The following is a 50,151-nucleotide window of genomic DNA, read 5'->3' on the forward strand; positions in this document are numbered from 1 at the left end:
AGTGTGAACGTATAGAGTGGGGACGGAGGTCGAAAAAATGACGATTCAGCTATTTTGGATAGTGTTTTCTTTATCGTTCCTCACCGCCCTGACCGGTGCTCTCGTCCCGGGACCACTGCTTACCTATACGATAATGAAATCAGTAGAACAGAAAAAGCACGGCTTTCTTACAGGCCTCTGGGTGATAACCGGTCATGCGATTCTTGAATCCGCGATTCTCATCGCATTACTTTCAGGATTTTCCTATATTCTCGGAAATGCGGTTATCAGGTTTATTGTAAGTTTGGCAGGATGCCTTTTTTTGATCTACTGCGGCGTTTCCATCATCATCAATCTTATAAAAGGGAAAATTCCGACAGATTTCACGGAGAATACCGATGTTCTTCAGCAAAACAATAGTGAAAAGAAACCGGCGTTATTAAAAAATCCCATTATAGGCGGGGTGGTGATTTCAATGAGTAATCCGTATTGGTGGATGTGGTGGGCGTCAATCGGTTCCGCATTTCTCATCAAGTACAATATTTCTCTGGAAAACTGGCAATCCATACTCGCATTTTTTGCAGGTCACGAGGCCGGTGATCTCGCCTGTTATGTTCCCGTATCCATGCTTGCCTTTTTAGGCGGACGGTATATCAATAAAAAGGTATATTACGGGATTCTCGGCTGTTGTGCCTTATTTCTTGTCGGTTTTGGGGTGTATCTTGGTATTACATCGATTTTTCAGATTTCACTCCAGCCGCTTTAATAATACATGAGTGTGATATTGGGGCATTTACTGAAGAGTTTTTCTATATCTATGAATGGATCGAATATTTTCCCGAAAAAATTAACCGTCGTTTTATTCTCTTCTACGGTATTAATGATGGAGCGGGCAAGAGATTGAATTTTTGTAAAATATTTCATGGGCTGGATACCGTATGGCGTTTGAAAGGTAATATTATAGATATTCGTTACCTCGACACGTGAATAAATTCCATAAATATAATAATTATAAACCGATGAGGCGATTCTCTTTTCGACTTCCTCCTGTGTAACACCGATAAGGCACCGTTTGACAATCATTGCGGCAAGCAGGTCGTAATTTTCCGACTTATTGAGATATTTTTTCATAAGGAAATGGGCCAATAATCGTTTTTCACTCATTTTTCTGTATTTCTGAATAAATCCCGTTCGAACGGAATGAATCAAAGCCTGTGCCCGATTTTCATATTGTGCGTTGAGGATTATAATAAGCTGGTCAAGGAGCTGGGCGTCTTTTTTCGTATTTGCCTTCAGATAATTTATAAAAAGGGTATTCAGGATATCGGAGAAGATATTAATGGTTATATACTCGGCCATCTTGAAATGATCGGTATGATCCTTGATAAGGCTTTTGTAACTTACCAGCCTTTCTTTATATGGGTCGAGGTATATCGCATCGGCAAATTGGGCGATTTTGAGAAGACCGATAGCGATCACTTTTGTCTTGTATTTATGCTCTATCAATTGTATCGGTTTATAATAAGCGATCAATAAATTGGCGATACAATCAAGAGGATTAATACGTATTACTTTATCTGCCAAAACGTCACCTGTATTCTTTCCATCTCATTCTTGACTTTTTTATTCCTTATAATCATATAGAGAAGCGGCCGAAAATTCAACCCTGTATAAAAGGGAGTATATTTGTTCCCTTTGATAATAATCTGAAAATATCGAAGCCTCACGGTTTTTCTCACGGCGCTTGACAAAGAAAAAATGTCACGCTACATATGAAAGGGGGATGTATCGAGGAAAAGCGTATGGATAATAGAATCATGGCAATAGTCGGCATGTGCGGCGCGGGAAAATCGGTCGCCTGTGACGTTCTTAAGGAGAGGGGTTGGCATTATATTCGATTCGGCCAGATCACGATCGATAAATTGAAAGAAAATGGCTTGGAGATTACTCCGGCAAACGAGAAAGAAATGCGGGAATCCCTGCGGAAAATATACGGAATGGGGGCTTTCGCCATTCTCTCGCTTCCCCGTATTGACGCTGCCGTAAAAAAGGGCAATGTGATTATAGACGGTCTGTACTCATGGAGTGAGTACAGGATTCTAAAAGAAAAGTTCGGTGCGATGATGAATGTGGTTTGTATCCATGCCGCACCTGAAATACGCTATGAACGGCTTGAACGCCGCCAGCGGGATCCGGCAGACAGTGACACGCGGATGCGTCCGCTTGCCAGGGAAGAGGCGCGGGCAAGGGATTATGCTGAAATCGAGAATATCGAAAAAGGCGGTCCGATCGCCATGGCGGATATCATGATCATCAATGAATCATCGGAAGAAGATCTTAAAAAAAGAATGGAGGAAGTGGATGATGGAAAATAAACGTATTTCCAAGGATTTGTATTACCTCCATATCGCAAAGGATATCGCGATGCGGGCGACCTGTCTTCGAAGGAAATTCGGGGCGGTCATCGTAAAGAACGATGCGATCGTATCGACCGGATATAACGGGGCGCCGAGGGGATGCATGGATTCACTTTCTGCGGGGTGGTGTTTCAGGGAAGAAAAAAAGATACCTTCCGGTGAACGCTACGAAATGTGCAGAAGCGTCCACGCCGAACAGAATGCGATTATTCATGCCGGGAGGGACAGAACATTCGGTGCGACCCTTTATCTGTCTGGGGTCGATGCCAAAACAGGGAAACTCTGCGGTATAGAGCCATGTCTTCTTTGCACAAAAATGATTATCAATGCGGGGATCATGCGAACCGTTGTGCAGAAAGAAGATGACACATTTATCGAACTCAATATGAAGGAAATGATCCATCGTTTTGAAGAAACCTTCAAACGGTGACCCCCGGAATCGTTGATCGCGTCAATGCCGGCCCTCCGGCCTAAAATTCGGCGTATAGTGCCGCGATTTCCGCTTCAGAAAGCATCCTGTCATAGATTCGTAACGAATCAATAAGTCCGTCGCAATTATAGTACGACCATGTCCGGGCGTTGTTCGCTTTAGCCGTTAAAATATAAAGAGGAGCGTTGTCCTTCTTGAGACGCGTAAATGAATATTGTTTTTTTCCGTATAGTTTGTTGTCGACATACAGACGCAGTTCGCCCATGTCACAGATGACGACGATATGCTGCCACTGTTCCTGTTTTATGGCCTCTGCGACATGGAGATTATGATGATATCCCTCTGCATCCACGACGAAACACCTGATTGCCGGAACTTTGATGTTAAGTGCGACTTTTCCTTCCGCTTTTTCGCCGGAAGACGATGCCCATTTGGAGATTAGATACTGAGATTTCGTACTGTTACGAATATAAACCCAGAGAGAGATTGAAAACGAATGACATTCATCGAATTCCTTGAGGGATGAAGTAAAAAGGTATTTCCCGGTACCGTCCGCCTCGATTGCCGATTTTTCACTATTATCGGCTCCTTTACCGAATCCGGTATTATTGACATTTAACAGTATGTCGCTATGGCCTGAAGTATCCAGGAGGTTGCCGTTAAAAAGAAACTCACCGATAAGTCCCCGTACCGGCGGATTCGCGGGTTTTTCCGTGCCGGAGCCTTCTATAGGATTGTTTTCCATATTCTGCCCGGACATCCCTTCTCCGTTTGATGTAAATATTCCCTCCTTTATATATTCACGCCTGATTTGAAGCAGACCATAATCGGTCTGAACGATGACCTTCTCCTCGTCCATACTGACTATCGTTCCCGTTATTGTATCCCCGTTTGTCAATTCGAGTGTGTCCGCAAAACAGAAAGATGCGCTCAATGTCGTGCAAATGAGTATCCATACCGGAATTTTCATGATCATCATAGTATCATACCGTGGGAATGAAGTAAAGGGGAGGGACGGAGGTTCGGATAATGCGCTGTGTGTGAAGTGCGGTTTAGGTGATAACCGTGATTTTGCAGGCATCGCCGCCCGAAGCTATTGTCGTTTCGAGCCGCACTTCCACCTCCCGGTTGAAGATGTTTTCGAAGACCGCTTTTGTCCAGCCTTTCGTGCATTGACAGAAAAGTGGAGAGGAAACGTATCCCGCCTTTCTTATCGGACAACAGCATTCATGGTAATATCCGGTAATCCGGTTGCCGGTCACCGAAAGCGTTCCATCCCATAGCCCCATTCCGTTCATCAGGTCGATAATTTCTTCGATCGGAGAATTGGGGGGAATATTTTTTTTTATTTCATGCACCACATCGTCGATGCCGCAACTTTCGGCGCACGATCTTCCGCATTGTTCCAGAATAGAAGTGATACAATCCTTTTTATCGTTATATTCCTTTTCAAGCATGAAAAAAAAAGAACGCAGCCAGGTTTTTAACTGTTCCAATACGCCCTCCTTATTGAAAGCACCGTCTTTTTTTATGTTCGTATTTTTAGAAAACCTTACAAAAAGTACTTATAATTGAAAAAAAAGGCAAATGATTATGAGCAATTAACGCAATTCGACGTGGTTTATCCCGCCACGAGAAACGACGGCATGTGAGGCTATTGCTTTTTATCCGGTATATGAAGCAGTTCTCGCGGTTTGCTTCCGTTCTGGGGACCGACGATACCCCGCATCTCCAATTCTTCGATAAGCCTTGCCGCCCTGTTGTACCCTATTTTCAGCCGCCGCTGCAAAAATGAAGCCGACGCCTTTCCCTTCGCGATAACGATATCGAGCGCTTTTTCCATAAGGGGATCGGGACCTCCAATCTGTATCGATTCCTCGTCTTCCTCCTCGATAAAAATTTCCTCGTCGATGTAGTCCGGTTCACCGAATGATCTGGCGCAGGCCGCAATAGCTTCGACTTCTTCTTCTGAAAGGAAGGCCCCCTGTATTCGCGTGGGGATCGGATTCCATGCGGTAGTGAGCAGCATGTCGCCTTTGCCCAGGAGTTTTTCCGCGCCCACCGAATCGATGATAATCCGGGAATCGAATTTGCTTGCGACCATGAACGCGATGCGTGAGGGAAAGTTCGCCTTTATGAGACCGGTAATCACTTCCACCGAAGGCCGTTGTGTGGCAAGTACGAGGTGTATGCCGACTGCACGGGACATGGCCGCAAGCCGGGCAATGGTTGCTTCCATTTCCTTTCCGGTTGTGGCGATAAAATCGGCGAACTCATCGATAACGATGACGATATAGGGAAGCTTTGAAACGGTCAGCTTCTTTTTCGTGATTTTATTGTTGAATGATTCGATGTCCCTGACACCGATGGAATCGAGCAGTGAATACCGGTGTTCCATTTCGCAGATGCAGTACTGAAGCGCCTGAAATGCCCGCCTGGGATTGGTGATAACCGGGGTAAGGAGATGGGGAATATCGTTGTAGAACTTGAGTTCGATAATCTTCGGATCGATCAGCATGATTTTTACTTCATCCGGTGAATGCCGGTAAAGCAGAGAACATATAATGGAATTGACACAGACCGATTTCCCAGATCCTGTTGCCCCCGCAATGAGAAGATGCGGGGTCTGACTCAAATCGATGATTTTCGCTTCCCCCGCGATATCCTTGCCCACGACAATCGGCAATTTGTATTTTTTTGCATAAAACTGTTCGAGGGAGATGAGTTCCTTAAAGGAGACGATGGCGCGCTTTTTATTGGGAACCTCGATCCCGACGGCATGCTTGCCCGGTATCGGCGCCACGATACGTACCCGGGACGCCGCGAGTCGAAGCGCGATGTTATCGGCGAGATTGACGATTTTAGAGAGTTTTACTCCCGGCGCGGGAAGTATTTCAAACATGGTGATAACGGGGCCTCTTCGAATCCCCGTCACTTCGGCGGTAATCTTGAACTCGTTCAGGGTTTCCATAAGGATCCGGCCGGCAGAGCGGGTCTCATCGTCGATCGCGCGGTAGGAGCTGTCTTTGTAATCCTTGAGCAGCCCGTTTACCGGCATTCTGTATGGTTTATTCGACCGTTTTGCTGCATTGTCCCCTGTTTTGGATGAAGACTTCGTGTTTGGGGTGATATCCTGGGGATATTCTTCTTCACGGTTCTGCTTTTCATCGATGGCATCGGGGACAACGAGCGGCTGATCCATATCCTCTGTTTCGATCTGCACCGATTCGTCCGGGGCGTTCGCCTGCGGCAGTTGTTCGGGAACCGGCAGCAGGAACCGGGCTGCATTGTTTCGATTGGTGACCTGTTCCCTGTCAGCGATGTCGCCTGAGGCGGAAGGATGCTTTTCCACCAGGGTATTCCCGTCACCGGGATAAAGCTCTTTCGATGCCCGCTTCCTCCGGTGCAGGTCGAGGATAAACTTTCGCCGTACCGCTTCGGACATGAGTTCTTCACCGTTTTCGATTTGATACGGCTTTTTGTTATTGACGGATGCTTTTCCTTTTTTTTGGGGCTTTATTGCGGCCTGATTTTCATCAGCGGGTTTTCTTGCGTACGTATAGATTAGGAAAATCTCGCATAGAAAGAGAAAAAGGAGAAGTATCCCGCCGGGTATGTCTCCAAAATTACTTCTGATATGGTGTGAAAGGTAGTTACCCAGGACTTTTTGAGGAGAAATCACGCAGAGAAACACTGTGAATGTGATGAATGGCAGAACAGTAAGCAGGAGCGTCACGAGACGCCGGTAGCTGAAAGGCCGTTTGCCGATAATGATCGCACCGGCAAAAAGAAAAAAGGGGATATAAAATGCTGCAAGGAAAAAGCGGGACGACAGGAACGTACCGGGAAGCAGCAGCACATGCCGGTAATCGGGCAAAAAGGTATCCTTGAAAAACGAGAAGAAGAGTGTAAGAAGGAGGTAAGAGCCGAGAAGGACGAAGATAGCGGCTATTATAAGAGCAAAACGAGACGGTTTTTCTTTCACAGTGTTCTCCTTATATGAATATCGGTTTGTTTTTATCTCGACCTGAATAGGTAGTTTGTCATATTCCGATTTGTCCCGGCAATATATTTTTATTTGCGTTTGACATTTATTCGTTTTTTTTTTATTATATCGTCAAATAATGAGGGTAGTCCTCAATAATACAAAGCTTGAATCCAAGGAGAATATTGTATGACGGTTAAAATTGACGATAGCGCATGCACCGGCTGCGGTCTGTGCGCGGATAGTGTGCCGGATGTCTTTAAAATGGGAGACGATCTGGCAGAAGTCATCAAGGCGGAAGTTCCGTCAGATCTCGAAGATGATGTCAAGGATGCTGCTGATAATTGTCCTGTAGAGGCGATTATCATCGGATAAGGAATCGAGTATTCTTTCGAGAACGAATCACGGTAGTAAAAATCCACCTGCAAACCAGGTGGATTTTTAATAAAACATACCGGAGAATTTGAAAAAGCCTTTATCATAATAAAGAGAATGTCCTGTGAACCACCTCCGAAGGAGGTGGTCTTCTTATGGTAATGAACCGCTGCCCGTGATATAAATCTGATTTTGGCTGGATGTTAACCGGGTACGGGTTTATTAGTCATCGGTGTGTGACCCGGGTCAGGCGAAGATGATGGTGAGAACTCCCGCAGGAATAAGATAGATACTGAAAAAGTAAAGCCGGGATTTTTTTACAAGCCGAATCAATAAAATCAGTGAGAGCAATCCGGTTACGAAGCTTACCAGGAGCGAGATTACCAGGACGTGAGGGGCGATATGCATGCTGCCGGCCTCGTTCATTTTAAGAAGGAGTGCTCCGAGTATAGCCGGTATCGCCAGGAGAAAGGAATATTCCCCTGCATTCTCCCGTTTCATTCCCGAAAAGAGTGAAGCCGCGATGGTGATGCCGGAGCGTGATATTCCCGGCAAAACACCGATTCCCTGTCCGATCCCCGTCACTATACCTTCCCTGATACCGATCTGATTATATTCTTTGTTACCATGCATGAACCTTGTTGCTATCAGAATAAGTCCTGTTATAATAAAAAGAATACCGCTTATTTTTGGCGTCACGGGAATATAATCCTTTAATTTTTCTATTCCGGCACCGAGCAGGGCGGTTGCCGCGGTGGCAACGAGGAGGACCGAAATGAGTCTCCCCGCCTCCCTTTCTTTTTGGGGGGCTTTTTCATGCTTAATCAGGGCTTCAATGAGGGGCGGGACGGCGGCAGCGAGTTCGATTATTTTTTTTCTGAAAACGATGACAATCGCCAGAAGCGTAGGGACATGAAGCAGTATATCGAAAAGTACGGGAATTTCCTCCAGTCCCATGAACGTTCTCAAAACCAAAAGGTGGCCGGAACTCGAAACAGGGATAAACTCCGTCACACCCTGAAGTGCACCAAGAATTATCGATTGCACGATATCCATTGATTTACTCTTCTTCCATCACCGAATCGTAGAATTGAACATATTTTTCCCGATCGTCACTGGCAAGGAATTTCATTGCCGCCCTCGGGTGCTGGTTCAGCTGGCCCGTAATCATATAGGGGACTTCACAGCCCCATCTCAGCTGTTTCTGAAGAGGACGTACTTCCTCCTGCAGGCATTTAAGAATGGGTCTGAGATGGAACTTCGGATTGTGCAGGAAACCGATTAAAAGCTCAAGCGCGCAATTACCCGCGCCTCGTCCCATGCCGTCGATGGTGGCGTCGAGCAGGTTCGCGCCTTCGATGACCGCGGTAATTGTGTTGGCATAGGCGAGTTGCTGATTGTTATGGGCATGAATTCCCACATGCTTTCCTCCGGGTTGTGCGTACCGCATATATTTCCGTGTCAGATATTGAATCTGTTCGTGGTAAAGCGAGCCGAAACTGTCGACAAGATAGATGGTCCCGACAGGCGTCCGGGAAAGTGCATCGAGACCCGCATCGAGTTCGCGTTCCTGCACGGTTGAAATGGCCATGAGATTGACGGTGGTTTCATATCCTTTTTCATGGGCATCGATGATTATTTCAATAGCGGTGGGTATCTGATGAATATATGTCGCCACCCTTATCATATCGACGACACTCTCCGATTTCGGCAGAATATCCGTATGGTAATCCGTTCTTTCCGCATCCGCCATTACCGAGAGTTTAAGCCCCGTGTTGTTTTCCCCGACTATTTTCCTGATATCGTCTTCGTCGCAGAATTTCCAGTTTCCGTAAGTCGATGGTGCGAAAATTTTCTTGTCCGCTTTATAACCGAGTTCCATATAATCAATCCCCGCTTCCACGCAGGTCTGATACACAGATTTAATAAAACCGTTTTCAAACTTATGGTCGTTCATGAGTCCGCCGTCACGGATCGTGCAGTCGAGTACTTTAATTTCAGGTCGGTAGGTAATCCATCCCTCACTGTCCCTGAGTATCTGTGGATTCTCATTGATTTCCTTTGACATGTGACCTCCATTCATTTTTAAACCATACCGTTTAATTTACGTGGTATGTTATGTTTTTTTTTGCTTTTACTTAAGCGACAAAATTTTTTTCTTCGAAATCAAAGAACCATTCGTTGAAGAGTGAAAACAATATCATTATTTTTGAATTATGTCAATCTTAATGGAACGCTATCGCCGTTTCCTTTGAACGAAAATACAGCGTGTCCGGATGTTCCGTTTTATTTTATTATAAATACCGCCGCATTCGGAGAAGTTCCTTGACAGTCGGGTTTTTACTCACCATGTCAATGGAGTTTCGACCGGAGTTCTTCGATATCCTCGTCCGATTCGTAAAGCGCGGGGACCTGAAAACGCGAGGAAGATATGAGTTTTTCCGCAATAGCACGGATGGATAGCGAATATGAACAATCGGGTGCGATCAGAACAGCGGGCTTTCTCCTTATCACCGACATACCCACATCCTGATTTTTCTGTAAAAAACCGATGTATTCAAGTGTTAAAAGGAGATTCATCAGGGTGATTTGCCGTAATTTTGAACCGATAGCGAGATCGTTTTTGGATGTCACCATATTGATGATAATTTTCGGTCTCAAACCGGCTATCTGGTTTTCCACCGTTGTGCCGGATGCGGGGTTGGCCTGTTTCAATTCATCGATAAGTGATCGAAAGGAGATGTGGGTTCCTTCTATCCTGCTTGTCAGAAAACGGAATATCGATTCCCTTTCGCTGCTTTTCGCGGGAAAACTCCGGTAGAGAAGCCGGAAGAGGGCGGTTTTAAGAAAGGAATATGCATTGAGAATAGCCGTTGTCTCCGGAGTGGTAACAATGATGCCGTTTGAGGAAGTCAGGAAAAAATCGATCGTATTAAAGGTTGAACCGGAACCGAGATCGAGAACGATAAAGTCCGCTTCAAGTGCGTGTATCTGCTTAATGATTTTCCGTTTGGACGCGTAATCAAGATTTGCGGTACCGGTAAGCAGGGAGTCACCGGGAATAAAAAAAAGACGGTCGATATCGGTCTTGAAAAGAAGCGCCGAGAGGTTGTTTTCCTTTTTATAAATGAGATCGCCGATTCCCGGATTGCTGTTCTGTATGCCGAGACACGTATGCAGGTTTGATCCGCCGAGATCGAGATCGATAAGGACGACGGTTTTTCTCATTTGTGCGAGTGTGACGCCGAGATTCGCGGAAAAAATGGTTTTTCCGGTCCCTCCTTTTCCGCTTGCAACAGGAAGAATTGTCGTCATATCACTTTAAATCTTATTTTATTCAATGGTGAAAATCAAGGATTTTTCAATGACGGGTATCGTCGTAACACTGGAAAACCGCCTGTTTTGCGGACCGTATTTTTACTCATTGACACTCTAAATTCTTTCTGTTAATATCCGGTGATTGGCGGTATATTCTTTCCCGCTATGTTTTGTTTTATCATTGTGAACTATCGAAGCATTTATTCCGACAATCAAAATAGAACAACCTTAACGGTAAGGAAATTTATAATGTCAGAAGAAAAGAAAGTTGTCATTATTTTTGCGCCGGATGACGAACTGGTACAGAAGTCGGCAGTCGCAATAAAAAGCACATTTGTCAATGAAAAATTCGATGTCGTAATCAAGGAAGCGCGCGATGCGCATATGCCCGATCTGGCAGTCGGTAATATCGTCATTCTCGGGTCGAAAAAAGAAGATAAAAAACCGGTACATTCCGATTTTACTGAAATTATCAGGGCCTTGAAGGGGATCAATCTCGCAGGCCGGATCGCCGGTGTATTTACTTTTGATTCTGAAGAAACGACAGATTTCTTATCGCAAGCGCTTGGCGATTCGGATATCACATTGATCGAGCGGGGATTATGTTTCAAAAACGGAAGGATCGATACGAAAGTGATAAAAGACTGGGTACATACTATTATTCAAACATATATCAAGAAAGGGTCAACATGAAACAGGAATATGATCTCGATGCAGCCATCAGGAAAATTCCGGATTTTCCAAAAAAGGGTATACTTTTTTACGATATTACCAGTATCCTCATCAATCCGGAAGCATTCAATTATTGCATTGACAGAATGGAGGGATTGTACAGAGGATCGGACATTACCGCGATTGCCGCAATTGAATCGCGGGGTTTCATTTTTGCATCGCCACTGGCAAACAGACTCGGTCTTCCCCTGCTCATTATCCGAAAAAAGGGAAAACTACCCGGTGAGACATATGCTGTCGATATCAGTCTCGAATACGGTGTTGATACGGTTGAGGTACATAAAAGCGATGTGAGACCGGGAATGCGGTTTCTGTTGATCGATGATCTCATTGCCACGGGCGGAACACTCAAAGGAACGATCGAACTCCTTAAAAAGGGAGGGGGAACAGTCGCCGAAATTTTTGGTGTTGTCGGGCTTCCGTTTCTCAAATACGAGGAGCTTCTTGCAGGATACCGTATCACGACACTCATTGACTATCATGGAGAATAAGACATTCCATATGCGGATTTTCCTCATATGGTTGAGCGTTTAGGGATATTTATCCGGTATACGTGCAATTAACCTGCCGAATGAAAAATACGTTGATTGTTGAGAAAGAGGCAGAGGCAAAAGGCTTCTTTCTCGCGAGTTTTATCCCCGTCATTCGAACACTCGACCGTGTGAACGGCAATTAATCAGGGAAACCATGTGATGGGAAAAAACCGCGTTACCGAATGTCTGTCGTTTTCACGACAGGAGGAACGCACCGTAATGTTTTTCCGGGATCAGCGCATGAATTATCCAATTTATCAAAACAAGAAAGAATACTGATAAAATTGACATTACAATAAACATGGATTACACTTAAGGGGAGCAGAAAATCATGAGGGAGGCGCTTATGGGAGGAAGAGCAAGAATCCTGATTGTTGAAGATATCTATCTTGTCGCCAAGGATTTGCAGGAATCTCTCGAGGAAATGGGTTATACGGTAATCGATATTGTCGATTCCGGCAAGGACGCAATAGAACGTACGGGACAGCGGAAACCCGATCTTATCCTCATGGATATCAGGCTGAAGGGTAATATGGATGGTATCGAGGCGGCTTCTATTATCCATGAAACCTATAATGTCCCCATTATCTATGTGACCGCGTATGCGGATGACCATACCCTAATGAGGGCAAAACGGACCGAACCAAGCGGTTATATCATCAAACCGTTTAATAGAAAGGAACTGCATTCCACGATCGAGATGGCCCTTTATAAACAGAAAATCGAATCCTTTCTCAAGGACAGGGAAGAATTCCTTGCCGTTACCTTGAGAAGCATCAGCGATGCGGTCATTACAACCGATTTAAAAGGGTATATTACATTTTTAAATCCTTTTGCGGAAAACATCACGGGCTGGAGTCAGGATGAGGCGATGGGCAAACATATTGATGATGTGCTTGTTCTGGTATACGAGCGGGGAGAAGAGATGAATGTCTATCCCGTCAGGCAAACCATAGAAGAAGATACGACGATTGTTCTGGAAAATCTTTTTCTGCTGTCGCGGGATAAAAAAAGAGAAAACATATTGTGCAGCACTTCACCCATAAAGGACGATAAAGGCTCGATAATCGGGACAGTCGTCATCTTGCGTGATATGACGGAGGAAAGACGGCTGCAAAAAGAACTGATGAAAACCCAACGGCTTCAATCTCTCGCGGAACTCGCGGGCAGCATCGGACATGAGTTCAATAACCTTCTTACCGTCATCCTCGGCAATATCGAACTGGTAAAGCAGGGCGGGGGGGTGAAAGCGGAATTTAAGGAAGGTATCGAAGAGGCGGAAATCGCGGCAAAGAAAGCGAAGGGATTGTCGACGCAATTACTCATGTTTTCAAAAAGAGGCGAACCCGCAAAAAAAGAGATGGATGTAAAAAAGGTGATGGATTCCATTATCGCCTCATCATCGCGAAATGCCAGAGTTGAATTTGAAATCGATTTTGCCGATGACCTCCGTCGGATTGAAGCAAACGAAGCCCTTATTTCACAGGCAATCGATCGTATGATGAAGAAGGCTATGTCGCTTTTCGCCAGGGAAGGGAAAATAATTGTAAAAGCGGAAAATGTCGTCATCGACGAGAAAACCCTTGTTCCGCTTGATCCCGGTATATATATACGGATAGAGATAAGGGAGCATGATGTGCTGATGCCCGGAGAACAGCTCGAGAGCATGTTCAATCCGAATTTCTCCATCGAGAAACGCAAAGAGAGTATTGATATCGCCTCGGCATATTCGATTGTCAAAAACCATGGCGGTACCATTATCGCTGAATCGGGAAAAGACGATGGAACGGTTTTTTATATCTATCTGCCTGCGATAAAGGAAAGAATCCCGCGTGATGAAGCGTCGAATAATAAACAGCATATCGGGAAAAGGGTTCTGGTCATGGACGATCACGAGCTGGTGAGGATTATAGCCGGGAAAATTCTCAACCACCTCGGCTTTGAGGTCGAATTTGCACGGCATGGACTCGAGGCGGTTGAGCTGTATAAAAAGGCGAAGGAAAACGGCAATCCCTTTTCTGTTGTATTTCTTGATCTGACGGTCAATTTCGGGCTTGGGGCGATCGATACCATTCAAAAGCTTCTGGAAATCGATCCAAAAGTGAAGGCCGTCGTATCGAGTGGTTATTCCAATGATCCCATCATACAGAATTACCAGGTATACGGCTTTTGTGCGGTGATTACGAAACCATACGAGATCGAAGATTTTAACAGAATACTGCGGAAACTGAGATAAACGATGGCTGTCGATTGCATGAAAACGTATCGGCTTCCGGCAATGGTTTATTTGTAATGGAAACGATTCTTTACATTTTGTTCGGCTGCATTTCCTGCGGTATCATCCTGGCGGTGTCGGTCGCCCGGGACAGAAAAAATAGGCTTTCGGATAAAAAAAGGAATGAAACCGAACCATCCCTTTCACATCAGGTTTCTTTAAACGATTTCAGGGCAATACTTTTACAGTTCGCGGATCATTTTACTATCAACAGACTCAATATCGGTGAGAAAAATGATACCTTTCCTTTCCTGAAACAGTCGGACATCGGCCCGGTGTCCGTCGCGATCGATGTCGGATACGAGGAAGGAGGGCATCGGTGTATCGTTACATTGACGCCAAAAACCCCGTATCCCCTTTATATCGTAAGGAGAAAATCCTTCACGCCCCCCGAACACATGAGTTTGGTAAGAACCGGTGACCGGAATTTCGATTCGCTGTTTTTCGTCTATTCCAGGTATGATTTTTTTGCACGGCTTCTCCTCGATCAGCCGTTCAGGGAGTTGTTGTGCGGGATCGGGGGCGACACGTCATTTTTTGAACTTTCCCCCTCCCGTCTCAGCGTGTCGGTCGCACTCGACCTCCTTTTTTCTCACAAAAAACTGCTCGTCACCCTCACGGATAACCTTCTCAGGATCGACCGGATATTTTCGTCATGCGATGTCATGGAGGAGAAAATCATCGGGAATATCTTTGACTCAAGCGATCCGGGCGTCAAGAAGGAATTTTTGGAAAAGCTGTCCCGTATTGCGGGACAGCAGGCGGCTTCGTATCACAATAGTGAAGATTTGCTTGTGAAAACAATACTCGAGTGCAGCTTATCCTTCAGGGAGACATGCCCGGAAGCGCTTCTTCACTCAAGAGAACTGGAAAATGTGCGTAAAACGACGATTGAAACCATGCTTGTGAAAATAATTTCCGAAAGCGACAATGTCTCACTCAAAAAGGCCTGCATAAAAGAACTCGTTTCCCTTTCCGAAAAGAGGGGGTTGATGAAGTATGACCGTGAAGAAGTGCTGCGAACGTGCTGTCATGACGAATCCCCGCTGGTCAGAATCATGGCCGCTTTTTATCTCGGTAAAAAGGGGCTGCCCCTTCTCTACGACCATCTTCTCAGGACTTCCCTTTCAATACGGAAGCAGGCCCTGCATGCGATTGTTATGATAGAGGGAAGGTCATGTGTGCCGGCTTTGATACAATATTATCAAAAGATCAGTATCAATCACGAGTTCAAAGCCGCCATTATCGCTACACTGAAGGACTTCGGGGACCGGCGCGCATCAGGTTTTCTCGTAAAGGAATTGCTGAACAGCAATGACCCGTTGCTGTGTAACGTGATTATCGAGGCGCTCGCCGCATGCGGGACAAAGGAAGCGATTAACGCCCTCAGGCGATTTTCCGGACAGACCGATATTGAACGCTGGCTCAGGCGAAAGGCCCTTCTTGCCATCAAAGAAATAAAGGAAACATTAAAGGAAAAACACGACGGGTGGCTTTCACTTTCGGAGAAAGACGATATCAAAGGTGCCTTGAGTGATATCGAAACGCCGGAGACCGGAACGCTGAGTTTTACCGGGGAGGAAAAGACGGACTGACTGCCGTCTTAATGTTTAAAGCTGCGTTCCCCGGTATATACCATGGCGACATTCGCCTCGTTACACGCCTCGATGCTCTCGAAGTCCAGGATCGAACCGCCCGGCTGGATGATGGAGGTAATTCCCTCCCTGATACCGACATCGACCCCGTCCCTCTTGGGGAAAAAGGCGTCGGAGATCATGCAGCACCCGATAAGCCCGCCCTTTTTCGCATTTGTCTCTGCCTCGATTTCATCCCTTTTACCTTTATCCTGCAACTCGTTAAAGGGGGTTTTGTATCGTTCCCATGATAAGCGGTCCGCCAGTTTACGGTACGCCTTGTCCCGGGCGATTTCCGCGACACCGACCCTGTCCTGTTCCCCGGTTCCGATACCGACCGTCACCCCGTCCTTGACATAAATCACGGAATTGCTCGTGACACCGGATTCGACAAGCCAGCCGAAAATGAGGTCCTCGTATTCGTGATCTTCCGGAAGCCGGTTGATGCGGTATTCCTTTCCTTTATATGTGGTCTGGGCGGGCACGAGATCCTCTTTTCGCAGTGTTTTTGGGGAATATGACCACTGGGCGATAAGCCCGCCGTCCATGAGGGATTTAAAATCGACGAAACGCTGCCCGATATAGCTTTTCAGGTTGCCCATGTTTTGTATCTTCATGACCCGAAGATTTTTTTTCTGCACGAATACATCGAGAACACCCGGGGCAAACTCCGGCGCGACCACGACTTCCGCGTAGTTTTCCACGATAAGTTCAGCCGTTTCACGGTCGACTTCCCGGTTGCATGCAATGGCGCCGCCGAAGGCGGCCACCCTGTCCGCCATATTCGCGCGGTGATAGGATTCGGAGAGGGTTTTTCCCTTTGCCACGCCGCAGGGATTATTGTGCTTGACGATCACGGTGCAGGGGGTTTCGGTAAAATAACGAAGGATGTTGAGCGCGTTATCCGCGTCCGTGATATTGGTTTTACCGGGGTGCTTGCCGGACTGGAGGAGTTCTATGTCCGATGCGAGGTAGCGGCCGGGCTTGATGCTGACCACATCACCCAGCCTGAGATTGCCGTTTGCGAGTCTGTAAAGCGCCGCTTCCTGTCCCGGATTTTCACCGTAACGAAGGCCCTTTTGAATGTCATCGATCGTCCAGCATACTTTTTCATAGACAAGCGTTTGCCTTTTTGATTTTTCGTAAAAAGAAATCTCGAGTGAATCGGGAAAATGATCGTCCATGATCGTTCTGTAAGCCGATTTAAAATCTTTTGTTGCCATGGGAAACTCCCTTTTTTATACTATTTCTTTATAGCTTTTCGTTATCGCCTCGTATGTGAGACCGTCGAGGTATCCGGAAATCGCCCTGTCATAGGCGGCGGTATGGGCAAAAGCCTTTTTCGCGCAATCGAAACGGGTTCGAAGCGAAATAGTACCGCCCGAGGATTTCAATTCATCGATTATCTTCCCGTAATCCGCCGGGTCGGTGACGGAAACGACACGAAGATAGTTTTTTGCCGATGCTCGTATCATACAGGGCCCCCCGATGTCGATATTCGCCCGCGCCTCTTCCGGGGTGACGCCCGGCCGTGCGATCGTTTGCGTGAAGGGGTAGAGGTTGACGACCGCCATGTCGATGGCGGCGGCCCCGGTGCGTTCGAGATCCTGCCGGTGTGCTTCATTATAGGTCTCGTTGAGCAGGCCGAGGTAGATTTTGAAATCGAGTGTTTTAACGAGGCCCCCCTGCATCTCCGGTTGTCCCGTATAATCGGAGACACTGATCAGGTTTTTTTCCGCTTTCAAACCGAGTATCGTCCTGATCGCCTTGAACGTGCCGCCGGTTGAATATATTTTTATGTCCGGATTGACATTGAGGAGTCCGGGGACGAATGAGGTGAGTCCCTCCTTGTCGTATACGCTTACAAGGACATGCTGTATTTTGACCCGGCCGTCGATTTTTTCAACGATATTTCCCGCCATCATCCTCCTCCTTTTTATTCATGTACCCATGTCCCGGACCATGTGCCGGAATATGTGTTGCTGTAAAGACCCTGGGCCGCCGTCAGGAAATATACCTTGTCATCATGGACATGAAACCTCATCACATGGCACCTGTCGAGCTCGGTATCGAGCATCTCCTTCTCGTCGATCCGATCGAGCCCGCCCACCGTGCCGTCTTCCATCTGATAGAATCCGAAGGAAGTGGTTCCGACCAGGACATTGCCGCCTACCTCGGTGAATTCGGTAAACTTCACGGTTTTTTGTGAAACGGTCTTTTTCTCCGAGCCTTCCGAGGATGCAAAACCGTCGTCCGACCGGTATACCTTCCCGTTATCGGCGGACAGATAATAGTGGGTTCCCGCGAAAAGGATACCGCCGTATTTATTTCCCGAATCCGATTGAAGCGGGTCCGTCGTGACTTCCGCCAACGATTCGGGGTTCGCGCCGCTGTACAGCCTGTTTCCTGCAATCGTCCAATATGCGGAACCGTCCCATATAACGGTAACGATAAGATGACTCAAACCCGAAAGGGTTGCGGGCTGATAAATCGCTCCATTAAAGTAATACAGACCGAACTTTTCACTTTCGTCCATGGCAACGACAAACAGAACGCCGTTTGCCTCGACAAGCCGTACGATTTGTTTGCCGGCGATATCGGCATCGACCTCTTCCTGCCAGCTTACCGGGTCCGGCGCCGTTCGATACAGAGCGGTTTCGCTTTCATTAATGAGAAATCCCGCATAGAGGTTTCCTCCGTACAGGGTAATTCCCGTACAGAACGCCCCGCTTCGGGGAAGCGATATTTTTTTCCAGGATGCCGAAGATGCGGCAGTCACGCTTTTTTTCAAGATAGAGCCGCCCGTTGAAATGAAGTATGTAGATCCGTCATCCGACATGCTCCCGATCGTGAGGTTATTGTCCAGACTGTTGTCCGTCTCTTTCTCCGTGAGGTGTATAGACCAGAAAACGGAATATTCCTCCGCCATACAGGCGGTGAAAAATAAAATTATCACCGTAAGACATGTTACTGTAAAGATGTGCTGTTTCATAAATATCCCCTTAAAAATGATAGAATAATGACGGAGAGATCGTAAGGAAATTCGCCATGATTGCCGGGTCTTCTCCTACAGGAAACTCGAGATTCCACCACCAGGCACAATCGATACCGAATGAAAAATTGGCGTCGAAACGCCAATATACCGAAGCGCCCGGTTTTACGAGAAATACCGTATTCGTTCTGTCATCCCCATATTTCAATATATTGACCCCGATTGCGAGGTTGATGGGGAATTCGAATCTGGAGACGTTAAAGATATAGGACGCTTTTGCCGCGATCGGCATCATCAGGTATATTTTCATATTCGGATCAAAACTCAGCGCGCCGCCGAACTCGAGTCCGAGTCTTACGGAACTATTGATATAGGCACTCCATTGAAGGTGGCCCGCTGTTCCGAGGGTGGAGTTCGCACTCAGATACTCACCGGTAAAATCCTGGAAAAAAAGAGGGATAAAAAGACCGACGGTAAGCGAAAAGGTCTGGTCTCCGAGTTCGTGACCGGGGAGTGCGATAACGGACTCCTCTTTTCCATAGACAAATGTCTGCATCATGATCAGGATAAACACAAGCAGCAGTAGTATCGTTCTTTTTTTAAACACCTATGACATTCTCCTTTGTTCGCTAAAGTGTTCTATTAATAATAATGAATCAGCGTGTCTGTACGATTTCGGCCGATATCCGGTATATTCCCGGATTTTTTTCAATCGCATGGTTTATTGACAGGTTACCTGTTTTTTATCGTACGTACAGGATGATAACAAATTCCGGTGCGTCTGGTTACACCCGATATTATGCCATTATCGATCGCTTTTCTGCATATTACTGTGAATGGATTTTTTTTTCAAGCTTCAGGGGCAATTATCATTTGAACTTTTTTTATACAACCGTCTCGATTATTTTTATATACTCATCGAGGGATTTTGTGCGAAGGAATCGAATACCGGCATAGAGGGTGTTGTTATCCAGTGCGGCGACGTAAATGATTTCTCCGACAAGTTTGAATCGTTCATCTTCAGGATAAATGATCAGTCCGTCTCCGACCCTGAATAGTGCATTTGTCACCGGAATAAGAAGCCTGATCCCCTTTATCGAAAAATCCGTTGTTTCCGTTTTGATTTTCTCGCCCATTCCCTGTTCGATAATAAATTTTCTGAAACAACTCGGGATTAATGTTCCCTCCATCCTTTCAAACTCTCGAAGATCGATGCCATCCCAATCCATACGCTTCTCTCCTTCCTTGCTCTGACTACAATATACGCTGAAAAACCTTGCTTTTCAATATATCTTCGCGGGTATTTTCAAAAAACATCGGATGTGGTGGTTACCGAACTAATAAAAATGATATTGATTCTTTTGAATAAAAGTACTATACTAATGTTAAGCATTCATATGTTTTGGGATTCTTCTTTTCATATACCGATACATCTCCGCTCGAATTATTCGCTTCTGGGCGGTTGCCTTTCCCCGGAGGAAATATGCCGCTATGCGTCGACAAAGGGATTCCCCGCCGTCGGCATGGTAGACCGGAACAACATGTACGGCCTCCCCCGTTTTCTGGCGGCGGCCGGACGCTTCGGGATAAAACCGGTGGCCGGCGTCGCTGTCCGGACGGGGGGCGGGGATCTCTTTACCGCTTATATCATGAACAGAAAAGGCTTTTCGCGTATTGCAGGCATAATCACCGCCCTTCTCTATGAAGAAAGCCCCTTCAGGAAAGATGAAAGAAAATCCTCCCATGATCCTGTCGCCGATCTCCTCGAACACGGATGGGATGGGCTTTCAATCGTTTCGGACAACTTTTCACTCCTCAAACGGCTTGCCGGACGGGAAAGGCGGGGTCTTTTTGTCAAGCTTACCTGGGGAAGGGGCTATATCGGACTTCTCCGTGCCGCTCGGGCCATGTCACTGCCTGTGATCGGCATCAATGACGGGGTCGTTCTTGACCGTAACGATGTGTGGTTCTTCAATCTTCTACGGGCAATCGATCTCAACACGACCATCGGACGGCTGCCGGAAGGAGAAAAACTCCTTTCCCATCAAAGAATCGCGACAACGGATGAAATGGAAGCCTTTTTTTCCGCAGTGCCCGAAGCCCTTCGTAATGCCGCAGTCCTTGCGGATGAGTCGGCCGCAGAGGAGATCGTCGGGAAGGGGTACGTATTTCCAAGGTTCAGGGATCTCGATGAGAACGGGGCATTCTCCCTGCTCCGGCGGCTTTGTATGGCCGGTGTCGGAAGGCGGTATGGTTCCATTCGGCCGGATATCGAGAAGCGGTTGAATTACGAACTCTCCATTATACGCAGAAAGCATTTTGCCGCTTATTTTCTGGTGGTTCACGATATTGTGTCCCGTTGTCCCAGAACATGCGGCAGGGGGAGTTCGGCGGCGAGTATCGTCTCCTATCTGCTTGGTATTACCCATATCGATCCCTTGAAGTACAATCTTTTTTTCGAACGCTTTCTCAACATGGGAAGAAAAGACCCGCCGGATATCGATGTTGATTTTCCGTGGGACGAACGTGACATTGTCCTCAAGTATGTGTTTGACACATACAGGGGGAGGTCAGGGATGGTGGCAAACCACGTGACCTTCGGGCGGCGGTCGTGTATCAGGGAACCGGCAAAGGCCCTCGGGATTCCGGAAGAGGAGATCGGCAGGCTCGTGTCCCTGTGGAGGGAAGAAAAGCGGGACGGCCTCCCCCCGTATCTGAAGAAGGTTTCCGAACGAATATTCGGGTTTCCCCATTATATTGGGGTTCACTGCGGCGGGGTGGTCGTCACGCCCGAACCGATTACCGGTTACACCCACCTCCAGCCTTCGATTGCCGGATATCCGGTGATCGCGTGGGAGAAGGAGGGAACGGAAGATGCCGGTCTTGTCAAGATCGATCTCCTGGGCAACAGGTCCCTGGCGGTTCTCCGTGATACCATCGAGTTCATCGGAGAGCGCTACGGGAGAAAGATCGAATGGGACCGTTTTAATCCCCTTGACAACAAAAAAGCGCGGCAGCTTATCGGAAATGGAAACACGACCGGCATTTTTTATATCGAATCCCCCGCGACCCGGCAGCTTTTAAAAAAAATGAAGCGGGGGGATTTTGAACATATCGTGATTGCGAGTTCCATAATACGGCCCGCCGCGAATATGTATATACGCGAGTATGTGAGAAGACTCGGAACCGGTACCTATACACCCCTTCATCCCCTCATCGGAGAGACCCTGAAGGAGACCCTCGGGATCATGGTCTATCAGGAGGATGTCTCCCGTGTGGCAATCGATCTGGCGGGGTTTTCGGTGGAAGAAGCGGATGCGCTGCGCAAAATAATTGCCAAAAAGGACCGGGAACACCGTCTCGCCGATTTCAGGGAACACTTTGTCATGGGCGGACGGGCGAGGGGTGTTTCGGAGGAGGTCCTCGTTACGGTGTGGAATATGATTCTTTCCTTTAAAGGGTATTCCTTTTGCAAACCCCACAGTGCCTCTTACGCGCTTGTTTCCTACAAACTGGCCTATCTAAAGGCGTACTATCCCCTCGAGTTCATGACTTCTGTCATCAATAACGGCGGCGGATACTATTCGCGCCAGACCTATCTCAATGAAATCAGGCGAATGGGATTCGCCGTGCTCGGGCCGGATGTGACGGCAAGCCGTTACGACTATTCGATAGAGGACCGGAGGGAAAACGGCGAGGTCCGGGCGGCACTCAGGGTGGGGTTGGGTCAGCTCGTCGAACTTTCCCGTGAATTTGTCGAGAGCATAATCCGCGAAAGGGAAATGAAGCCCTTCCGCGGGTTTCAGGATTTCCTGCGGCGGACACATCCCGGGCTTCCGGAAATGCGTATTCTTATCCGTTCGGGGGCACTCGACCGGCTCGGGGAAAAACTCAGCAGACCGGCCATGTTCTGGCTTTACTTTAACACGGAAAAGAGTGACGGATTTTTTCTCATTCCCCCTGTTCCGGATTTTATCGGCGACTACCCGGCGGGAATAAAACTCAGAGATGAGATCGCCACCCTGGGACTCATTATATCACACCACCCGCTTGCCGTTTTCAGAAAGAGAATCGCCTGCCGCCTCACAAAAAAATCCATTTTCCCCTTTATCTCGTCACGGGAAATACCCGCCTTCATAAACAGGCAGGTTTGTATCGCGGGGCTTATCGTCACCGGCAAGGAGGTGGTGACAAAAGCAGATGAAACAATGATATTTGTGAGTTTTGAGGATCCCTATTCGATGTTCGAGACGGTGTTTTTCCCTCCTGTTTTCAGGAGGTTTTTCCCCCTCCTTGAGGAGGTGGGGATTTACCTCATCACCGGGAAAGTGGAAGAGGATCAGGGGGCGATCAGTATCAATGTCGATGCGATTGAAAAATTAAGCAGGTCGTGACGGCGGATCATAGGGTTAGGGCAGCGCTGTTTTCTGTTCGAGAGCTTAGTTGTACACGTTTCGCCTCAATCTCCATTGCTTAAATCTTTTCTCAATTTTTTCGATGACTTCATTTCCATATTTTTCTACCTGCGCTAAAAACAACGCCAATAACCATCTCACCAACTGTGCGATACTAAAACAATTCAAATCCGCATGCAGCAGCTTGACCTTTCGATACACATCTTCGGGAAAATAGACATGCACATGTCCCCGGTTTTCCTCATAACAGGATGATACCGGTTGATATCGACTCATTCGTTGTTTGCCCCATTGAAGCTCCTTTATAATAAACGGATCGATAAGGGACATAATCCCGATAATAACGCCGGACAACGAGCTCCTTGAACCGAATAATTTCAGGTTTTTAAGTTTCTTTCTCATCGTATCCGTCATCGCAAAATGAAATTCATGCAGATCTGATTGTATCATGCTATTCTCCCTCAAATATTCATTCTCCTGCATTGTATAACGCTGGAAAAGTATTACCGCATTGAATTTTATTTTATTGGAGACAAAAAAACCGGTAGATTTTTTATAGGCATTCGTATGCTTATATGGAAAGTTGACTATTTGCGGTATTTAGTATATGCTCACATCTATGAAACGGAAAATTTTATTAATAACAATGTGCATGGCAGGTATATGTTTATTGACAACCTCATGTATCGAAAAAAAACAGGAAAACGGCGGGGTTGATAAAACGGCAACTGACGAGCCGTTTTCCGTTGAGGGTGTTATCTTTGAAAAACAGCTTGGTGGAGATAATATCGATAACGGTAATGATATTATTATGACCGATGACGGCGGGTTTCTAATAGCCGGTTATACCTTTTCAAAGGGCGCGGGGAACGCGGACGCATACCTGGTCAAATGCGGAAGTGGCGGGGAAGTGCAATGGGACCGAACCTATGGGTGGGGGGAAAATGATCAGGTATTTTCCGTGGTCAAAACCTCAGACGGCGGTTATGTCGCAGCCGGACGAACCGAATCGGGCGGTCCCGATAAACGGGATGTGTATATTATCAAAGTGGATGATACCGGGAATAAGCTGTGGGAAAAGATATACGGGGGTGAAACCACCCAGGATGAGGCGAATTGTATTATCCGGACAAGCGATGGCGGATATATGGCGGGTGGCATGACCTTTTCGAACAGGAACGGTGGGGATATTTATATTCTCAAACTCGCATCAAACGGCAGCCGTGAATGGGAAAAAACATTCGGGGGGAAAGCAAAGGATTTTGCGAATCAGATACAGCAGACGGACGACGGGGGATTTATTGTTGTCGGTGTCGGGGGAGAAAAGCAGGATGTCTATGTATTGAAGCTGGACGGGAAGGGAGACGTTCTATGGGAAAAAATGATAGGCGGGGCTAATTTTGATGTGGGAAATTATATCGTACAGACCGGGGATAAAGGATATATCCTGGCGGGGATCACCCAGCCGGTTCAGAATCAAAAGGTGGATGTGTATATTGTCAAGCTGAAGCCGGACGGAGAAATTCAATGGGAACGGGAAATAGGAGGAGAGGATCACAGCGGTGCTCAGGTAGTCAGGGAGCTTGACGACGGCGGGTACATCGTCGTCGGTACGACAAAGAACAACGCCAATAAAATGGATAATGTTTTTCTTCTTGAACTCGATCCCGATGGCAATACACGATGGATGGAAACCTTCGGGGGCAAGCACATTGCGTACGGGAACGGGGTCGTCGTTCCCCGGCAGGGACGTTACGTTTTTGTCGGTTATATCTATACGAAAAAGTCCGATGAAGACGTCGACTGTAATATTTATTTCGTCGGTTATGAGAGGCGATAGATGGAATTCTTCACGAATATATTGAATACGATCGGAAATACTCCCCTTTTAAAACTCGCCAGGATGGGGGCCGTCCCTATTTTCGCCAAAGCGGAGTTTATGAATCCCGCGGGGAGTATCAAGGACAGGGTCGCCCTCTACCTGATCGAGCAGGCGGAAAAGGAAGGGAAACTGAAACCCGGCATGACCATTATCGAGGCCACCTCCGGGAATACCGGTATCGGTGTTACTTTTGTAGGAGTTCACAAAGGCTATCGCGTCATTATCGTAATGCCGGAAGATATGAGTGTCGAACGGAAAAAGATCATCAAGGCATTCGGCGGGGAACTTGTCCTTACACCGGCGGACAAAAGTATACCGGGATCGATCGCAAAGCTGAAAGAAATGGTCACGGATAATCCGGGGATGTTCGTTCCCGATCAATTCAACAATCCCCATAATCCGGAGATTCATTATATGACAACGGCCGATGAAATCTGGAGACAGATGGAAGGGGATGTGGCGGCGTTTGTCGCCGGAGTGGGAAGCGGCGGGACACTCGCGGGTGTCGGCAGGTTTCTCAAGGAACAGGACGCTGATATTCACGTCGTGGCGGTCGAGCCCGCCAATGCCTCGGCATTACTGGGTCATGAGCCGGGTCTACATCAGATTCAGGGCATCGGCGACGGATTTATACCCGAAGTCCTCGACGTATCACTGGTCGATGAAGTGATTACGGTTACCGATGATGATGCGATCCATACCGCACGCGACCTCGCAAAGAAAGAAGGTACCCTTGTGGGAACTTCTTCCGGTGCGAATGTATGGGCAGCTCTGCAGGTTTCCAAAAAACTCGGACCGGGGAAAAATGTCGTCACCGTGCTTCCCGACCGGGCGGAACGATATTTCAGTACCGCACTGATATAGGGCATCGACGAATTATGTGCCGGTACCGGGGAAAAGCCATCCGGTTTGTTCAGGTTCTTGTTTACTTCGCTTGAATCCGGTTTTCCGTGAATAGGTGCATTGGAATCGATTGCCGCCCAAATCGGTATAATCCTCGATAAAGTATAAGATAAGTTCCTTCTCCTGTGATGTCATGACCGGAAAGCCGTAATGTATATTTGTGTGCCGAAGGGTCCCACCCACCGCCTCCCGGGATTCGACGAACTCCCAATGATCCAGGATGCGTTTTTCCGTATAGCCGTTTATCCGCCCGAGGAATAAATCAAGGTCTTCTCCGAACACGGACAATATTGTGTCATCGATATCGATACCGATGCTGTTTCTGCATAATCCCATGGCGGTATATACCGTTGTTCCCGTTCCGCAAAAGGGATCGAGGACAATATCTCCCCTCACCGAATACATGGCGATAAGACGGTAGGCGAGGTGAAAGGGGAATGCAGCGCTTCTTTTTCTGATATCGGCTTTTTCGATCTGCTGGCGTGCCCCTCCGATTTCCCAGATATCGGAAAACCATGTATTTCGTTCCTCCCAGAAGAGGGCGCTTTCCCTTCTGCGTTTTTTTTCACTTTCATTGCTAAAGGTCCGTTTCCCGTTTTTTCTGAGGATGAGGATATATTCATGTTCAAGGGTGACATATGCTCCCGCGGGAAGCATGCCCGACCCCATGAATTTGTTCGGGGCGTTTGTCGATTTTTTCCAGAGAATCATCGGAAGAACCTCGAACCCCGCACGGGAACAGGATTCAAGAATACGGGAATGATTCGGGAAAAGCCGGAAGGTATCACCTATGGTACGGGTCGCATCACCGATATTAATACACGCGAATCCCCCGTTTTTCAGCACCCGGAAGGATTCACGCCATACATTATCGAGTTCATCATGTATGAGGTCGAAAGCCTGCGGACCGTCGGATGTATCAAGGGCTTTTTTGATGGCCGGCGAATAGCCTGAAAAGAGCTCGTCCCACATCTGAATCATCGGGTAAGGGGGCGAAGTAAGGATAAGATCGATCGAATTATTTTTGATAGAGGATATCTTTCGCGAATCCCCGAAAGAAAGCGAATGAAGGGTTTTTTCCATAGATCACGCCTTTTTACTATAATGTGATAGAAAATCTACCTTTTACATGGAAGGACGTCAATTGAAAAAGGAGGTGTCTTTGTCTTTCAGGCGAATAAAAAGGATGGGTATGAATACAGTGGATGAAAAAAAGCTTGACACAAGAATATAAATTGGGCATATTATCACTGACAAAGGGGGCCGCCTCCTTTGATATAGATTCGACAATAATGAGACAATACTGAAAGTATCTGTCCTCATTGATGCAGGAGTTATGGTGAGTGTAGCTCAGGTGGTTAGAGCGCCAGTCTGTGGAACTGGATGTCGTGGGTTCAAGTCCCATCACTCACCCGAAAATTTCGATAATATATGTATCCTGCTTTATATACTTTCATGCGTCCGTAGCTCAGCTGGATAGAGCGGCGGACTTCGAATCCGTAGGTCGCAGGTTCGAGTCCTGCCGGGCGTGAAATAATAGGATCAGGGCCGTTAGCTCAGCTGGCAGAGCAGCAGACTCTTAATCTGCGGGTCGAAGGTTCGATTCCTTCACGGCTCAGAATTTTTTTTTTAAATATAGGTTTTGAAAGCTTTTACGTTGACATTTTCCGGTTAATCAGTATACTGATTGCGAGAGTGGTGAAATTGGCAGACACGCCAGACTTAGGATCTGGTGCCGTCAGGCGTAAGGGTTCAAATCCCTTCTCTCGCAAAAGAGAGAAGAATGAGGGTGTGCTGTTGATCGGGCTTTCGATCGCTGATTGAGAGCCTTTACGTCGTAACGGCTTTCAATCAGCTTTTTACATACATGAAAAGGGCAGGAAACGAAAGTCTTTGCGGGAGTAGCTCAGTGGTAGAGCTTCACCTTGCCAAGGTGGATGTCGCGGGTTCAAATCCCGTCTCCCGCTTATTGAAATACGAAAGCGATCTTGAGAGTATCTTGAGATCGCTTTTTATTTTACACCGATAAGTGAAAACGAGGTTGTCCTATACCCTCGATTTCTAAAAATAATGATTTTTCAATTGATTTCAGCTATTATGATATTGATAAATATAAGAAAGCGGTGTAATCTATACTATCTATTTGATGTCATGAACTCATGACGATGAATAATTGAGGTTGTCTCACAACCCCCATTTTTATATATCGATAGAGAGAGGCGCCGTATATGGCTCTTTCTGTATGTAAACCACGCTATATATGCAGCAAGGTTGTGTAACGGCCTTATTGCAGGTTGCCTGACAATTTCAATTAAGCAATATTGAAAGGAAAGAGATATTTACCGTATGGCGACAGAAACCAAAAACGATGAAACGGCGATTACATTCAATTCGAATTATGACGTAAAGGAGAATTCACGCATTCAGCTTACCCTTACCGTCCCGTCCGTCGAAGTGAAAAAAGAGTTCGAACAATTGACACAAAAGTATTGCAGGGAAGCCCATATCAGGGGATTCAGAAAGGGAAGAGTTCCCGCGGACGTCCTTATTCGAAAATTCGGAGATTCGATCAAGGCTGAAACGGAACAGACGATCATACAGAAGGCACTCGAAGAAGCCTTTAAGGAAAGTGACCATCAACCGCTGCCTTATGCGTATCCCGAACTGGAGGAAAAATCGGATCTGGATATCGATAAGGATTTTACCTTTACTATCTGTTATGATACATTTCCCAAAGTCGAACTCGGCAAATATAAAGGATTGACCATACAGAAGCTTGTTCCCGATATAACTGAAGGGGATGTCGAGCGGGAGGTGACACACCTACAGGATCAAAACGCCTTTGTCGTACCTAAAGAAGGGGGTGCGGTTGAAAAGGGGGATGTCGTCACGATGGATTATGTCGAGATCGATGATAGCGGCGCCGAGATCGAAAAAACCCTTCGTAATGGTTTTACCTTTACCGCGGGAAGTGGTTATAATCTTTATAAAATTGACGAAGATATAATTGGCATGAAAAAAGGAGAAGAAAAAACGATAAACAAGCGATATCCCGAGGATTATGAACTTACCGAACTTGCAGGAAAGACGGTAAATCTAAAGGTAACGATCACAGAAATTAAGGAAAAAAAGATGCCCGCCCTCGATGATGAGTTCGCGCAGGATATCAGCGAAAAATACAAGACATTGACCGACCTGAAAAACGATATACGGTCAAAAATGGATGAAATGGGGGAAAAAAAGGCCAGGGAAGACGCTGTTAATCAGATCATTGAGAAGATTGTAGAGACCTCCACAATCACGCTTCCCCGATCAATGGTGGAACGGGAGTTGGAAATGCACTGGCAAAATCTCATCCGGCGTACGGGCGGAAATGAAAGGCTCCTCGAGAGACAACTCGAAAATGAAGGAAAGTCAAAGACAACGTTATTCGACGAGTGGAGGATAAAGGTTGAACAGGACGTACGCGCATCACTCGTCGCGGAGGAGATAATCAAAAAGGAATCGATCGCCGTGGACGATCAGGAAATAAATGCGGAACTAGCAAAGGCTGCGGATAGGCAGGATATGAGTGTCGAACAAGTGAGGGAAGATTATGAGAAAAAAGGATTGATGCATGGATTGAAGATGATGTTACAGCATGAAAAACTCAATACGTTGCTTTTGGATGTTTCGAGTATAAAAAAAGGAAAAAAAGTAAAATACCTGGATTTAATGCAGGGAAATTATTAAACTATGAGTAATGAGGAAATGAATATATGAGAGAAAAGGCTATAAGTGTCCCGACAGTCATCGAGCAGACAGGTGCAAGCGAACGGCCGTATGATATTTTTTCGCGATTGCTGAAAGACCGCATCGTCTTTGTTGACGGAGAGATTTTCGATTTGAATGCCGATGTCGTTGTTGCACAGCTTCTTTTTCTGGAATCCCAGGACCCTGAGAAGGATATTCATGTTTATATCAATTCACCCGGCGGCGTTGTTTCTTCCGGCCTGGCGATCTATGATACGATTCAATATATCAAGCCGGACGTTCAGACGATTTGTATGGGACAGGCCGCTTCCATGGGGGCCTTGCTTCTGGCCTGTGGAACTCCCGGAAAACGCTTTGCACTTCCTTCGGCACGAATTCTCATCCATCAGCCGTGGGGCGGTGTTTCGGGCCAGGCGGAAGATGTGAGAATCCAGACGCAGGAAATACTCCGTATGAAGCATCTTCTTATACAGTATTTTGCTTTTCACACAAAAAAAAGCGAAGAACAAATAGCAAAAGACCTTGAGCGGGATTTTTATATGTCGGCGGAGGAAGCCGTCACCTACGGTCTCGTCGACAAGGTATTGAAGAGGGAGAAAATTGGGTAGACTTACAAAAAACAATGCAATGAAAGTATGTTCATTTTGCGGTAAAACCGCGGATATCGCACGCCGGCTGATTGCCGGCCCGGGAGTGTATATCTGTGACGATTGCGTTTATGTCTGCCGGAAAATTCTTGACGAGGAAGAGGACAATCTTTCAAGCCAGATCGTACAGGATACGCCGCGGCCCAAAGAAATCAAGGAGTATCTCGATCAATATATCATTGGACAGGAACATGCAAAACGAATTCTGTCTGTTGCCGTCTACAATCATTATAAACGCATATCGCTGAATCGATACATCAACAGAAGTGTTGAAATCGAAAAATCGAATGTCCTTATTATCGGACCGACGGGAACCGGGAAAACGCTACTGGCACGTACCCTCGCAAAAAAACTCAATGTTCCTTTCGCGATTGCGGATGCCACCACTCTCACTGAAGCCGGATATGTAGGAGAAGACGTGGAGAACATACTCCTCAAACTTATCCAGAATGCGGGCAGCCAGAATAATATTCCCGCGGCGGAAAAGGGGATCGTCTATATCGATGAAATCGATAAAATAGCGAAAAAAACCGAAAATGTTTCGATTACAAGGGATGTTTCGGGTGAGGGCGTGCAGCAGGCATTGCTGAAAATCATCGAAGGAACCGTCGCTTCGGTTCCGCCCCAGGGAGGAAGAAAACACCCGAATCAGGAAATGCTCAAGATTAATACGGAAAATATTCTTTTTATCTGCGGCGGGGCATTTGTCGGGCTGGATAAAATCGTCGAGTCGCGTATTTCCCAGAATCCTATGGGATTCGGTGCGGATGTACGGTCGGCAGGCAACAAAGATCTTGTCGAGCTTTATGCGCATATGCACCCTGACGATCTTATACGGTTCGGGCTTATTCCCGAGTTTGTCGGCAGGCTTCCCATCGTCGTCACGCTTGAAGAACTCGGGGTGAATGAACTTGCTCAAATAATCACGGAACCTAAAAACTCTATTATCAAACAGTATCAGGAGTCTCTTAAACTGGATAATGTCGAACTCGAGTTTGAAAAGGAAGCGATTGAAGCCGTTGCCAGGAAAGCGATGACCCAGAAAACCGGAGCTCGCGGTCTGCGGGCTATCGTCGAAACGATGATGATGGATATTATGTACGACCTGCCATCGATTAAAGGAAAAAAAAAGGTAGTCGTAACAAAGAAAATGGTTGAAAAAGGAATAAAGCCCGAAATTATTGTCCTCAGCAGCAGCAATAAAAAAACAGCATGAAGGTGAGTGAGGATACATTCCTTAAGTATAACAAGAACAGGCTTTCCATGATACCACTGAGGGATATCGTCGTCTTTCCCCATATGGTATTGCCCTTTTTTGTCGGGAGAGAGAAATCGATCCGGGCTGTTGAAGATGCCATGGAGAACGGGCGTATTATCTTTCTTACGGCACAAAAGGATAAACAAACGCATGAACCTGATGCGTCGGAAATCTGCGATGTCGGAACCATAGCCCGCATTCTCCAAATGCTCAAACTGCCGGATGGTACGGTCAGGCTACTGGTCGAAGGATGTGAACGCGCCCACATTGTCAAATATAGTGAACAGAAAAACCTCTTCAGGGTACATGTAAAAGCGATAAAGGAGACAAAAGAACTTACCTCGGAGGTCGAAGCCCTCATCCGAACGGTAAAAAGCGAATTTTATACATTCGCCGCCTTGTATAAAAAAATATCTCCGGAGGTGATTACAAAAATAGAGCACGTGAGGAATCCGGATAATCTCGTCGACACGATCTGTGCCCATACCCCGATGACAATTGAAAAAAAGATCGAACTCCTGACGGAAGTCGATCACAAAAAACGCCTTGAAAATCTTGTCTTAACGCTTTCCAATGAAAAAAGTATGGTTGAACTCGAACATAAGATCCAGACGAGGATTAAAAAGAGAATAGAAAAATCGCAAAAAAACTTTTTTCTCAACGAACAATTAAAGGAAATACAGCGTGAACTCGGTAAAGATCAGGATGATCCGGCCGGAGTGAAGGACATTGAGGCCGCATTGAAGAAAAAGGGATTGCCGGAAGAAGTCTTTGCCCGGTGTAAAAAGGAATTGAAGCGTCTTTCGAGGCTTCAACCCATTTCACCGGAAGCGGGGGTGATTCGAACCTATCTTGAATGGATTGCGGATATCCCATGGCAGGAGATGACGGACGATAACAGGGATATCGAGGCGGCGCGCAGAATTCTGGATGAAGATCACTACGATCTCGTCAAGGTGAAAGAGCGGATTCTCGATTTCATCGCGGTATGCGCTTTCACTCAAAAAATCAAGGGACCGATTCTCTGTTTTGTCGGGCCGCCCGGAACGGGAAAAACCTCTCTCGGCCGTTCCGTCGCCCGGGCTCTTAACAGAAATTTCGTGCGCATATCCCTTGGCGGTGTGCGGGACGAGGCGGAAATAAGGGGCCACCGGAAAACATATATCGGCGCTTTACCGGGTAAAATCATACAGTCAATGAAACGGGCCGGGACAAAAAATCCGGTCTTTCTTCTCGATGAAGTGGACAAGATGAGCAGGGATTACAGAGGAGATCCGGCCTCCGCGTTACTCGAGGTTCTCGATCCCGAACAGAACAATACCTTCATGGATCATTATCTCGAAGTGCATTACGATCTTTCTCACGTCATGTTTATCACCACGGCAAACTCGGTTCATAATATTCCCTATCCGTTACTGGACAGGATGGAGGTTATTCATGTTTCGGGATATACCGAATACGAAAAGGAACGTATCGCGGAAGGTTTTCTGGTTCCCAAGCAGCTTCGGGAAAACGGACTGTCATGGGCGGATATCCGGTTTCACAAGACCGCCCTGAGAGCCATTATACGTGAGTATACGAAGGAATCCGGTGTAAGAAATCTCGAGCGCGAAATTGCCGACATCGTCAGAAAAATCGCCCGGGAAGCCGTGAAAAAAGGGCTTCACCTTGACGAAGATGAGGCGAAAAAGGAATTCAGGATTCGAATTACCCGGAAAAACCTGTCCGTGTATCTCGGAAAGGAGAAGTTCAGGGAAACTCTGTTACTGCAGGATAACAAACCGGGATTCGCCTGCGGACTCGCCTGGACGGAGAAGGGCGGACTACTTCTTCCCGTTGAAGTGGTTCTCCTTGGGGGGAAAGGGGATTTTATACTGACGGGAAGTTTGGGGGATGTCATGAAAGAGAGTGCGCAGGCGGCGTTCTCCTTTTTAAGGTCCCAGGAAGAAGTTCTTAAAATACCGGGGGCTTCCTACCGGAAAAAAGATATCCATATCCATGTTCCCGAGGGATCGATTCCCAAAGACGGTCCTTCTGCCGGAATTACCATTACCGCCGCCCTCTATTCCGCCATAAGGAATATTCCGGTCAGGAAGGGATATGCGATGTCGGGTGAAATCACCTTGACCGGGAGATTGCTTCCCATAGGGGGCGTGAAGGAAAAAGTCCTTGCCGCACACCGGAATGCGATGACCCATGTGCTCCTTCCCACAGAGAACAGGAAGGATATCGATGAATTGCCTGAAGAAGTGAAAACCTCATTGACCTTTCTTTTCACCGATTCAATACAGGAAGGACTCAGTCTTTTATTCGAAGATTTTTAATCCGAACCTGTTACGGGCCGGTCGATTTTTACGGCATGAATAATACCTGTATGCCATATACGAAAACCCTTGAGTCACACGAATTTCAGTGTGTTTCCGGAAGCACCGCTCAGCTTTCTTCTTCCTTTATTTGAAACTCTTTCTGTATATATTTTTTGAGAATACCGATTATCTCCCTGTTAAAGCCGAGCGAGATGCGGTCCGCATTCGTTTCAGGTACGCCCTCATCAAGATCCCGCGACATCTCCCTGTAGCATTTCAATTCCCAGGCGATAAGGCCGAGTACGTTATCTTTCGTGCGGAGGATCGGCAAGAGGATTTCACGGACCTTGTATTTTTCGGTTCTCGCAAAATCGAAGGTTGTCGCGATTTTCGAGAATTCTTTTGCCTGATTGAACAGAACGGGGCCCGTCTTTTTAAGTTGTACTGCGGTTAGAATGTTTTTTTTAAGAATTTTCTCTGCGTCCTCACGGAGGATTATCTCGTAATTCCGCCTGATGCTTGCGAATATTTTTTCAAAAGTTACCTTGAAATTTTCATAGAATGATGTTGAAGAACGGGTTTTTATATTCGAAGAAAGTTTTTTCATCGTCTCGTTTTCATTCTGGTAAATGGTAAACTGAACGAGGATATTCTTTATTGCTGAATGCTTTTTGAGTTCCGGATTTTCTTTTATCCGTGCGAGAATGTCATGCAGGATACTCTTGATTTCTATTGTTTCGGCGTTAATCAACTCATCGATTCTCGTCTGACTCGAGATTTTCAGGTTTCCAAGAGCGATTAATCGTTGAATGAGTACGACAAGAAGCATTTCTTCAATGATTTCCACTTGTCTTGCCATATCATCAAGAAATACTGCCCGGAACTTGAGATTTTCGAGAAGTCTGAACATGGGAAGGAGTGACGTCCGCTTGAATTCCACAATTCCCTGTTCCATTGATGTGCCGAGTTTTCCCAGAAGGGAAGTGAATCGGGGTGCGGTGAATTTGAAATAATCCATAATTTTATAAAAATTGGTGGATACATTGCGAATATCCACCCATTTGCCGATTATTTTTTTTTCGAGGTCTTTCATCAGTACTACTATTGTATACGTAGATAATCTTTGATTCAATAGGAGCGGGTCAATGATTTTTTTGCCTATTGGATATTTTACCCAACATGACAACTGTTTGCGGAAAGACCGAATTATCGGTGTGACGGGATGAGGGAAAGATCCGAACCCCTATTTTTTCTTTTTCGCCGATGCCCTGTATTCGTCGACAATTCTTTTGAGGTTTGATTTATCCCCGGCGGTATTTTTTTCGATATATTCGATTATGATATCGATGGCACCCTCGCTGTCAGTCTTCCCTTCAATCGAACAGAAACCACGGAACATAGTCAAGAGTGCATTTGGAATTCCTTTGACAAGTAAATCTACCTTTTCCATTTTATCTCTCCTCATCAAGCAATATTTTGCGCGATCGTAACTATAATTAGGTCAATTGTCAATATGACAAATGGCACGGCTTTACCGCGGGTGGGACGGAGGCCGCCGGAAAAGCGATCACACGGGGACGGAGGTCGGCTGCCTGCAATAAATATATGAAGTTTTTACGGTCAGGATAAAAAACGCATTAATGGTTATGGAACGATCCGTACAGGAAAGCAATTAATCGGTGCTAAAAGCTGCGTGGTTATTTCAATTTCTTGAGTCGCCTGCTTAACGCCGAAAGCGATAGTCCAAGGAGTTGCGCTGCGATCGTCATGTTTCCCCCCGCCGCTTCGAGCGCCTTATGTATATGCGATGCTTCGGCTTCCCTTAACGAAAGGAAATGCCCGCTGTCGAAAAGCCGCTTCTTTCCTGCCGGCCCGCCTTCTTTCCCGGAATAATTCATTTCCGTATGTTTCTGTTGTTCGATATACTGCCTGAAATATCCGAGTGACAGAACTTTCCTTTTGTGAAGACTTACGGCATTCTTTATCATTGCTTCAAGCTCCCTGACATTTCCCGGGAAATGGTATGTTTTAAGGAGTGTGATTAATTGTGCCGGCCAGACGGGCTTTTTTTTCCCCATGGAAGCGGAAGCGGCGGTAAAAAAATGATCGAGGAGGAGTGGGAGGTCGTCAAAGCGTTCCCGAAGGGGCGGGATGGTAATTTTATGAGTGATCCGCTGATAGAGGTCTTCCCTGAATCCGCCTTCCTTTATTTTCCTCTTCAGGTCCCTGTTTGTCGCGAGAATGATCCGTGCGTGCGAGGCTCTTTTTTTATCCGATCCAAGGGGATAGTACTCGTGATCCTCGATAAGCTCAAGCAGTTTTACCTGGGAAGCGAGTTCGAGATCCCCTATCTCGTCCAGAAAAATCGAGCCTCGTTCCGCCCTGGCAATAAGCCCTTCACGCGATTCGATTGCCGTAGTAAACGCCCCCTTTACATGTCCGAAAAGGGTGTCGGAAAAAAGAGTATCGTCGATTCCGGCGATGTTGACCGGTACGAAGTACTCGTTGTCTCTATAAATAGTATGCACCGCGCGGGCGAACAATTTTTTACCAACGCCGCTTTCTCCTTCAATCAGGATCGGTTCGTGACTGAGAGAAAATGATGCAAGTGTTTCAAAAAGAGTATACATGTGCCGATTCTGTGTCACAATACAGGCAAACGCCTCCGCATACGATACATCGCGGGGCCGCGTGCGGGGGACGGAGGAGGAAATGGTATCGTCGATTTTTTGTTGTTCGATCGCACGCCGGACGACACCCCTGAACATGCCGTCGCTCAATGGTTTGACGAGGTAATCGAAGGCCCCCAATTTCATGCAGCGAACTGCGTCCTCCGGATCGCTTTTGCCGGTAACGATAATAACGGGGATTTCGGGATGGTCTTCATGTACGATCGTGAGAAAATCGAGGATGCCGCCTGAAGAAAGACTGTGGTCGAGAATAAGTACCGCCGCCTGGTTTACTTCCAGAAATGCGGTGATTTTCTTCTCATGTTCGAAAACCACAATGTTCGTTATACCGTCATGGATGAGAACCCTTTGATACACCTCCGACACGTCCGGATTGCCCGCAATAACGATCGGTGATGAAGGATGCAGCGGCCCTTTTACTCCGGCCGGCGTTTCCCCGCCCGTGGGGGTGACGGTTTTTCTCACCGCTTTATAAACGGAAAGGATATAATTGACTTTCGCCATGAGTTCTGCGGGATGAAAGGGAACGGCGATGACCTCGTCCGGAACGGCGGCCGACCCGTCCGGCGGCAAACGCCTCGCCGGACGATCGGAAAGCAGGACAATCGGAATCGACGGTACTGTCTCGCTTTCCCGTATCAGTTTTATGAATTCATCACCGTCGGTCGCGGGAAGATACGAAGTGCAGACAACGCAGTCCGGCTTGTGGGTTTCCGCTTTGTCCAGACCGTCACAGGCATCGACCGCTTCAATAACGGTACAGGATGGTGAGAGTACCGTTTTTATCAGGGTGAGCATATCCCGATCGCCGGCGACTGCGAGGACGCAATTTTTGAGGACAGGTGTTGCCTGATGAGTTTTAGCGGCGATCGTTATCTTTATGGTTCCGGCTTCATCGCGGCCGCCGCCGTATAGTTGTCCGGGCTTTTTAATTTCGGACGGGTCAAGGTGGTCTTTACCACACAGGAAAGAGAGAACAACCTCGCTTCCTTGAACGGGATTGCCGCCGGTCCGCATTATCCCATGATGCAGCAGGATCATTTCTCTTGCGAGCAGCAGTCCGATTTCCGCCGCTTCTTCCATGACCTCATCCGTCTTCTTTTCTTCCGATCCTCTCACGGAACGGAAAAAATTATCTGTTATCGCCGTAATTCCACGGGAAAATTTTTTATCCGGCTGCATCCGGAGCCTGATTTCAATATATCGTCCGCCGGGTTTTTTGCGGCCCTTTTTAGAAAGACTTATGCGGATTTTCCCGTTTCGCGGCAGGCTGCGGATCTGTGAGAAGAGTATGGCCCCGATAATCCGTTCGAACTTGAGGCGGTCGATGTAAAGAACGTGTTTTTCCTCCGCGTGACTGAAAAGAAGCCGGATATTTCTTTCCGCCGCGCGGGCGGCGAAGGTTCTTGTGATGCTGTCGATGATCGGACTTATATCGGTTTTAGCGGCAGACAGCCCCATGGCGCGCCCCCCGATCCGCGAAAGATCGAGGATCTGGTCAACGAGGTCCGCGAGTCGTTTTGCATTTCTCTTTGCGATCAAGAGTTGTTCTTCAATGAGTTCCGGCCCCCCCTTTCGGTGCTGCTGCAGAAGGACATCGAGAGGCCCGCTGATGAGAGCAAGTGGTGTTTTGAGTTCGTGGGAGACGTTTTCATAAAAGGCTTTTTTGATTTCCACCCTTGAAAGGGCAAGGCGTTTTTCCTGTCTTTCACGGACAAAACGATACATACTGACTGCGGGAATCGCGAGGAAAAAACCGAGTGAGAACGGCAGCATCAGGGGAAGCGTTCGCATGAAAAAAAACCCGGAAACCGAATATAGTATAAAAAGAAGAAAAACGAAAGCGGCCGCGGGGTAGAAGACCTGGGATTTCCAGAAAGCGGCGCAGACACAGAGAAGGAATATCCCGATCGCATATATCAGGGTAATACCGATAGGGTCGCAGTCGCGTATGAAATTCTCTGTAAGTATCATGTTTGCCACGGTGAGGTGAATGCCGCTCAACGGGTAGAGGGGATCGAGGATGCCGGTTCCGTAATCGTTGACCCGTAATGATATATCGGAAAAGAGAACAAGGGTCCCCTCGGTGACATCGCGTATTTGATTCCGCCGATTGACGTCCGCCGCCGCTTCGACGATATTATGGACGGGAAACTGGAGAAAGGAGTCACCCCACCTGCCGGGGTAGTCGATGATCGCCCTGCCGCGGTCATCGACGGGTATGTTGATGTCCCGCGGTACCCCGGCCCCGATATGTGCGTTTTTTAGCAGGATGTGGCTGCCGAAGGAAACCTCGATGTCATCCCCCTTCACATGAAGAAGATCGCAGAGTGCGTGAAAGACGAGTGAAGGCACGTAACCGTCTTCAAACCGGTATATGAGGGGGAAACGCCTGTTGATGCCGTCTTCATCTGGTGAGGCGTTGATATGCCCCATGCCCCGGCATGCGGTTGCAAGGGCCGGAAAGACGGTTTCGACTGTTTCACCGGTAAAGGGAACCCCCTCGTGCAGTACGGCCGGATGCCAGATGTTCCGTTCGCCCGTTGTACCGGGGAATCCCCTTTCTCTTTCCTCTTTCCGTACGCCCGGTTCGCTTCCCCCTCTGAATATAACGGGGTAGTAAATATTTCCCGCTTCCAAGGTTTCCTCGACGAGTTCCGAGTCCCCGGGGCCGTCACCCCGCCGCTCGAAAACGAAATCGCAGGCGATCGAAGACGCTCCGGAACGGCCGAGGATGCCGATCATATCGGCGTAAAACCGGTGGTCCCACAATTTCGATCCGAGTTCGTCGTAACTTGTGTCGTTTACCGTAACATGGGTAAGGTAGGGGGAAACGGGCCCTTTCCCGAATAGACGGTAGCGCAGGCGGAAAAGGTTGTCGTTCAGCCGGGCGTTCCAGAGTCCGATAGCGTCTGCGAAAAGAAAACTGAGGATAAAGACAAAAAGAAACGAACCGGCGATAATGAGAAAAGTGGGGATAAGTTCGGTTTTTTTAATGCCTGATCCGGATCGTCCTGACATAGATATCATTCGATTGTACCAGAACCCCCCGGTCCCCTGCAACCTCTTCGATACCCCGGAAACTCCCGGAAATTCCAACGGGCGTTTCTTCTTTCTCCGCAAGGGGGCTCGACTCTTTCCCGATCGACCGGATACGCGCGAGAATTTCTTCCTGCGCGGCCTGTATTTTTTCGCCCCTGTCATTTCCCGTTTTCTCACGCAGCGATACATAGGCTGCGGTAAGCCGTTCGAGGTCATGCAGGCGCTGCGCGGAGGCGACAAGGTAGAAATATTCGACGCCTTCGGGTTCGTCCAGGCTGAACCATTCAGTCCCTTCCGGCACCGTGTAGCGTTTCCCCTGTTCGTAACCGTCATCGAAAAAAGCGGGCTCCGGGGGAAAGAGAAGGTGGAGGGAGTTTTCCGTGTCGAGAAGGTACAGGGAGACGAAGGCGCGTTCGATGGGTTCGATGTAGATTTTTATCAGGTCTCCGGGATTCATGGTAACCTCCGGGGGGGTACAGTCGACCGTCCATACACCTCCGTCCCTGTCGAGTGAGACGAGCGCCCACTTGAAGGAGAGTGCGGCCGATGGTTTCGTGGCAAAGGAAAGAAGGATGAGGGGGAGAAGGATGATGGATACTGCGAAGAATGACTGTTTCATTGCTGCCTCTTGTATTCGATTTAAAATAAAGCTGCAAGGGAAACGGTCCGACCGTTTCCCTTGCAGATGATGTTCCTGATTATTCGGCTTCGTAGCCCTGCCACCAGATGATCGCGCATCCGGACGTTCCCAATCTTCCGTTAGCGCCTTTTCCTCCCGGGCTCCCGGGTTGGGGACCGGTTGTATTCGGTATTCCCCCATTCCCGCCTTTACCGCCTTTGCCACCGTTGCCGCCGTCTCCGCCCGAACCATATCCATTGTATTCGGTATTATATTCACCCGGTGTTCCGGCCTGGCCGCCGCTGCCGCCGTTTCCTGGGGCACTCGGACCGCTTTCCGCGTTGCTGCCGTAGGAACCGTCGCCCCCGCGTCGGTAACCGGCTCTGCCGGCTCCGGCGTTTCCGCTTCCTCCGGGAGTTCCGGCAGTCGTACTTACGGCAGTCCCACCGTTTCCCCCTCCGCCGCCGTTTCCTCCGTTTGAACCCGCGGTGCCTTTTGGCCCTATGTAGGCATTGCTGCCGGAAAAGGTGAAGCGGGTGTCTTTATCGTTTGTGCCGATTTCAATATCGAATCCTTCCGATGGTATCGCGATGAAGAATGTACCGGTAAATCGTGCCGCAACAGCGGCATAACCGCTTCCGCCTCCGCCGCCTCCGCCGCCTCCTCCGCCGCTGCCGCCGACTCCGCCGCCGATATTGGAAGAATAATAAGCATCGCCACCGCTTCCGCCGTTACCGCCGTTGCCGCCGTTGCCGCCGTTGCCGCCGCTGCCGACAAGGGTGATATCAAGCATGAAATTATGCAGGCTGCCGTTGTTCGGTTTCCAGTTATTTATGGTGGATGTAATCCATGGATCGGTCACTCCGGAGACGACCCTGTTTCCCTTTCCCGAAAGATTGATCGTGTAAAGGATTTCTTCCGGATCGGTATCCGGCCTTATTTCGACAATGGCCGTTTTCAATCCATTACTGACCGGATTAAAATCGATTTCCTTGACGATACTCTCATCGGGCGACAACGTCGCCTGTTCCGAATTAATCGTAAAAACATTTTCTTCTTGTTCCATTTTAATGGTGATTCCGATTTCGGCTTCTCCGGTGTTTTTAATGGTGATGGATTTGGCAGTATGATTTTCCCTGACATCCTCTTCACCATACAAAGGAGAGCCTTCCCATAAAACGGTTTCAAAATCCAGTTCACCGCCGTTTGAGACCTCTTCCACGATTATCCCCTTGACGGGGGGCGGTGAAGGGTCGTTTATCTCTTGCGGAATTTCAATATCGTCACAGGCATGGAAGCACACAACCAGAGCCGCGAGAATAACGCCTGCCGTACATGCCGTCATACTTTTTTTCATTGTTTCTTCCTCCTTAATATATATGTACAATTCACTCGCTGCATCCCGGCCGGAGATGTATCGATAATATATTTCCGTCCCGCGCGGAAATCCCTGTGATATTTTCACCGTGGATTTCTCTCACGGGAAAGATTCCAAACAAATACCCGTATACCCCTGTCTGTCGTCACCGGAATGGCTTCATACCGGTGATGCACGGTGCTGGGTACCGTAAATCGATCCTTCCATGCAAACGATGTGTTCCCGGAAGGGTCCGGCAAAACGGTTACGGTATTTCATACCCGGTCCATTCGATAATGGCGATTCCGGCGGTACCCGCGGAACCTGCGCTGTTGGATGATCCCGACCACCCGCCTGTGCCTGCGCACTCAAAAGAGGGGGCCGGAACTCCACCGGTCCCTCCCTTTCCGCCTGATCCACCGTTACCACCATTACCTCCCCTTCCGTATTCCACATTATTATATGTAAACCCTGAAGCGCCGGAACATCCTGCACCGCCGCTTCCGCCGCTTGACCCGATATTGCCGTTCTTTCCGTTCTGACTTACGCAGCACGATCCCGTTCCCCCGGGGCCGCCGCCGCCACCGCCATCTCCGCCCTCATAGCAGGGACCCGAAGGATCGTAGTGACAATAACCTCCCCCTGGCCGCCCTTTCCGCCACTGCCTCCATCTCCGCCGGCTCCACCGCCGCCGACAAGCGTCATATCCAGTCTCAGGCGATAGACATCCCCGTCGTTCGGTTTCCAGCTTGCCGTCGATGCGGTAAAGGCCTGGGGTCCCGAACCTGCTATCACCCTGTTTCCTTTACCGCGGAGGCTGAACAGGTATGGAGGTATCGATTTTTCGTATGGTATAATCGAGACGACCGCGCTTTTTATACCGTTATCCGCCGGTTTGAAGTCGAAGGTGATCGCGGTGTCTGTTTCCGGCAGAACGGTAAGCGGTAATGATGTGGTGACGGTAAAGTTTATCTCCGGCTGCTCGATGGCGACTTCGGAGATGATAAGCGGGTCCTTATCCTGATTCGTTATCGTAATTGAATGCCGGGAAACAACTTCGCTGACATCGGACTCATCGTGAAGCCTCGTTCCCTCCCATAAAACCGTGCCGAAATCCAGTGTTCCGCCCTTTTCAATGTCCACGACCAGATCGCGGGAGGGAGGGGGTGACGGATCCTCCTTCGGTTTATTCGGAAAATCAATATCCTCGCAGGAATTGAACCATGTAAAGCCGGTAACGGCGATAATGCCGATTATTATCGTTACGACGTTTTTTTCCATTAATAATTCCTCCTTATGAATTGCCAATATAGCATTATCGCTGCGAAACTATAATATCATCTCGTACAACAGCCCAGGGGAGACTCCCGTATACGGATCATCGCCCAGAAAGTTGATGAATAAACTCCCGTAGACGCCGAAGAACCATGAACGGAAAAGGTTCATCCTGATGCCGCACGATACGGAAAAAGCGGGCCGGATATTTCCCGTTTCTCCTTCACCGGCCCCGGTAAGAAGCATATTGACGGCAGCGCCCCCGCAGAGTTCGATATATCCCGATACGAACGCGGCTTCGGGATAGGTGTATCGAAGCAGAAGCTGGAGGGGAAACGATATAACCGAAAACGCAGGGGAATAATCTTCCGCTTCCTCCGCATAATTCATTCCCGCAAACACCCCGATACCGAATGTTCCGTGCATGAAACCGGTATTCCAGAGGAGACTCGCGGCGGGGGCGTACCCGTATCCCACTGCCTCTTCCAGTTTTCCGACCGGAAGGCTTATTTCCATCCTCAGGCCGAGCGACAGGTGTCCGGTGGAGGGCGTTATCGCAGCCGCCGGTTCTTCCATTACGACAATTGTATTCTTTTCTTTCTGCGGGTTTGCTATTTCCTCTTTGAGGAAGAGGAGAAAACTCGCCCCTTCCTGATGGCCCGTCTCCTTCAGGTTCCCGACAAGGGGAGTCGTTCGCGTAATCCCGAGCCGGATTTCGCTGTAGATCATGTAGGGATCGAGGTACGGTTTTTTGTTTTTTTCCAGAAGAAGCTTGAGCTGGAGCGCGAATTCGGAATTATCCGGAACGGTCTCGGACGCCCCGGATGTAATCACCTGTCTCGATACACGCGTATACGCTTTGTTGAAATAAGTTATGTCCTTCCCGGTGTCCTCGAGGCCGCGGCTTCCGGAGAGGAGATCGCCGCTGAAACAAGAGTCGCTGATGATGCAGAGGTGGGATGCTTTGATCCCGCCGATGAATCCCCTTATCTGTGAATTGGGAAGCCAGTTTTCCTGGGCATAACGGTCTTTGCCCGCGTTAACCGGAATCCAGAATCCGGAACTCGTCGTTTGATCGAAATAGCCGTGACCGAAATAAATGACTAAAAGCGAGTCTTCGGGGAGGAATGTCTTCTTGAGACGGTCGAATGTTTCGATTATATAGCCTTTTGTCGCCTCTTTGTCATAAATTTCTGTGACCTCGTCAATGACATACCGTGTTTTGAGGATATCCCGTATTTCCTTTATGTCCCTGACAGGGTATTCCAGCGCCGGCCATTTCGTGTATTTTCCGATCCCGATGAGGAGAAGGTATTGCCTGCCGCGTTCTATGGATATCGTTTGAGGGACGTCGACTTTATTGAGATTTCTGGATTCATCAGCATGCAGATAATACGAAGAAAAGACAGAGAGGATGATAATGATGGATATGGAGTGTTTTTTCATTGGGTTACCTGTTCCTTCAATAACCAAAAAGATATTTTTTTTACAAGGCGAAGTCTCAATTGTATCATAAATAATAAAAAAATCAAAAGAAAAAACACTCATCGAAATATATCCGGTTTCCTTTCTGCAAGGATATATATTCAATATGTGTGCCAATTTTTCCCTGTCTTATCTAAAACAGAATAATTTCTTATTTTATAAATAAATAACCCGCCTGTGGGACGGCGGTGCACAGGAAGAAACCCCCTTGCGCATATGCAAGTAATTGCGGTTCCGGAGGCATTGCCGGATATTTATTTTTTTATATGATAACGAGATACTTCAATGAGTTGCGTAAATGTCCACATGACGGATTGCGGAGGGGGGTTCGCCGTACCGTAAACGGGAAAAGGTATTTCAGTTTGTCAGCCTGTTGATCGTCTCGTACTGAAGTTTATTCGCTTCCATAAAATCGATCCCGTTTTCGAAAAAATCGGAAATAATCTGAAGACTCCACATGACCTTTCCCTTTATTATTATCTGACTTCCGTCCGGCAACGTCAGACTCAGGGTGAGCAGTCTTCCTTTATTCAACGGTTCCCTTGTAGTGATACAAATACCGCCTTTGCTTATATTTTTCACTTTTGCCCTCACCTGTTTGTTGACATTGACATTCACATTCACATCGACGCGGGGAAACTCTCTTCTTTCTTTCACGATTGTATTGCCCTCTTTCGTATTCAGACTTCGTTATAAATTTTATACTTTTATCGCCCGAAGACAAGAAAAAAATGAGAAATGTGCGCTGCCGGCGGCCCGATACGGAAGGCCGGCTGCCGGGAAAAAAAGGTAACCGTCCGCCTGTATGATTGTTCATATATCCTTCTTTATTATATACTGCCCGTATCATGCTCGTTTACAAGGCGCTCGATATTTTCTTTTTTGTATTTCATGCGATATTTACCGGTTTTTGTACCTTCGGCTGGATATGGAAAAAAACCAGGAAACTGAATTTTATCCTGCTTTTTCTTACAGGCATTTCGTGGCTCCTGGTCGGCCCGCTGTGCGGGTACGGTATAGGATATTGCCCTTTCACCGACTGGCACTGGCAGGCAAAGATAAAACTGGGGTATACCGATTTTCCCCGTTCGTATGTAAAATTCTTTTTTGATTCGTTGACAGGACTGGATTTGAACGCCTTTGCCGTTGATGCGGCGGTTGCCTTTTTATTTGCCGCGGCTTTCATGCTTTCTCTGATACTCAATATCAGGGATATCGTCCGCACCCGGAGGCATTAATAAGAGATTTCACACCCCAATGTGGTGGTGAGAATTGATGTGATATTATTGATATCGATTCCTTCGACGGCCGCGGCCATAGCCCCCGACTCCAATGGCAGCGGTTTCCGTGTCGATAACGTTACGTATCCGCAGAAATCGGCGTACGTAAAACGATAGGAACATCTGAACGACCATGCCGGGTTTTCTCTTAAAAAAAGACCTCCGCCCGTGAATATCATGTGCGCGCCGGCTTCAAGGGAGATATCCGATGTTATCGCCGCCGTCACGTTTCCTCCCTCCTCCGCCATGTTCAGGGCCGCCCGGAACGAGACCGGGTCCGGGATGAGTTCCGCAGTCACGGATGCGCTTTTCTCGCAGCTTGTTTGCCCGTGTTTATCATACATCAGTCGTACCATTAAAAATGACGAAAAAGAACAATCGGGCTTCGAATTGCCCGGCATATCCCAAACGGCACCCGCTTTCCAGGTTTCCTCTCCTTCGAGATAGTGCTGGCGGGTATCCTCAGGGTGATTGTATGCAAGTTCATACCCCCCATGGAGTGAAAAGGATTTTGCCGGGGTAATCGTTATCTTTCCTCCTGTTTTAAGCCGCGCGGCTTCATAATCGCCCCGGGGTGTGATAAAGCCGTCTGTACAAACCCCGATAAAAACCTCAGGTGAGAATGCCGTGACATCGCACGACAAGGTACAACGGGTAAACGAGCCTGGAGGAATGAGCCGTCCGGCTGAAATGATTTCGGTGACGGTGAACGAAAACCGGGGTGGGGCGATACAGAGTTTTGTCCCGATATGCACAATGTCACCACCGGAGAAATTGTTTCTTGGGGTAAACCACGCTTCCCCGGCGGCATCCCGGGCGGGGCGCGAACCGGAATAAATAAAGCTGATAAACGATTCCCGGCAAAAATCAATAGATATTGTACCCCCCCAGAAAACAGGTTTTCCATTGTCGAGGTCGCAAAACATACCGAACGTATCGGGGACGGGTTCCAAAAACAGAAAATAATTGGAATCGTTATAAAAGGAAGATGAAAGCCTGAGATCAGTTTTTTCGGTAAAGACATTACTACCGGCTGAAAATCCCATCGGGTTGTATAATTCCCGGAAAAGCCCGTGTTTGTTGACCGGTCCGGCGGTCAACATCGGCGAAGAAAGACCGACCGTGACGGCGAGATCGTTCAGACCCAGGGATTTTTCACGTATGAGCAGTTTCATGTTTTCTCCCGTAAAAAGCAGTCTGGATTGTAATTCCTCACGATCATGGAGTTCGACGGTCAGGGTCGTTTTATCCGGAAAAACCGGAAAAAGGGGGAGGCAGCCGGTCACACAGCAAAAAATGAATACGGCCGAATATCGGGATATATTTTTTTTCATACCGATGGTAAGCAACAAGTGTGCCGGGAAAAGCGGCCGAAATACCTTAAAAAATTTACATTCATTAACATAGCATACCAATTGTATCGATGTCGATATGACACGGGTCTTGTTGCCTTCATGGGGACGGAGGTGCATGCGTCTCCCCTTGCTAAATTATCGCTTTCGCTTTATATTATATTCGGTATGGAGAAGAACAAGGTCGCGATTGTCTGTAAAAACGGACCGCTTGAAAATATAAAACGTGCGATACTCAGTCTTCCGATCGGAGGTCTTAAGGGGGCATCGGTATTAATAAAGCCGAATATCGGGAGGGCAGCCCGTCCAGGCCAGGGAATAAATACCCATCCACTTGCCGTGGCCGGGGCTATCGAGGCATTGCAGGAAGCGGGGGTATCGATTCTTGCCGTGGGCGAAAGCCCGATTGTCGGTGTGGATACGATGGAGGCATTTCGAAAGGCGGGGATTACGGAGATCACAGCCGAATACAAGGTCCCCCTTCTGGATTTGAATGAAGGAAAGCCGGTTAAAACTGAAATCCCCGGTTCCCGTATTCTGGGTTTCACGAAAATATGTCAACAGGTTTTTGATTTTGATTTTATCCTTTCCCTGCCCGTCGCGAAATGCCATATGCATACCGGTGTCACCCTCGGCATCAAGAACATGAAAGGGTGTCTCTGGCGGCACGAGAAGGTGAGATATCATCAACTTGAGTATCAGGAGGGAAATGAATATCCCGAAAAAGCCCTCGATACCGCGATTTCCGATCTCGCGACGATCCTCCGTCCCCACCTGAGCGCGATCGACGGGTATATCGGGATGGAGGGACTGGGCCCGTCCGGCGGAGAGGCGGTGAAATCGGATTTCGCCGTTGCGTCATGGAACCCGGTCGGGGCCGATATATATGCCTGCCTCATGATGGGAATCGATCCCGCGGAAATACCTCATATCAGGCTCACCGCCGAACGGACAGGATATTCTTTCGATCCGGCCACATATCAAGTCTGTGGAGCCAACGCGGAGAATTATACGTCTCATATTATTTCATACACCCGGCCGCCTTCGAGTATTTCGATAAAATATCCGAATATCGTCGTTCATGATTGCGATTCATGCAGCGCCTGCCAGTCCACGGTCATGCTTTTTCTCCGCAGGTTCAAGGACGATATGAGCCAATACCTGCTCGATGACGGCAAGTTTCATATCGGGATCGGGAAGGGTCTGGACGGGACGATTAAGCAGGGAACGGTCCTTATCGGTAATTGTACGAAAAACGTCCGGGATTCAGGACTATTCATACCGGGATGTCCGCCGGTGCCCACCCGTATTTACAAGGCGATTACCGGAAACGAACCGGAAGAAAACGAACCTGAAGTTAAATAACTACATTATGTGAAAAAGAGAGGTATACGCAATGAAAACAGACAGGCTGACGGAAAAGGCTCGTGAGGCGATCGAAGAATCCCATTCGATCGCCACAAAGTATAACCATTCGGAAATCGACGTCGAACATCTTTTCTCCGCCTTACTCTCGCAGGAGGGCGGTGTGGTCCCCCCGCTGCTACAGAAACTCGGGGTCGATATAAAGGAATTCAGCGGCGCGATCGAGCAGAAAATTAAGGTAAAGCCCAAGCTGTACCACGGGGCGACACAGCTTTATCTTTCGACCGCCGTGAACGGCATTCTGCAGCAGGCGGAGGAAGAGGCGAACGGCCTCAAGGATGACTATATTTCGACGGAACACTTTCTCCTTGCCGCCCTGAAAGTGTCGAGTGAAGTAAAGCGCCTGCTCGAACGCTACAATGTCAACCGGGGCAGGGTCCTCGAAGCACTGAAATCAATCAGGGGAAATCAGCGTGTCACCGATCCGAACCCGGAAAACAAATACCAGGCGCTCGAACGGTATTGCAGGAACCTGACGGACCTCGCGCGAAGGGAAAAACTCGATCCGGTGATCGGGCGCGACAATGAGATCCGCCGGATCATTCAGGTGCTGTCACGGCGGACAAAAAACAACCCGGTCCTCATCGGCGAGCCCGGTGTCGGGAAAACCGCCATTGTCGAGGGACTGGCCAGAAGAATCGTGTCGGGGGATGTCCCCGATTCCCTGAAAAACAAGACGGTACTGGCACTCGATCTCGGGGCGATTGTCGCCGGCGCCAAATACCGCGGGGAGTTCGAGGAACGACTCAAGGCGGTTATCAAGGAAGTCGTCGATGCCGAAGGAAGGATCATTCTCTTTATCGACGAACTTCATACTCTGGTCGGCGCCGGAGCCGCGGAAGGGGCGATGGATGCGTCAAATCTCCTCAAACCGGCACTCGCCCGTGGTGAATTGCGCGCGATCGGTGCGACGACCCTCGATGAATACAGAAAACATATTGAAAAGGACCCGGCACTCGAGCGCCGTTTTCAGCAGATATATACGTCGGAACCATCGGTCGAGGACACGGTCGCGATTTTACGGGGCATTAAGGAGCGGTATGAAGTCCACCATGGCGTACGAATAAAGGACGAAGCGATTATCGCGGCCGCGGTATTGTCGGACAGGTATATCACCTCCCGTTTTCTCCCCGACAAGGCGATCGATCTTATCGACGAAGCGGCAAGCAAACTCAAAATCGAGATCGAAAGCCAGCCCACGGAACTTGATGAAATTTACCGGGAGATTCTTCAACTCGATATTGAAAAACAGGCGCTTGCAAAAGAATCGGATCCCGCGAGTAAGGAGCGGCTCAAAAAAATAACGGAAGAACTTGCCAAACTCAAGGAGCGCCAGGGTGCCATGCAGCTTCAATGGCAGAATGAAAAGGCCATCATCGAAGAGATCAGAAAAATCAAACAGGAACTCGAGGAGCTCAATATCGAGGAAACGCGGCATGAACGGGAAGGAAATCTCGCGAAAGCGGCGGAAATTAAGCACGGGAAAATACCCGAAGCGGAGAAACGCCTCGAAGAGAAAACACGGATGCTCGAAAAACTTCACGGTGAGGCGAAACTGCTTCGCGAGGAAGTGTCCGAGGAAGATATCGCGAAAATCGTGTCGACATGGACGGGAATTCCGGTCTCGAAGATGATGGCCTCTGAAATGACAAAGCTTTTAAAGCTCGAGGAAATCCTCTCGCGCCGTGTCGTGGGCCAGGAAGAGGCGATCAGGGCGGTTTCGGACGCGATCCGCCGGAACAAGGCCGGCCTTTCGGATATCGCCAAACCGCTCGGTACCTTTATGTTCATC

41 protein-coding genes and 5 tRNA genes are annotated in these 50,151 nt (G+C 48.0%); 23 read left to right on the forward strand and 23 right to left on the reverse strand.

Features of this window, described 5'->3' with window-relative positions:
* Positions 1-37 precede the first annotated feature (37 nt).
* Positions 38-745 carry a LysE family transporter gene (locus JW881_19995; GenBank protein MBN1699808.1) on the forward strand — a complete coding sequence of 236 codons (708 nt, stop codon included), beginning with the start codon at positions 38-40 and terminating at the stop codon, positions 743-745.
* Here JW881_19995 and JW881_20000 read toward each other — a convergent pair.
* Positions 742-1,563, reverse strand: a complete 822-nt coding sequence (locus JW881_20000) for a hypothetical protein (GenBank protein MBN1699809.1) — start codon at positions 1,561-1,563, stop codon at positions 742-744. The two genes, JW881_19995 and JW881_20000, sit on opposite strands and share 4 nt — an antisense overlap.
* 218 nt (positions 1,564-1,781) lie before the next feature.
* Here JW881_20000 and JW881_20005 point away from each other — a divergent pair, with 218 nt between their 5' ends.
* Both JW881_20005 and JW881_20010 read left to right on the forward strand, forming a co-directional pair.
* Positions 1,782-2,354 carry an AAA family ATPase gene (locus tag JW881_20005; protein ID MBN1699810.1) on the forward strand — a complete coding sequence of 191 codons (573 nt, stop codon included), beginning with the start codon at positions 1,782-1,784 and terminating at the stop codon, positions 2,352-2,354.
* Positions 2,341-2,826: a hypothetical protein gene (locus JW881_20010; GenBank protein MBN1699811.1), complete on the forward strand. Its 486-nt coding sequence runs from the start codon at positions 2,341-2,343 to the stop codon at positions 2,824-2,826. The genes JW881_20005 and JW881_20010 overlap by 14 nt, the downstream gene beginning before the upstream one ends.
* Positions 2,827-2,866: 40 nt before the next feature.
* On the opposite strand, the gene JW881_20015 is transcribed toward JW881_20010, so the two are convergent.
* From JW881_20015 to JW881_20025, 3 genes are all read right to left on the reverse strand, one after another.
* Positions 2,867-3,805, reverse strand: a complete 939-nt coding sequence (locus JW881_20015) for a LamG domain-containing protein (protein ID MBN1699812.1) — start codon at positions 3,803-3,805, stop codon at positions 2,867-2,869.
* Between the two features lie 73 nt (positions 3,806-3,878).
* Positions 3,879-4,322, reverse strand: coding sequence for a hypothetical protein (locus tag JW881_20020; protein MBN1699813.1), 444 nt, complete (start codon positions 4,320-4,322; stop codon positions 3,879-3,881).
* A 158-nt stretch (positions 4,323-4,480) separates the two neighbouring features.
* Entirely contained in the window at positions 4,481-6,271 is a 1,791-nt protein-coding gene (locus JW881_20025; GenBank protein MBN1699814.1) for a DNA translocase FtsK, read from the reverse strand.
* A gap of 729 nt (positions 6,272-7,000) precedes the next feature.
* Here JW881_20025 and JW881_20030 point away from each other — a divergent pair.
* On the forward strand, positions 7,001-7,186 hold the full coding sequence (locus JW881_20030) for a ferredoxin (GenBank protein MBN1699815.1): 186 nt from the start codon (positions 7,001-7,003) through the stop codon (positions 7,184-7,186).
* 246 nt (positions 7,187-7,432) lie between these two features.
* On the opposite strand, the gene JW881_20035 is transcribed toward JW881_20030, so the two are convergent.
* The 3 genes from JW881_20035 to JW881_20045 all read right to left on the reverse strand — a co-directional run bounded on the left by JW881_20035 (position 7,433) and on the right by JW881_20045 (position 10,501).
* Positions 7,433-8,242: an undecaprenyl-diphosphate phosphatase gene (locus JW881_20035; protein ID MBN1699816.1), complete on the reverse strand. Its 810-nt coding sequence runs from the start codon at positions 8,240-8,242 to the stop codon at positions 7,433-7,435.
* A gap of 4 nt (positions 8,243-8,246) precedes the next feature.
* Positions 8,247-9,254 (reverse strand): aldolase catalytic domain-containing protein, encoded by a 1,008-nt coding sequence (locus JW881_20040; GenBank protein ID MBN1699817.1) that lies wholly within the window; start codon positions 9,252-9,254, stop codon positions 8,247-8,249.
* Between the two features lie 284 nt (positions 9,255-9,538).
* On the reverse strand, positions 9,539-10,501 hold the full coding sequence (locus tag JW881_20045; GenBank protein ID MBN1699818.1) for a P-loop NTPase: 963 nt from the start codon (positions 10,499-10,501) through the stop codon (positions 9,539-9,541).
* 252 nt (positions 10,502-10,753) lie between these two features.
* On the opposite strand from JW881_20045, the gene JW881_20050 reads away from it, so the two are divergent.
* The 4 genes from JW881_20050 to JW881_20065 all read left to right on the forward strand — a co-directional run bounded on the left by JW881_20050 (position 10,754) and on the right by JW881_20065 (position 15,639).
* Positions 10,754-11,197 carry a flavodoxin family protein gene (locus tag JW881_20050; protein ID MBN1699819.1) on the forward strand — a complete coding sequence of 148 codons (444 nt, stop codon included), beginning with the start codon at positions 10,754-10,756 and terminating at the stop codon, positions 11,195-11,197.
* Positions 11,194-11,727, forward strand: coding sequence for an adenine phosphoribosyltransferase (locus JW881_20055; GenBank protein MBN1699820.1), 534 nt, complete (start codon positions 11,194-11,196; stop codon positions 11,725-11,727). The genes JW881_20050 and JW881_20055 overlap by 4 nt, the downstream gene beginning before the upstream one ends.
* Before the next feature lie 388 nt (positions 11,728-12,115).
* Entirely contained in the window at positions 12,116-14,005 is a 1,890-nt protein-coding gene (locus JW881_20060; GenBank protein MBN1699821.1) for a response regulator, read from the forward strand.
* Positions 14,006-14,061: 56 nt separating this feature from the next.
* Entirely contained in the window at positions 14,062-15,639 is a 1,578-nt protein-coding gene (locus JW881_20065; GenBank protein MBN1699822.1) for a HEAT repeat domain-containing protein, read from the forward strand.
* 8 nt (positions 15,640-15,647) lie between these two features.
* Here JW881_20065 and JW881_20070 read toward each other — a convergent pair whose 3' ends face one another.
* The 5 genes from JW881_20070 to JW881_20090 all read right to left on the reverse strand — a co-directional run bounded on the left by JW881_20070 (position 15,648) and on the right by JW881_20090 (position 19,899).
* Positions 15,648-16,901: an IMP cyclohydrolase gene (locus JW881_20070; protein MBN1699823.1), complete on the reverse strand. Its 1,254-nt coding sequence runs from the start codon at positions 16,899-16,901 to the stop codon at positions 15,648-15,650.
* A 15-nt stretch (positions 16,902-16,916) separates the two neighbouring features.
* Positions 16,917-17,600 (reverse strand): hypothetical protein, encoded by a 684-nt coding sequence (locus JW881_20075; GenBank protein ID MBN1699824.1) that lies wholly within the window; start codon positions 17,598-17,600, stop codon positions 16,917-16,919.
* Positions 17,601-17,614: 14 nt separating this feature from the next.
* Positions 17,615-18,670, reverse strand: a complete 1,056-nt coding sequence (locus tag JW881_20080; protein MBN1699825.1) for a hypothetical protein — start codon at positions 18,668-18,670, stop codon at positions 17,615-17,617.
* A gap of 10 nt (positions 18,671-18,680) precedes the next feature.
* Entirely contained in the window at positions 18,681-19,277 is a 597-nt protein-coding gene (locus JW881_20085) for a hypothetical protein (protein ID MBN1699826.1), read from the reverse strand.
* A 277-nt stretch (positions 19,278-19,554) separates the two neighbouring features.
* On the reverse strand, positions 19,555-19,899 hold the full coding sequence (locus JW881_20090) for a hypothetical protein (protein MBN1699827.1): 345 nt from the start codon (positions 19,897-19,899) through the stop codon (positions 19,555-19,557).
* A 168-nt stretch (positions 19,900-20,067) separates the two neighbouring features.
* Between JW881_20090 and JW881_20095 the strand changes: the two genes are divergently transcribed.
* Positions 20,068-23,064 (forward strand): DNA polymerase III subunit alpha, encoded by a 2,997-nt coding sequence (locus tag JW881_20095; GenBank protein MBN1699828.1) that lies wholly within the window; start codon positions 20,068-20,070, stop codon positions 23,062-23,064.
* A gap of 45 nt (positions 23,065-23,109) precedes the next feature.
* On the opposite strand, the gene JW881_20100 is transcribed toward JW881_20095, so the two are convergent.
* Complete coding sequence (locus JW881_20100) at positions 23,110-23,535, reverse strand: hypothetical protein (protein MBN1699829.1); 426 nt, start codon at positions 23,533-23,535, stop codon at positions 23,110-23,112.
* Between the two features lie 202 nt (positions 23,536-23,737).
* Between JW881_20100 and JW881_20105 the strand changes: the two genes are divergently transcribed.
* Positions 23,738-24,925 carry a hypothetical protein gene (locus tag JW881_20105; protein MBN1699830.1) on the forward strand — a complete coding sequence of 396 codons (1,188 nt, stop codon included), beginning with the start codon at positions 23,738-23,740 and terminating at the stop codon, positions 24,923-24,925.
* A complete protein-coding gene (gene cysK / locus JW881_20110) occupies positions 24,926-25,831 on the forward strand; it encodes a cysteine synthase A (protein ID MBN1699831.1) in 906 nt (301 codons plus the stop codon). It abuts the gene before it with no gap.
* Between the two features lie 12 nt (positions 25,832-25,843).
* Here cysK and JW881_20115 read toward each other — a convergent pair whose 3' ends face one another.
* Entirely contained in the window at positions 25,844-26,953 is a 1,110-nt protein-coding gene (locus tag JW881_20115; GenBank protein MBN1699832.1) for a site-specific DNA-methyltransferase, read from the reverse strand.
* 256 nt (positions 26,954-27,209) lie between these two features.
* On the opposite strand from JW881_20115, the gene JW881_20120 reads away from it, so the two are divergent.
* The 9 genes from JW881_20120 to lon all read left to right on the forward strand — a co-directional run bounded on the left by JW881_20120 (position 27,210) and on the right by lon (position 33,852).
* Positions 27,210-27,283: transfer RNA gene (locus JW881_20120), tRNA-His, on the forward strand.
* A 44-nt stretch (positions 27,284-27,327) separates the two neighbouring features.
* Positions 27,328-27,401, forward strand: a tRNA-Arg gene (locus JW881_20125).
* Positions 27,402-27,415: 14 nt separating this feature from the next.
* A tRNA-Lys gene (locus tag JW881_20130) sits at positions 27,416-27,488 on the forward strand.
* 71 nt (positions 27,489-27,559) lie between these two features.
* Positions 27,560-27,641 (forward strand) — tRNA-Leu (locus tag JW881_20135).
* 124 nt (positions 27,642-27,765) lie between these two features.
* A tRNA-Gly gene (locus tag JW881_20140) sits at positions 27,766-27,837 on the forward strand.
* Between the two features lie 379 nt (positions 27,838-28,216).
* Complete coding sequence (tig, locus tag JW881_20145) at positions 28,217-29,602, forward strand: trigger factor (GenBank protein ID MBN1699833.1); 1,386 nt, start codon at positions 28,217-28,219, stop codon at positions 29,600-29,602.
* Between the two features lie 26 nt (positions 29,603-29,628).
* Positions 29,629-30,231 carry an ATP-dependent Clp protease proteolytic subunit gene (locus JW881_20150; GenBank protein MBN1699834.1) on the forward strand — a complete coding sequence of 201 codons (603 nt, stop codon included), beginning with the start codon at positions 29,629-29,631 and terminating at the stop codon, positions 30,229-30,231.
* A 19-nt stretch (positions 30,232-30,250) separates the two neighbouring features.
* A complete protein-coding gene (gene clpX, locus JW881_20155) occupies positions 30,251-31,486 on the forward strand; it encodes an ATP-dependent Clp protease ATP-binding subunit ClpX (GenBank protein ID MBN1699835.1) in 1,236 nt (411 codons plus the stop codon).
* Positions 31,483-33,852 carry an endopeptidase La gene (gene lon / locus JW881_20160; GenBank protein MBN1699836.1) on the forward strand — a complete coding sequence of 790 codons (2,370 nt, stop codon included), beginning with the start codon at positions 31,483-31,485 and terminating at the stop codon, positions 33,850-33,852. Before clpX ends, lon begins: the two co-directional genes overlap by 4 nt.
* A 109-nt stretch (positions 33,853-33,961) precedes the next feature.
* On the opposite strand, the gene JW881_20165 is transcribed toward lon, so the two are convergent.
* The 8 genes from JW881_20165 to JW881_20200 form a co-directional block, all read right to left on the reverse strand.
* A complete protein-coding gene (locus tag JW881_20165; GenBank protein ID MBN1699837.1) occupies positions 33,962-34,927 on the reverse strand; it encodes a hypothetical protein in 966 nt (321 codons plus the stop codon).
* A 150-nt stretch (positions 34,928-35,077) separates the two neighbouring features.
* Positions 35,078-35,284 (reverse strand): hypothetical protein, encoded by a 207-nt coding sequence (locus JW881_20170; GenBank protein MBN1699838.1) that lies wholly within the window; start codon positions 35,282-35,284, stop codon positions 35,078-35,080.
* A gap of 247 nt (positions 35,285-35,531) precedes the next feature.
* Positions 35,532-39,545 carry a sigma 54-interacting transcriptional regulator gene (locus tag JW881_20175; GenBank protein ID MBN1699839.1) on the reverse strand — a complete coding sequence of 1,338 codons (4,014 nt, stop codon included), beginning with the start codon at positions 39,543-39,545 and terminating at the stop codon, positions 35,532-35,534.
* A complete protein-coding gene (locus tag JW881_20180; GenBank protein ID MBN1699840.1) occupies positions 39,517-40,185 on the reverse strand; it encodes a DUF4384 domain-containing protein in 669 nt (222 codons plus the stop codon). The genes JW881_20175 and JW881_20180 overlap by 29 nt, the downstream gene beginning before the upstream one ends.
* Positions 40,186-40,264: 79 nt before the next feature.
* The gene (locus tag JW881_20185) at positions 40,265-41,542 is read right to left on the reverse strand and encodes a hypothetical protein (GenBank protein MBN1699841.1); all 1,278 of its coding nucleotides are present in this window, start codon (positions 41,540-41,542) and stop codon (positions 40,265-40,267) included.
* A 543-nt stretch (positions 41,543-42,085) separates the two neighbouring features.
* A complete protein-coding gene (locus tag JW881_20190; GenBank protein ID MBN1699842.1) occupies positions 42,086-42,823 on the reverse strand; it encodes a hypothetical protein in 738 nt (245 codons plus the stop codon).
* 48 nt (positions 42,824-42,871) lie between these two features.
* A complete protein-coding gene (locus JW881_20195) occupies positions 42,872-44,263 on the reverse strand; it encodes a caspase family protein (protein ID MBN1699843.1) in 1,392 nt (463 codons plus the stop codon).
* Positions 44,264-44,659: 396 nt separating this feature from the next.
* Complete coding sequence (locus JW881_20200; GenBank protein MBN1699844.1) at positions 44,660-44,959, reverse strand: PilZ domain-containing protein; 300 nt, start codon at positions 44,957-44,959, stop codon at positions 44,660-44,662.
* 191 nt (positions 44,960-45,150) lie between these two features.
* On the opposite strand from JW881_20200, the gene JW881_20205 reads away from it, so the two are divergent.
* On the forward strand, positions 45,151-45,540 hold the full coding sequence (locus tag JW881_20205; protein ID MBN1699845.1) for a DUF2784 family protein: 390 nt from the start codon (positions 45,151-45,153) through the stop codon (positions 45,538-45,540).
* On the opposite strand, the gene JW881_20210 is transcribed toward JW881_20205, so the two are convergent.
* On the reverse strand, positions 45,537-46,916 hold the full coding sequence (locus JW881_20210) for a hypothetical protein (GenBank protein MBN1699846.1): 1,380 nt from the start codon (positions 46,914-46,916) through the stop codon (positions 45,537-45,539). The two genes, JW881_20205 and JW881_20210, sit on opposite strands and share 4 nt — an antisense overlap.
* Before the next feature lie 120 nt (positions 46,917-47,036).
* On the opposite strand from JW881_20210, the gene JW881_20215 reads away from it, so the two are divergent.
* A complete protein-coding gene (locus tag JW881_20215; protein ID MBN1699847.1) occupies positions 47,037-48,299 on the forward strand; it encodes a DUF362 domain-containing protein in 1,263 nt (420 codons plus the stop codon).
* Between the two features lie 31 nt (positions 48,300-48,330).
* The coding region (locus tag JW881_20220) for an AAA family ATPase (GenBank protein MBN1699848.1) at positions 48,331-50,151 on the forward strand (1,821 nt) is incomplete at its 3' end.

Source organism: Spirochaetales bacterium, from assembly GCA_016930085.1.
Classification (GTDB): Bacteria; Spirochaetota; Spirochaetia; order SZUA-6; family JAFGRV01; genus JAFGHO01.

Bases quoted from the DNA above. Each gene is read 5' to 3' on its own strand.
- JW881_19995 (MBN1699808.1), top strand. From the start codon at position 38: ATGACGATTCAGCTATTTTGGATAGTGTTTTCTTTATCGTTCCTCACC.
- JW881_20005 (MBN1699810.1), top strand. From the start codon at position 1,782: ATGGATAATAGAATCATGGCAATAGTCGGCATGTGCGGCGCGGGAAAA.
- JW881_20010 (MBN1699811.1), top strand. From the start codon at position 2,341: ATGATGGAAAATAAACGTATTTCCAAGGATTTGTATTACCTCCATATC.
- JW881_20015 (MBN1699812.1), bottom strand. From the start codon at position 3,805: ATGATGATCATGAAAATTCCGGTATGGATACTCATTTGCACGACATTG.
- JW881_20025 (MBN1699814.1), bottom strand. From the start codon at position 6,271: ATGTCCGAAGCGGTACGGCGAAAGTTTATCCTCGACCTGCACCGGAGG.
- JW881_20030 (MBN1699815.1), top strand. From the start codon at position 7,001: ATGACGGTTAAAATTGACGATAGCGCATGCACCGGCTGCGGTCTGTGC.
- JW881_20035 (MBN1699816.1), bottom strand. From the start codon at position 8,242: ATGGATATCGTGCAATCGATAATTCTTGGTGCACTTCAGGGTGTGACG.
- JW881_20040 (MBN1699817.1), bottom strand. From the start codon at position 9,254: ATGTCAAAGGAAATCAATGAGAATCCACAGATACTCAGGGACAGTGAG.
- JW881_20045 (MBN1699818.1), bottom strand. From the start codon at position 10,501: ATGACGACAATTCTTCCTGTTGCAAGCGGAAAAGGAGGGACCGGAAAA.
- JW881_20050 (MBN1699819.1), top strand. From the start codon at position 10,754: ATGTCAGAAGAAAAGAAAGTTGTCATTATTTTTGCGCCGGATGACGAA.
- JW881_20055 (MBN1699820.1), top strand. From the start codon at position 11,194: ATGAAACAGGAATATGATCTCGATGCAGCCATCAGGAAAATTCCGGAT.
- JW881_20060 (MBN1699821.1), top strand. From the start codon at position 12,116: ATGGGAGGAAGAGCAAGAATCCTGATTGTTGAAGATATCTATCTTGTC.
- JW881_20065 (MBN1699822.1), top strand. From the start codon at position 14,062: ATGGAAACGATTCTTTACATTTTGTTCGGCTGCATTTCCTGCGGTATC.
- JW881_20070 (MBN1699823.1), bottom strand. From the start codon at position 16,901: ATGGCAACAAAAGATTTTAAATCGGCTTACAGAACGATCATGGACGAT.
- JW881_20075 (MBN1699824.1), bottom strand. From the start codon at position 17,600: ATGGCGGGAAATATCGTTGAAAAAATCGACGGCCGGGTCAAAATACAG.
- JW881_20080 (MBN1699825.1), bottom strand. From the start codon at position 18,670: ATGAAACAGCACATCTTTACAGTAACATGTCTTACGGTGATAATTTTA.
- JW881_20090 (MBN1699827.1), bottom strand. From the start codon at position 19,899: ATGGATTGGGATGGCATCGATCTTCGAGAGTTTGAAAGGATGGAGGGA.
- JW881_20095 (MBN1699828.1), top strand. From the start codon at position 20,068: ATGTTTTGGGATTCTTCTTTTCATATACCGATACATCTCCGCTCGAAT.
- JW881_20100 (MBN1699829.1), bottom strand. From the start codon at position 23,535: ATGATACAATCAGATCTGCATGAATTTCATTTTGCGATGACGGATACG.
- JW881_20105 (MBN1699830.1), top strand. From the start codon at position 23,738: ATGGCAGGTATATGTTTATTGACAACCTCATGTATCGAAAAAAAACAG.
- cysK (MBN1699831.1), top strand. From the start codon at position 24,926: ATGGAATTCTTCACGAATATATTGAATACGATCGGAAATACTCCCCTT.
- JW881_20115 (MBN1699832.1), bottom strand. From the start codon at position 26,953: ATGGAAAAAACCCTTCATTCGCTTTCTTTCGGGGATTCGCGAAAGATA.
- tig (MBN1699833.1), top strand. From the start codon at position 28,217: ATGGCGACAGAAACCAAAAACGATGAAACGGCGATTACATTCAATTCG.
- JW881_20150 (MBN1699834.1), top strand. From the start codon at position 29,629: ATGAGAGAAAAGGCTATAAGTGTCCCGACAGTCATCGAGCAGACAGGT.
- clpX (MBN1699835.1), top strand. From the start codon at position 30,251: ATGAAAGTATGTTCATTTTGCGGTAAAACCGCGGATATCGCACGCCGG.
- lon (MBN1699836.1), top strand. From the start codon at position 31,483: ATGAAGGTGAGTGAGGATACATTCCTTAAGTATAACAAGAACAGGCTT.
- JW881_20165 (MBN1699837.1), bottom strand. From the start codon at position 34,927: ATGAAAGACCTCGAAAAAAAAATAATCGGCAAATGGGTGGATATTCGC.
- JW881_20170 (MBN1699838.1), bottom strand. From the start codon at position 35,284: ATGGAAAAGGTAGATTTACTTGTCAAAGGAATTCCAAATGCACTCTTG.
- JW881_20175 (MBN1699839.1), bottom strand. From the start codon at position 39,545: ATGTCAGGACGATCCGGATCAGGCATTAAAAAAACCGAACTTATCCCC.
- JW881_20180 (MBN1699840.1), bottom strand. From the start codon at position 40,185: ATGAAACAGTCATTCTTCGCAGTATCCATCATCCTTCTCCCCCTCATC.
- JW881_20185 (MBN1699841.1), bottom strand. From the start codon at position 41,542: ATGAAAAAAAGTATGACGGCATGTACGGCAGGCGTTATTCTCGCGGCT.
- JW881_20190 (MBN1699842.1), bottom strand. From the start codon at position 42,823: ATGGAAAAAAACGTCGTAACGATAATAATCGGCATTATCGCCGTTACC.
- JW881_20195 (MBN1699843.1), bottom strand. From the start codon at position 44,263: ATGAAAAAACACTCCATATCCATCATTATCATCCTCTCTGTCTTTTCT.
- JW881_20205 (MBN1699845.1), top strand. From the start codon at position 45,151: ATGCTCGTTTACAAGGCGCTCGATATTTTCTTTTTTGTATTTCATGCG.
- JW881_20210 (MBN1699846.1), bottom strand. From the start codon at position 46,916: ATGAAAAAAAATATATCCCGATATTCGGCCGTATTCATTTTTTGCTGT.
- JW881_20215 (MBN1699847.1), top strand. From the start codon at position 47,037: ATGGGGACGGAGGTGCATGCGTCTCCCCTTGCTAAATTATCGCTTTCG.